This window comes from Citrobacter sp. wls718, from assembly GCF_005280945.1.
Lineage (GTDB): Bacteria > Pseudomonadota > Gammaproteobacteria > Enterobacterales > Enterobacteriaceae > Citrobacter > Citrobacter gillenii.
In genome coordinates this window covers 1-41,195 of sequence record NZ_SZWV01000022.1, presented here as the reverse complement: position 1 = coordinate 41,195, position 41,195 = coordinate 1, and the positions used below count along the sequence as shown (strand labels likewise).

The following is a 41,195-nucleotide window of genomic DNA, read 5'->3' as shown; positions in this document are numbered from 1 at the left end:
CCAGCCAGTGGCGGCGGGCCTGCACATCACCGTGGCTGAGCAGCGACACGGTTTGCCGCTGGTGGTCGACAATCAGTGCCCAATCGTAAATGCCAACCGCCATATCCGGCAGGGTGATATCACGTTCAGCGACATTTGGCAGCGCTTCGAAGCGTCGGCCCAAATCGTAGCCAAACAGGCCCAGCGCCCCTCCCTGGAAGGGAAGAACGGGATTATAATCGGGCCGTATTGCCAGTGAAGTTAGCGCCGAGCGTAACACCGTCATCGGGTCATCAGGCGTGTGCGTGATTCCGTCTTTGTCATGCACTGCGGTGTCTGCATCTCGCGTGACCAGCGTCATCACAGGATCGGCGACCAGAATATCAAAGCGATTATGCGGGTGGTCGGCGTGCCCCGAATGTAGCAGCATCGCCCACGGCAGATGGCTTAAGGTCGAGAAATAGCGTTCAGCGGCGTCCTGACGCCAGGGTAATGTAATTACTGCGGGAGATAACGTTTTCATCAGTCCTGACTCGTTACTACTTTACTGGCTTACTGCCCGGTAGCATGGGATAATTAGCGCAGACAATCTAGCAGGAGTTAACAATGTTTGCAGGTTTACCTTCACTCAGTCATGAACAGCAGCAAAAAGCAGTCGAGCGTATTCACGAACTGATGTCACAGGGGATGAGCAGCGGCGAAGCGATCACTCAGGTCGCGGCTGAAATTCGCGCCACTCATACCGGCGAACGGATCGTGGCGCGTTTTGAAGACGAGGACGAAGACGAGTAACGCTCGTTACACTGCGGCGATAATCTTGATCTCGACTTTGTATTTCGGGTTCATCAACCCGGCCTGTACGGTACAACGCACGGGCGCGTGACCGGCAACGACCCACGCGTCCCAGGATTTGTTCATGGCGGCGAAGTCGCTTTTGTCCGTCAGGAAAATGGTCGCGTCAAGAATACGTGACTTGTTGCTGCCCTGTTTTTCCAGTACCGCATCAATTTGTGCCAGCGTGTTGGCCGTTTGTTCAAACGCGTCAGCATCCAGGTTTTCCGGTACGCCGGTGTAATACAACGTGTTGTTGTGAATCACCACGTCTGACCAACGATCCTCGGCATCAATGCGCACGATAGTCATAAATTATTCCTCATTTACGTTTTTATTTAATCGGTTTCTGCTGGCGACAAGACTGCCATAATGTTGTGCCCTCGTCACCTCTTCAACTGGCGAAAGACCCGCTGGCCTGACATAATCCCTGTTCAAATGAACAGGGGGTAGTGTGACGGACGATTTTGCAGCAGACGGTCAATTGGCTAAAGCGATACCGGGTTTTAAACCGCGTGAACCACAGCGACAGATGGCCGTCGCCGTCTCGCATGCCATTGAAAAATCACAGCCGCTTGTCGTCGAAGCCGGGACCGGGACCGGGAAAACTTACGCCTACCTTGCGCCTGCACTGCGCGCCGGTAAGAAAGTGATCATTTCTACCGGATCGAAAGCGCTGCAGGATCAACTCTACAGCCGCGATCTCCCTACCGTGGCAAAAGCGCTGAAATTTACCGGCAAACTGGCGTTGCTGAAAGGGCGCTCTAACTACCTGTGTCTGGAACGCCTTGAACAACAGGCGCTGGCGGGCGGTGACCTGCCGGTGCAAACCTTAAGCGACGTGATCCTGCTGCGCTCGTGGTCGAATCAAACCGTTGATGGCGATATCAGCACCTGCGTCAGCGTGGCGGAAGACTCGCACGCATGGCCGCTGGTGACCAGTACCAACGACAACTGTCTGGGCAGCGACTGCCCACTGTATAAAGACTGTTTTGTCGTTAAAGCGCGTAAAAAAGCCATGGATGCCGATGTGGTGGTAGTTAACCATCACCTGTTTCTCGCTGATATGGTGGTGAAAGAGAGCGGGTTCGGGGAGCTGATCCCGGAGGCAGACGTGATGATCTTCGATGAAGCCCATCAGCTACCGGATATCGCCAGCCAGTATTTTGGTCAGTCGCTTTCCAGCCGCCAACTGCTCGATCTGGCCAAAGACATTACCATTGCCTATCGCACCGAGCTAAAAGATACCCAGCAACTACAAAAGTGCGCTGACCGTCTGGCGCAAAGCGCGCAGGATTTCCGCCTGCAACTGGGCGAGCCGGGCTATCGCGGTAACCTGCGTGAATTGCTGGCCGATCAGCGCGTCCAGCGGGCATTTTTGCTGCTCGATGACACGCTGGAACTGTGCTACGACGTAGCGAAGCTGTCGCTCGGACGTTCAGCGCTGCTGGATGCCGCATTCGAGCGCGCCACGCTGTATCGCGCCCGCTTGAAACGCCTGAAGGAGATCAACCAACCGGGATTCAGCTACTGGTATGAATGCACTTCACGGCATTTTACGCTGGCGCTGACGCCACTCACCGTAGCGGATAAATTCAAAGAGGTGATGGACCAAAAGCCGGGCTGCTGGATTTTTACTTCCGCTACGCTGTCGGTCAACGACGATCTCCGCCACTTTACCGCGCGACTGGGCATTGAACAGGCTGAATCAATGTTGTTGCCGAGCCCCTTTGACTACACGCGACAGGCGCTGCTGTGCGTGCCACGCAATCTCCCGCAAACTAACCAGCCGGGGGCGGCGCGTCAGCTGGCCGCCATGTTGCGCCCCATTATTGAAGCTAACAATGGGCGCTGCTTTATGCTGTGTACCTCGCACGCAATGATGCGCGACCTGGCGGAACAGTTTCGTGCCACCATGACGCTCCCGGTCCTGCTGCAGGGGGAGACCAGCAAAGGGCAGCTATTGCAGCAGTTTGTCAGTGCGGGCAATGCCCTGCTGGTGGCGACCAGCAGCTTTTGGGAAGGTGTGGACGTACGAGGTGACACGCTATCGCTGGTTATTATCGACAAGCTGCCGTTTACCTCGCCGGACGATCCGCTGTTAAAAGCGCGTATGGAAGACTGCCGGCTGCGCGGCGGCGACCCGTTTGACGAAGTCCAGCTCCCGGATGCCGTGATCACGCTTAAGCAGGGGGTGGGGCGCTTGATTCGTGACGCTGACGATCGCGGCGTCCTGGTGATTTGTGATAACCGGCTGGTCATGCGACCTTACGGTGCGACATTCTTGGCCAGCCTACCACCGGCGCCTCGCACGCGTGACATTGCCCGCGCGGTTCGCTTTCTTGCCATACCAACGACTGAGTAATTTGTTACAGACTGTGCTAAGATACGCGCCAAATTTATTGATCTGATCACGAAGACCCATGCGAATTCTGGCTATCGATACCGCCACAGAGGCGTGCTCTGTCGCCCTGTGGAATGACGGTAATATCACATCTCATTTCGAGCTTTGCCCTCGAGAGCATACCCAACGCATCCTGCCGCTGGTTCAGGATATCCTGACTGCTGGCAATGTCACATTAACGGATATCGACGCTCTGGCGTTTGGCCGAGGTCCCGGTAGTTTCACCGGCGTGCGTATTGGTATTGGTATTGCTCAGGGGTTGGCGTTAGGGGCGAACTTGCCAATGATCGGCGTGTCCACGCTGGCTACTATGGCGCAGGGGGCTTGGCGCAAAAACGGCGCAACGCGCGTGCTGGCCGCAATTGATGCGCGCATGGGGGAAGTCTACTGGGCCGAATACCAGCGTGATGAGAACGGTATCTGGCACGGCGAAGACACCGAAGCGGTATTAACTCCGGAACAGGTTCATGAGCGACTGCTGCAGCTTTCCGGTGACTGGGTAACGGTCGGCACGGGCTGGCCTGCATGGCCTGAACTCGGTAAAGACAGTGGCCTGATGCTACGCGATGGCGACGTTTTGCTTCCGGCTGCTGAGGATATGTTGCCTCTCGCCACCCAACTGTTCGCCTCTGGAAAGACGGTAGCGGTTGAACATGCTGAACCGGTTTATTTACGTAACACCGTGGCGTGGAAGAAACTTCCCGGAAAAGAATGAATCTTAGTAGTACATCCCCCGATGCTTTCAAACGGGCTCAACGCGATGAATGCGCAGCAGTTTGAAACTCACCGGGGACAGGCGCTGAGATAAGGGAGTCGCAACATGGCGGTTCAAAAATGGGTATTAAAAGGCGTGTTGACGGGCGCATTGGCGTTCATGCTAAGCGGTTGCGTTACCATTCCTGATGCGATTAAAGGTTCAAGCCCAACGCCGCAACAGGATCTGGTACGGGTCATGAATGCGCCGCAACTGTATGTCGGACAGGAAGCACGCTTTGGCGGCAAAGTGGTGGACATTCAGAATCAGCAGGGGAAATCCCGACTGGAAATTGCCACCGTGCCTCTCGACAGCGGCGCGCGTCCGATTCTGGGTGAAGCCTCACGCGGGCGTATTTATGCCGATGTTAATGGCTTTCTCGAACCGGTGGATTTCCGCGGACAACTGGTCACCGTCGTAGGGCCTATTAGCGGCACGGTGGACGGTAAAATTGGCAGTACGCCGTATAAGTTCATGCTGATGCAGGTAACCGGTTATAAACGCTGGCATATTACTCAGCAGATCGTGATGCCTCCGCAGCCCATCGATCCCTGGTTCTACGGTGCGCGTGGCTGGCCATACGGCGGCTACGGCGGATGGGGATGGTACAATCCAGGTCCGGCACAGGTTCAGACGATAGTTACAGAATAACTCTTTGATTTATGTATAAAAGAAGCAGCGGCGCGTCCGCTGTTTCTGCATTTATGTGGCTATAAGAAAAATAAATAGTGACGTGCTTCGCAACCTTGTCGTTGTGTAATAAACAAACTGGTACGCTGAGTTAATATTATGTTAACAGTTTGTTTATTGTCTGGGGTTGTGATGACGACGAATACGCATTTTAGAGGTGATGTATTGAAAAAGGTTTGGCTTAACCGTTATCCCGCAGGTGTTCCCGCGGAGATCAATCCTGACCGTTATCAATCCCTGGTGGAACTGTTTGAACATTCAGTCAGGCGCTATGCCGATCAGCCCGCGTTTGTGAATATGGGGGAGGTGATGACCTTCCGCAAACTCGAAGAGCGTAGCCGCGCATTTGCGGCATATTTGCAAGAAGGGCTGGGGCTGAAAAAGGGCGATCGTGTCGCACTGATGATGCCGAACCTGCTGCAGTATCCGGTGGCGCTGTTTGGCATTCTGCGTGCCGGCATGATTGTGGTAAACGTGAACCCATTGTACACACCGCGTGAACTGGAGCATCAGCTTAATGATAGCGGTGCGGCAGCGATTGTGATCGTGTCCAACTTTGCCCACACGCTGGAGAAAGTGGTCGATAAAACATCGGTTCAGCACGTGATCCTGACGCGAATGGGCGATCAACTCTCAACCGCCAAAGGAACGCTGGTTAACTTTGTTGTGAAGTACATCAAGCGGCTGGTACCGAAATATCACCTGCCTGATGCCATCTCGTTTCGCAGTGCGTTACAAAACGGGTATCGCATGCAGTATGTGAAGCCTGAAGTGGTCTCTGAAGATCTGGCCTTCCTGCAATACACCGGGGGGACAACCGGTGTGGCAAAAGGTGCAATGCTCACCCACCGCAATATGCTGGCGAACCTCGAGCAGGTCCATGCTACTTACGGTCCGTTGCTGCATCCGGGTAAAGAGCTGGTGATCACCGCGCTACCGCTGTATCACATTTTTGCTTTAACGATGAACTGCCTGCTGTTTATTGAGCTTGGCGGTCAAAACGTACTGATCACTAACCCACGTGATATCCCGGGTCTGGTAAAAGAGCTGGCGAAATACCCGTTTACCGCCATGACCGGCGTCAATACGCTGTTCAACGCCTTGTTGAATAACAAAGACTTCCAGCAACTGGATTTCTCGTCGCTGCATCTTTCTGCGGGGGGCGGTATGCCCGTCCAGCAGGCGGTTGCAGAACGTTGGGTGAAGCTGACCGGCCAATATCTGCTGGAAGGCTATGGCCTGACCGAGTGTTCGCCGCTGGTGAGCGTCAATCCGCATGATATCGACTATCACAGCGGCAGTATTGGCCTGCCGGTTCCCTCCACTGAGGTTAAGCTGGTGGATGATGACGATAACGAAGTCCCGCCGGGCGAGCCGGGTGAACTGTGCGTGAAAGGCCCGCAGGTGATGCTGGGTTACTGGCAGCGCCCGGATGCGACCGATGAAATTGTTAAAGATGGTTGGCTGCACACCGGGGATATTGCGGTGATGGACGACGAAGGCTTCCTGCGTATCGTCGATCGCAAAAAAGATATGATCCTGGTCTCCGGTTTTAACGTTTATCCGAACGAAATTGAAGACGTGGTGATGCAACATCCTGGCGTTCAGGAAGTAGCCGCGGTGGGCGTGCCCTCGGGCAGCAGCGGTGAAGCAGTGAAGATTTTTGTCGTGAAGAAAGACGCGTCACTCACCGATGAAGCGCTGATTACGTTCTGCCGCCGTCAGTTGACCGGCTACAAGGTCCCGAAGCTGGTGGAATTCCGTGATGAGTTACCAAAATCTAACGTCGGCAAAATTTTGCGACGAGAATTGCGTGACGAAGCCCGTAGCAAAGTGGACAATAAAGGCTGAGCGTTAAGTCAGTCATCAGAAAGCGCCGGTTAATCCGGCGTTTTTTTTGGCGCAAACCTGAGAGAGCACGATTTGAATTACCAAATGATTACCACGGACGACGCGTTGGCCACGCTGTGCGAAGCCGTTCGTGAGTTTCCGGCGATTGCCCTGGATACTGAGTTTGTTCGCACGCGTACCTATTATCCGCAGCTGGGACTCATTCAGCTGTTTGACGGCAAACACGTTGCTCTGATTGATCCGCTGGGGATCACCGACTGGTCGCCGTTGCGCGACATTTTACGCGACACCACGATAACCAAATTCCTGCACGCGGGAAGTGAAGACCTGGAAGTGTTTCTCAACACCTTTGGCGAACTTCCGCAGCCGCTGATTGATACGCAAATTCTGGCCGCGTTTTGCGGTCGCCCGCTGTCGTGGGGATTTGCCGCGATGGTGGAAGAGTTTACGGGGGTGGCGCTGGACAAAAGCGAATCCCGTACGGACTGGCTGGCCCGACCGCTGACTGAGCGTCAGTGTGAGTATGCTGCCGCGGACGTCTGGTATTTATTACCGATCACCGCAAAACTGATGGCTGAAACCGATGCCTCTGGCTGGCTACCGGCCGCGCTGGATGAGTGTCGTTTAATGCAGCAGCGTCGCCAGGAAGTACTGGCGCCTGAGGACGCGTGGCGTGACATTACCAACGCCTGGCAGCTGCGTACCCGTCAGCTTGCCTGCCTGCAACTGCTGGCTGACTGGCGACTGCGTAAAGCGCGTGAACGCGATCTGGCGGTGAATTTCGTGGTACGCGAAGAGCACCTGTGGTCAGTGGCGCGCTATATGCCGGGTAGTCTGGGTGAGCTGGACAGCCTCGGTCTTTCCGGGAGCGAAATTCGCTTCCATGGCAAGACACTGATTTCATTGGTAGAAAAAGCGCAGGCCCTGCCGGAAGCATCGTTGCCTGAACCACTGCTGAACCTGATGGATATGCCGGGCTACCGTAAAGCCTTCAAAGCCATTAAGGCGTTGGTGGCTGACGTGAGCGCGGAACACAATCTCAGCGTGGAGCTGCTGGCCTCCCGCCGTCAGATAAATCAGTTGCTTAACTGGCACTGGAAATTAAAGCCGAAGTCTTCCTTGCCGGAGCTTATTTCCGGCTGGCGTGGCGAGCTGATGGCCGAGCGACTTAACGCCCTGTTGCTGGAATATCCACAATAAGCGAGTGTCTGGTGGTTATTCTGGAACCCTATCTACTGTTTACTCGGTAATAACGCTATTCAGGACGGGTCACTGAAAATAAAAAAGGCAGAATATTCTGCCTTTTTTCGACCACAACTTTTTTACCAAAGCGCTTATTTCGACTCTTCTGCTTCTGGTAATGTCACGTTAAGTTCGAGGATAGAAATATCGCCGTCTTTTTGTTCAAGTTGTACAGTGACCATCTCTGGATCGATTTGTACATACTTACAGATAACGTCGAGAATATCTTTCCTCAACTGCGGTAAATAATGCGGCTCGGCGTCACTACGACGACGTTCCGCAACAATGATCTGCAGTCGCTCTTTAGCGATGTTTGCTGTGCTCTTTTTCCGCGAGAGAAAAAAATCCAGTAATGCCATAACTTATCCTCCGAACAGGCGTTTGAGGAAACCTTTCTTCTCTTCTTCAACGAAGCGGAAAGGACGTTCTTCTCCCAACAGACGGTCTACGGTATCTGCATAAGCTTTGCCAGCATCCGCATTGATGTCGAGGATCACCGGCTCACCCTGGTTAGATGCGCGCAGGACTGACTGATCTTCCGGAATCACACCAACCAGTTTGATGCGCAGAATTTCCAGTACGTCTTCCATGCTGAGCATGTCGCCTCTGTTTACGCGGCCAGGGTTGTAGCGCGTAAGCAGCAGATGCTCTTTAATCGGATCTTCACCATTTTCCGCGCGACGAGATTTCGACGCCAGAATGCCCAGAATACGGTCAGAGTCACGTACTGAAGACACTTCCGGGTTGGTGGTAATAATCGCTTCATCGGCAAAATACAGTGCCATTAGCGCACCGGTTTCAATACCGGCCGGGGAGTCGCAGACGATGAAGTCGAAGTCCATCGATTTCAGATCATCCAGAACTTTTGCGACGCCTTCACGCGTCAGCGCGTCTTTATCGCGAGTCTGTGAGGCCGGAAGAATAAAGAGATTTTCAGTACGCTTATCTTTGATTAACGCCTGATTTAACGACGCATCGCCCTGAATAACGTTGACGAAATCGTAAACGACGCGGCGTTCGCAACCCATGATCAAATCGAGGTTACGCAGGCCGATATCAAAATCAATAACGACAGTTTTCTTTCCCTTCTGGGCCAAACCTGTAGCGATGGCCGCGCTGGAGGTGGTTTTGCCAACGCCCCCTTTACCCGAAGTAACAACAATAATGCGTGCCATAGAAATTCCTTGTTAAAAAGGGATCAATTCAACGGTTGAACTGTCAAAGCGTTCTCTGCTAATTGCAGACGCGCCGCTTTGCCATAAAATTCTGCTGGGATTTTATCACTCAGCCAATAAACACCTGCGATAGACACCAGTTCTGCCGTCAGGTGGGTACAAAAAATCTGTGCTTCTCGATCGCCGCTTGCACCCGCCAGTGCACGGCCTCTCATCATGCCATAAACGTGAATATTGCCGTCAGCGATGAGTTCTGCGCCCGCGCTGACGTGGTTTGTAACAATCAGATCACATTGTGGTGCATAAATGCGCTGACCGGAACGAACCGGGACATTTATTAATCGTGTTTTTGTGATGGGAGTAACGTTTTGTACCGGCGCGGCAGGTGCGGGTTCAGCAATGGGGGCAGGGCGCAGCGCTTTTTCTTTACCTTCAGTCAGTAAAGGCAGGCCCATTTCGTCGATCTCTGCTTTGAGTCTGGCATCTTTGCAGCCGCTAACGCCGATAATGCGCAGACCGGTAGATGCGACAACTTTCTGCAGCGTTGGCCAGTTTACCGGGCTTTCAAGGCCACTGACGTTGATCACCACGGGAGCATGTTTTAAAAAAGCAGGAGCCTGCGCGATTTTGTCTTCCAACGCCTGACGAATAACCTCGGGTTCTGACTCGTGCAAGTGAACCACAGATAAGGTGAAGCTACTGCCTTTAAGCTCGATTGGCGTGTTTGACATCCTGGCCTTACTCAATTTGCTATTTATCATCCCCAGCGCGGGGTGATATTCCGAAGACTATAAGGCATGTTATAGTCAGTATTATATTGAGGCAAGCCACCATTCCGTGAATTCAGAGTAAAAGATATGTTTTGTGTGATCTACCGAAGCAGCAAACGTGACCAGACCTATTTATATGTCGAAAAAAAAGACGATTTCTCTCGCGTTCCTGAAGAACTGATGAAAGGTTTTGGTCAGCCGAAACTGGCAATGATTTTACCACTTGATGGTCGCAAGAAACTGGTGAACGCTGACCTTGAAAAAGTAAAACAGGCGTTAACCGAGCAGGGCTATTATTTACAAATCCCGCCACCGCCAGAAGATTTACTCAAACAGCATCTGTCTGTGGCAAAACAAAATATACCAGACGCTAAAGGTTAAACTGTATCCGGCAGCCGCATGTCCCGTCGATGCAGTTCCTGAAATCGAAGACGACGTTAGGGGAAAGTCATGTATCAACATCACAACTGGCATGGTGCTCTGCTGGATTACCCAGTGAGTAAAGTGGTTTGCGTGGGCAGTAATTACGCAAAGCACATTAAGGAGATGGGCAGCGCAACGCCAGATGAACCCGTGCTGTTTATCAAACCGGAAACGGCATTGTGCGACCTGCGCCAACCGCTGGTTATCCCGGCGGATATGGGGGCGGTGCACCACGAAGTTGAGCTGGCGGTGCTGATTGGCGCGACCCTGCGCCAGGCAACGGAAGATCATGTGCGTAAAGCCATTGCCGGTTATGGCGTGGCGCTGGATCTGACCCTGCGCGATATTCAGGGCAAAATGAAGAAAGCGGGGCAGCCGTGGGAAAAAGCGAAGGGATTTGATAATTCCTGTCCGCTGTCGGGCTTTATTCCGGTGTCGGAGTTTAACGGCGATCCGCAAAATACGCTGCTCAGTCTGACGGTAAACGGTGAAACACGTCAGCACGGTTCTACGGCGGACATGATCCATCACATTATTCCGTTGATTGCCTACATGAGTCGTTTCTTCACCCTCAAAGCGGGGGATGTGGTACTGACAGGAACGCCAGAAGGTGTAGGGCCGTTACACAGTGGTGATGAGCTAGCGATCGGTTTTCACGGTCAAACGCTGACGACGAGAGTACTGTAATCTCTTCTTGCCGCCTTTTCGGGCGGCAAAACTTGCATCAACGTGCCAGACTGGTTATAAGGTGCAGCTTTATTGCAATAGCGGATACCCTGATGAGCGACATACCTTTCTGGCAAAGCAAAACCCTGGATGAAATGACCGATGCCGAGTGGGAGTCATTATGCGACGGATGCGGTCAATGCTGCCTGCATAAGCTGATGGATGAAGACACCGACGAAATCTATTTTACCAACGTCGCCTGTAAGCAGCTCAATATTAAAACCTGCCAGTGCCGTAACTACGAACGTCGTTTCGAATACGAGCCTGATTGCATCAAGCTGACGCGTGACAATTTGCCAACTTTTGAATGGCTACCGATGACCTGCGCGTATCGTCTGCTTGCGGAAGGGAAAGGGCTGCCGGACTGGCACCCGCTACTGACTGGCTCGAAAGCCGCGATGCACGGTGAGCGTATTTCAGTCCGTCATATTGCGGTGAAAGAATCAGAAGTACACGACTGGCAGGATCACATTTTGAACAAACCTTCATGGGCGGACTGAGCCGCCCATCGGTTAACAGGCGCTAAAGATTAAGATTTTTTCGCCTGATACATCTCATCTGAGTGGTTGTCATCTTCAACCCAGAAATTAATGTTGAACTGCGCGTCGTCGCTTAATTCAACACGATGCCAGTACTGCGGTGGGCTGGTCGCAAACTGACCGGCATTTATCACCACTTTCACTTCAGGTTCTTTCGCTTCTTCATTCGCAAAGCCGTAATACGTTACCGTACCTTCCATCACGCAAAGCTGTCCAAAGACGCCTGCTGCGGTGTTATGGTGGGAAAGCAGTGCGGCTGGGACAGTGTCTTTTGTGAAAAAGGGAGTAGAGCGTTTAACTTTCCAGTTTGCCGGGATGCGTAAATGGGACATGGGACATCTCCTTGGTGTGGCATCTATAAGATGTATTTAATATACATCTTATAGATGCCACCAAGCAATGACATTATGGCAAAAAAAACGCTCCCGAAGGAGCGTCTCTGTTAGCGACCGAAGAGGTCGCGTTTTTTCGGTTTAAACGGTTGGGCAATGACCACCAGCACGGCGACCACCAGATACGCAGCAAAGATCCCTAATAGCCACTGTGGCATTTCAAGGGTTAAAAAAGACCACTGACGCTCGGCGCAGTCGCCGGATGCCAGGAAAACCTGAGGCAGCCATTTGTCCAGCGGTAACCAGCTCGGAAAGCGCGCCGCAAAATCACAGGTCATGAACGGAGACGGGTGAAGCTGGATCATGGTGTGCTCATACGCTAACTGCAGACCGCGCCAGGCGCTGTAAATCCAGATAACCATCGCTACATAACGCAGCGGCGTTTTTGGCGCGATAGCACCCACCAGCCCGGCACCCATTACGCCGAATAACGCACTACGTTCGTAAATACACAACACGCAAGGTTTAAGCAGCATCACGTGCTGGAACCACAGCGCAACGAGTTCCAGCGCCAGGGCGGTTAGCGCCAACAATAACCATGCTCCGCGACCGCGGGAGCACTGGTTTAAAAATCGCAACATAATAAATTCCCTGCAACATGCGTAGAGAGCGCAGTTTAAACCAATTCAATTTATGCGCCACTAGCAGCTATTGAAATATTGTGTAATCGGATAATTATCATGCAAAAAGTCAAACCGGGCAGTGATTTGCCCGGTAAGTTGTTATGAAAGTGTAGCTAACCAGCCTATTTGCGTCATCCACTCGGTCACCGGGACTAGGGTGAATTCCACGCACAAAAGACCGACCAGCGTCAGTACGAGGGTATACGGCAGCGCCATCCATACCATGCGGCCATAGGAGAGGCGAATCAACGGTGCCAGTGCGGAAGTCAGCAGGAACAGGAATGCGGCCTGGCCATTCGGAGTTGCAACGGAAGGCAGGTTAGTCCCGGTATTAATCGCCACGGCTAACAGTTCGAACTGGTTCAGGCTGATGGTCCCGTGTTCCATCGCCGCTTTGGCTTCGTTAATGTAAATCGTGCCTACAAAGACGTTATCGGAGATAGAAGAAAGCAGACCGTTAAAGAGGTAGAACAGAGTGAGCTGGGCATGCTCTGAAGCCTGTAAAACAAAATGAATAATCGGAGCGAACAGTTGCTGATCGATAATTACGGCCACAATTGAGAAGAACACGGTCAGCAGCGCGGTAAACGGCAGTGACTCGGTGAACGCCTTGCCGATAGCATGTTCATCAGTGACCCCCGTTAAGGACGTCGCCAGGATGATAACCGACAGGCCTATCAGTCCTACTTCGGCCAGATGCAGGGCCAGGGCGATAACCAGCCAGACGCCGATAATCGCCTGGACAATCAGTTTGATCTTATCCTGGCGGGTACGCTGCTGGCGGCTTTGATCGTCAAATTGCTGCAGAACGTCACGCACCTTTTCAGGCAATGTTTCACCATAGCCAAACCAACGTAATTTCTCGACCAGCATGCAGGTTAGCAGTCCGCAGATCAGCACCGGGACGGTGACCGGGGACATCCGCAGGAAGAAATCCCCGAAATGCCAGCCCGCCGCTTTGGCGATAATCAGGTTTTGCGGTTCACCAACCATGGTCATCACGCCGCCTAACGCCGTGCCGACGCCGGCATGCATCATCAGGCTGCGCAGAAAACCGCGGAACTGCTCAAGAACGGCTTTATTGTGCTGATCGATATGGCTGTCATCGAGCATATTATCTTCCCCTCGGGAAGAGGCGATGCGGTGGTAAATGCCATAAAAACCGACCGCCACGCTTATCACGACGGCGACCACGGTCAATGCATCGAGGAACGCGGACAGGAAGGCGGCGGCTACGCAGAAGGACAGCGACAGCAGCATTTTAGAGCGAATGCTCAGCAGCAATCGGGTAAAAATAAACAGCAGTAACTGCTTCATAAAGTAGATGCCCGCCACCATAAACATCAGCAGCAATAACACCTCAAGATTGGCGGCAATCTCTTCACGCACGTGCGTGGCGCTGGTCATGCCAATGACGACGGCTTCAATCGCCAGCAGGCCACCCGGCAGCAGCGGATAACACTTGAGCGCCATTGCCAGCGTAAAAATGAACTCAGCCACCAGCAGCCACCCGGCAACGAACGGGTTGATGAAGAAAATAATCGGGTTAACGATTAAGAAGGATAATAATGCGAGTTTGTACCAGTCCGGCGACTGGCCTAAAAAGTTGCGCCACAGCGCGCGACCCCAGGATAGCTCCATGGCAGTTTCCCTTACCTGTAAAAATGAAATCATGTTTTTATGTTTGACGGCAAAGCTTAGCGGGAGGAGGGAACGCAGGCAAGCTCTTCACGTGCTTCGTCGCGCCAATTGCGCCCCAGCGTTATCTGGAAAATGAAGCCTTGATCCACTTTTTCTTCATTGCCTCAGCTATCAGCTATCAGACCCGTCTGGTATGATGTGTGTAACTATGTTTTGCTGTGTAATGGAATTATTACTATGGTCATTAAGGCGCAAAGCCCAGCGGGGTTCGCGGAAGAGTACATCATTGAAAGTATCTGGAATAACCGCTTCCCCCCCGGCACTATTTTGCCCGCTGAACGTGAACTCTCTGAACTTATCGGAGTAACACGCACCACGCTACGCGAAGTGTTACAGCGCCTGGCGCGGGACGGCTGGTTGACCATTCAGCACGGCAAACCGACGAAAGTGAATAATTTCTGGGAAACGTCAGGACTGAATATTCTTGAAACGCTGGCGCGCCTCGATCACGAGAGCGTTCCGCAGCTGATTGATAATCTGCTGTCGGTGCGTACCAACATCTCAACAATCTTCATTCGCACCGCATTCCGCCAACATCCGGACAAAGCGCAGGAAGTGCTGGCGACGGCAAATCAGGTAGCCGACCACGCTGACGCTTTTGCTGACCTGGACTACAACATTTTCCGCGGCCTGGTATTCGCGTCCGGCAATCCGATTTACGGCCTGATCCTCAACGGCATGAAGGGATTGTATACCCGTATTGGTCGTCATTATTTCGCCAATCCGGAAGCCCGCGGTCTGGCACTGAGCTTCTACCGTAAGCTGTCATTGCTCTGCGAGCAGGGCTCCCATGACCAGGTGTATGAGACGGTGCGCAGTTACGGTCACGACAGCGGCGAGATTTGGCATCGCATGCAGAAAAACCTGCCCGGCGATTTAGCCATTCAGGGCCGTTAATCGCTCAATGCCAGATGGCGGTGTGAACACCTTATCCGGCCTACGTGGATGTCTAGTGTAGGCCGGATAAGACGCTTTCGCGTCGCCACCCGGCAATAAGATTCACAGACCGTTCATTCTCGGCGGGCAACGTTCCAGCAATTCCACGCTGCCATCCTCATTTTGTTGCTCCAGCGTCACGTCAAAACCCCATAACCGATGGACGTGCTTCAGCACCTCTTTGCGGCCCTTATCCAGCGGGGCGCGATTATGCGGGATATAGCGCAGTGTGAGAGAGCGATCGCCGCGCAAATCGACATTCCATACCTGAATGTTTGGCTCCAGGTTGCTCAGGTTATACTGCGACGACAGCCGGTTACGAATTTCACGGTATCCCTCTTCGTTATGAATTGCTGAGATTTCCAGATAATTATGTCTGTCATCGTCCAACACGGTGAACAGGCGGAAATCACGCATCACCTTCGGTGACAGGAACTGGCTGATAAAGCTCTCATCTTTAAAATCACGCATCGCGAAGTGCAGGGTTTCCAGCCAGTCAGAACCGGCGATATCCGGGAACCAGTATTTATCTTCCTCGGTCGGAGACTGACAAATACGTTTGATGTCCTGGAACATGGCGAATCCGAGCGCATAGGGGTTTATCCCGCTATACCACGGGCTGTTGTACGGCGGCTGGAACACCACATTGGTATGGCTGTGTAGAAACTCCAGCATAAACCGCTCGGTGACTTTGCCTTCATCGTACAGGTGGTTAAGGATGGTGTAATGCCAGAACGTCGCCCAGCCTTCGTTCATCACCTGGGTCTGTTTCTGCGGATAAAAATACTGGCTCACTTTGCGCACGATACGCAGCACTTCACGCTGCCAGGACTCCAGCAGAGGGGCATTTTTTTCCATAAAGTACAGCAGGTTTTCCTGGGGTTCAGAAGGATAACGCCGCGCTTCAAACACGGTTTTCTCTTCCTCTTTTTTCGGCAAGGTACGCCACAGCATATTTACCTGGCTTTGCAGATATTCTTCGCGGCTTTTTTGCCGCGCTTTCTCTTCCTGCAATGAAATTTTTTGCGGGCGTTTATAGCGATCGACACCGTAGTTCATCAGTGCATGGCAGGAATCGAGCAGTTTTTCGACTTCGTCGACGCCGTAGCGCTCTTCACACTGGGTAATGTAGTTTCGGGCAAAAATCAGATAATCAACAATGGAGCTGGCATCCGTCCAGCTACGGAAAAGGTAGTTGTTCTTGAAGAAGGAGTTATGCCCATAGCAGGCGTGTGCCATCACCAGCGCCTGCATGGTGATGGTGTTCTCCTCCATCAGATACGCGATACACGGGTTGGAGTTGATGACAATCTCATAAGCCAGCCCTTGCTGACCGTGCTTATACAGACGTTCGGTTTCAATAAATTTTTTACCAAACGACCAGTGGGTATAGTTAATCGGCATCCCGACGCTGGAGTAGGCGTCCATCATCTGCTCGGAGGTAATGACCTCGATTTGGTGCGGATAGGTCTCCAGTCGGTAGAGTTTTGCCACGCGGTCTATTTCCGCCAGATAGACATCCAGCAGATCAAACGTCCAGTCGGGTCCATCGCTCAACCGTGTGGTGTCCTTGTTCATGGAATCAATCGTAGCCATTCGCGCACCCTCATTGTTGGCGGCACTCTCTGTCTGGAGTACCTCATTTCAAGCATAGAACACGGTGTTAAAAAACGTGCTGCGGCAGAAAATTTTTCTTTGCGATATCACGTTAATCCAACATCGAAAAACAGGATGTTCACGAAATTTTATGCTGGATAAAAATGACGCACAGCAGGAGATCCTAAAGCAGAGACATCCCTGTCGTTACCGCTATGTGTGAGGTACATCACCATAAAAAAGTCATATGTTGAATAATATTTTCAACTGAGTTATCAAGATGTAATTAGAAGATTATTCTTTTACTGTTAACGGAGTGGCTATGCGAGTTGTCATACTGGGAAGTGGTGTCGTTGGCGTGACCAGCGCCTGGTATTTAAGTCAGGCTGGACACGATGTCACCGTCATTGATCGTGAGCCCGGTCCGGCGCTGGAAACCAGTGCGGCGAATGCGGGGCAAATCTCTCCAGGCTATGCAGCACCGTGGGCGGCACCCGGCGTACCGCTAAAAGCGATTAAATGGATGTTTCAACGCCATGCGCCGTTGGCCGTTCGCCTTGACGGCACGCAGTTCCAACTGAAATGGATGTGGCAGATGCTACGCAACTGTGACACCAGTCATTACATGGAAAACAAAGGTCGTATGGTGCGTCTGGCGGAATATAGCCGTGATTGCCTGAAGGCGCTGCGAGCCACTACCGGCATTGAATATGAAGGTCGTCAGGGCGGGACGCTGCAGCTATTCCGTACCGCGCAGCAGTATGAGAACGCCACGCGCGACATCGCCGTTCTGGAAGATGCGGGTGTGCCATATCAACTGCTGGAAGCCCATCGCCTCGCGGAAGTGGAACCGGCGCTGGCCGAAGTGGCGCATAAGCTGACCGGCGGGCTGCGTCTACCGAATGACGAAACCGGCGACTGTCAGCTGTTTACCCAACGCCTGGCACAAATGGCGGAGCTGGCAGGGGTTAAATTCCGCTTCAACACACCGGTTGATAAGCTGCTGAGCGATGGCGAGCAGATTTATGGCGTGCAGTGCGGTGAGGAAATTATCAAAGCCGATGCTTATGTGATGGCATTTGGCTCTTACTCCACGGCTATGCTGAAAGGGATGGTCGATATTCCGGTTTACCCACTCAAAGGTTATTCGCTGACCATTCCGATCGCGGAGGACGACGGCGCGCCGGTGTCGACTATCCTTGATGAAACCTACAAAATTGCCATTACCCGTTTTGATAACCGTATCCGCGTGGGCGGCATGGCGGAGATCGTGGGCTTCAATACTGAATTATTACAGCCGCGACGTGAAACGCTGGAAATGGTGGTGCGCGATCTCTTCCCGCGCGGGGGGCATGTGGAGCAGGCCACCTTCTGGACCGGGCTGCGGCCGATGACGCCGGACGGCACGCCGGTAGTTGGGCGTACCCGTTTTAAGAACCTGCTGCTCAACACCGGTCACGGTACGCTGGGCTGGACCATGGCCTGCGGATCGGGACAGTTGCTGAGTGATATTCTTTCTGGTCGCACGCCCGCCATCCCTTACGATGACCTGAGCGTGGCGCGTTACAGCCCAGGATTTTCGCCGTCACGTCCACGACATTTACACGGCGCACATAGCTGAGAAGGACGCGAGATGACCCGCCCAATACTGGCCAGCATTGACCTGCAGGCGTTGAAACAAAATTTAGGCATTGCACGGCAGGCCGCACCGGACGCCCGCGTCTGGTCGGTGGTAAAAGCCAATGCTTATGGACATGGCATTGAGCGCGTCTGGAATGCGCTGGGGACCACCGACGGTTTCGCCATGCTGAATCTGGAAGAAGCGATAACGCTGCGCGAGCGTGGCTGGAAAGGCCCGATCTTAATGCTGGAAGGTTTTTTCCACGCCGTCGATCTGACGGTGTATGACCAATATCGTTTAACCACCTGTGTACACAGCAACTGGCAGCTCAAAGCGTTACAAAATGCCCGACTGAACGCTCCGCTGGATGTATACCTGAAGGTTAACAGCGGCATGAACCGTCTGGGCTTTTTGCCTGAGCGGGTGGCAACCGTCTGGCAACAGCTGCGGGCGATGCCGAATGTGGGTGAAATGACGCTGATGTCGCACTTTGCTGATGCCGAACATCCGGACGGTATTCAGGACGCGATGGCGCGTATTGCACAGGCGACGGAAGGGCTTGAATGCCGACGTTCGCTGTCAAACTCCGCCGCCACGCTGTGGCACCCGGAAGCCCATTTCGACTGGGTACGACCGGGTATTATTTTGTACGGCGCCTCTCCGTCAGGGCAATGGCGGGACATCGCCAACACCGGTCTCAAACCGGTAATGAGCCTGAACAGCGAGGTCATCGGGGTGCAAACGCTGAAGGCCGGTGACAGGGTCGGCTACGGTGGGCGTTACACCGCACGCGGTGAACAACGTATCGGGATTGTGGCGACCGGCTATGCCGATGGATATCCGCGCCATGCACCGAGCGGCACGCCGGTGCTGGTGGACGGTGTCCGTACCGGGACGGTCGGCACGGTGTCGATGGATATGCTGGCAGTGGATCTGACGCCATGTCCTCAGGCAGGCATTGGTACGCCGGTAGAGTTGTGGGGCAAAGAGATCAAAATCGACGATGTGGCTACCGCGGCCGGTACGGTGGGGTACGAGCTGATGTGCTCGCTGGCGCTGCGCGTACCGGTTGTGACGGTGTAACTTTTGTAAAGTTGCCTGATGGCGCTGCGCTTATCAGGCCTACAATAGCAGTACATTTGTAAGCCGGGTAAGGCGCAGCCGCTACCCGGCAAAAACATCACTATTATTCATCCTCATCTTCTGCCACGCGAACGCCGACTTTCAGCACCGAATTATCTTCTTTCTCGGCCACAGTCCAGATCATCCCGGCAAATTCGACCTGGTCGCCGACCACCGGTGCGGCGCCTAACAATTGCTGGACGATCTCACCCAGTGTCTGCTGCTTATCGCGATATTCAGTGCCATCTTCCAGCCCGTATATCAGCGCCACGTCGGCGTATTTGGCGCTGGCTTCGAGAATAAAGTCACCAAAGAAACGCTGGTCTAACGCGACCGGCGGCGACTGGCTGAACAGCTTGCCTAATGCGGGAAGATCGCGCTCGCGACCAATAACGCACAGCACGTCACCTTCGCGCAGGCGGGTGCTGCCCGACGGATGAAACAGCACGTTGTCCCGAAACAGCGCGGCAATTCGCGTCTCGTCTGGCATATGCAGGTCGCGTAGTGCGGCCCCCACACACCATTTATCGGCACTCAGTTGATAAACAAACTGCTCCCAGGGATTGTCAGGATGAATATCCAGACCAATGCGCGAAACGGGCCAGCCGACCGGTGGAACCACCACTTTGGCTTTTTTGGCAGCCCACGAGAGCGATGTCCCCTGAAACAACAGCGAAATCAGGACGACGAAGAACGCCACGTTAAAGAACAGACGGGCATTGTCCAGCCCGGCCATCATCGGGAAGACGGCGAGGATGATCGGCACCGCACCGCGCAAGCCGACCCAGCTGATGAAAATGCGCTCACGCAGATTAAAACCCCGGAACGGCAGCAGCCCGGCGAACACCGACAGCGGGCGGGCAACGAAAATCATCCAGGCAGACAAAATCAGCGCCGGAATGGCAATGGGCAGCAGGTCGGACGGCGTCACCAGCAGACCCAGTACCAGGAACATGGCGATTTGCGCCAGCCAGGCCAGGCCGTCAAAGTTTTGTAGAATACCGAACCGGTTGCGAATGGGTCGATTACCCAACAGGAAGCCACACAGGTAGACCGCCAGAATACCGCTGCCTTCCAGCTCGGTGGTGAGGGCAAAAATCAGGATCCCGCCGCTTAACGCCAGCAGTGGATACAATCCGGCAGGCAGCGAAATCCGGTTAATCATTTGCTGGAGCAGATAACCGCCACCCAGACCCAGCGCAATACCCAGACCGAACTGTTGAATAATATGCACCGCGAACATCCAGCTTAAGCCGGTCTCGTGGTTTTGGATCATTTCAATTAGCGTGATGGTCAGAAACACCGCCATCGGGTCATTGCTGCCCGATTCTATTTCCAGCGTCGAGCCGACACGTTCGTTCAGACCCTTCCCACCGAGCAGGGAAAATACCGCCGCGGCGTCGGTTGAGCCAACAATCGCGCCAATCAATAAACCCTCGATGAGATCCAGATGAAACAGCCACGCGGCCATCATGCCGGTTAAGCCGGAGGTGATCAGCACGCCCACGGTCGCCAGTGATAATGCCGGACCGAGCGCTACGCGAAAGGAACTGGCCTGGGTACGCATCCCGCCATCAAGCAGGATAACCGCCAGCGCCAGGTTACTCACCATGTAGGCGAAAGGGTAGTTATCAAAAGGAATACCGCCAATGCCATCTACGCCCGCTAACATACCGATCGCGAGGAATATCACCAGGATCGGGATACCAAGACGTGATGAGAATGAACTGAGTAAGATACTGCAGGTGACGAGAACGGAACCCAAAATAAAAAGGCTAATAATTGCTGCGGCATCCAACGTTCGGTTACTCCTGAATTACGCTGTTTCGTATTAACAAACCCTAACATATTAGCGGCAGAAACAGCGTTTTACTTAGCCCTGTTAGCACCTTTTTTTACGATTTCAGCACCGGATGCCCGGTTAAGGTGAGCTGGCTGCTATTTTTCACGTTTCGCAGCACCGCTTTTGCCCCGAGCGGGAGCGTGACGGTGCGCTGTTCGTGACCAAAATCGAGACCGCTAATCAACGGTACCGACAGTCTGGCACGCAGAAATGTGCAGACTTCCTCCAGATTGTAGCCAGCGTCGTAATCGTTTGGTGCGCTGCCGCTAAAACTGCCGAGAATAATGGCGTTCTGACGGGCTAAAATGCCCGCGTGGTACAGCTGCAACAGCATGCGCTCGATGCGGAACGGATGCTCATTAATGTCTTCCAGCACCAGAATACCGTTATCAATGGCGGGCATATACGGGGTGCCAATCAGCGAAATGAGCATCGCCAGATTACCGCCCCACAGCGTGCCTTCGGTGGCGCAGTCCGGACCATCACCTTGCCAGTCGATAGTAAATTGCGCATTGCGTAATGCCTGCCAGAAATGGTGTTCGGTAAACGCGTTCATTTCTTCGGCACCAAAATTGGCCGCTAACATCGGGCCGCTGAAGGTAATGACGTTGCCTTGTGCCAGCAGGCCGCACTGGATTGCCGTAAAGTCGCTGTGTCCGCAAATGAGCAGTGGGTCGTGTTGCTGGCGGGCGGTCAGTGCCTGCCAGTCAATAGCATCCAGTAAATGGCTGGCGCCATAGCCGCCGCGCACCGCCAGTACAATGGTATCGGGCGTTTTCAGCTCAACCAATGCATTCACATCCGCTAACCGTTCGGTTTCCGTCCCGGCAAAACGCTGGTAGCGACGTGCAATAACCGCCGAGTTTGTGACCTGATGACCGGCCTCAGTAAGGCGCGAAAGCCCGCGCAATGCCGCTTGCTGGTTGATACAGTAGCCCGAGGGGGCAATTAAGTGAAACCGGGACATGGCATTTCCTTGCTACAACTAAAACCAAATGTATATCATGCCGCGTAGGTATGTCGTTGTCACCTCAGCGACAGGTTCCGGCTATAAGGATAGATGACGTGAAATTGAGATGGTTTGCTTTTTTGGTTGTATTACTTGCGGGCTGTAGTTCAAAACAGGATTACAAAAATCCGCCATGGAATGCTGAAGTTCCGGTTAAACGCGCAATGCAATGGATGCCGATCAGTGAAAAAGCCGGCGCGGCCTGGGGGGTAAGCCCACAATTGATTACGGCCATCATCGCCATTGAATCAGGCGGAAATCCGAATGCGGTCAGTAAATCTAACGCCGTTGGGCTGATGCAGCTCAAAGCCTCTACCTCCGGACGGGATGTCTACCGTCGGATGGGCTGGAGTGGCGAGCCGTCAACCAGTGAGCTGAAAAACCCTGAGCGCAACATCTCAATGGGTGCCGCGTACCTGAATATTCTCGAAACCGGACCATTGGCCGGCATCGAAGACCCACAGGTGATGCAATATGCGCTGGTGGTGTCATATGCCAACGGTGCGGGGGCGTTGCTGCGGACATTCTCCTCCGACAGGAAAAAAGCCATCAACAAAATCAACGATCTCAGTCCGGATGAGTTTATTGAGCATGTGGCTGATAATCATCCGGCGCCGCAGGCTCCGCGTTATATCTGGAAGCTTCAGCAAGCGCTGGATGTGATGTAGTTCGCGTGAGGTTACTCGCGTACCTTGTTGGATTTTTCCCGGGCCTCACGTTCGAGTGAAAAAATAATCCGCTGTAAGTTCCGCTCCACCGCCGGGCTGACGTTGAGAAAACGGAAGCTCAGGCGGGGAGTGGTGATGGTTTCATTTTTCCCGTCGATAACTTTGCGCTCGCTGATGGAAATAAGCTGGGCGTCAACGTGGTACACTCCCCATTGTTCCATGTTGATTTCAACCTGCGAAAAGCGCATGCCCTCCACCAGTCCTTCTGGTTTTGCCTCTTCTAACAGCGCGCCCATCCCGCCGAGCGATAAATCGAACAACCGAAAACGTAAAATGCTGTTGTCCGGCATTTTTGCCGTGCAGTGATAGGGCGGATGCAATGGGGCACCAATACGGAAATATTCCCGGCGCTGGACAAACCACAGCGCGGGCGGCAGCGACGAGATAAATGCCGGCAACCGTTGAAATTCCCCTTTTTTGAGCTGAGGCAGGGTGAACTCGACCTTGGCGCCCTGCGTTTCAGCGATGACAGAGACGTGGTTTGCCCGCTGAACGGCCTGGTTTTCATATTCCTGGCTGCCAAAATCCATAACTAATTCATCCGGGCTCACCGCGAGAATTTTGCTGATGAATTGCCCTCCTGACCAGGAGATTCGCAGGGGGATCTGCTGTGAATTTAAGTCGCGGAGAACGCCTAACACCGCCAATGGATTTTGCTTCAGGAACTGCTCATGGTAGTTGCTCACACCTAATGACTCCTGGATGCCTGGTTTGTCGTTGGATTATCGGCATCGCGCGACAGAACTTAATACAAATGGATGAAATTTTTTATTAAGTCCGCTGAACGCAAGCTGTAGAAAAACGCCGGGCGACGGCTTGCCTATACTTAACGTACTGGCGCAGGAATGGCTTGCGCGTGCGTTCATTGGAAAGAGGGCCTGAAAATGGGAATTATTGCCTGGATTATTTTTGGTCTGATTGCGGGTGTTATCGCTAAACTGCTCATGCCGGGGCGCGATGGCGGAGGATTTATTCTGACCTGTATTCTCGGCATTGTCGGGGCTGTGGTTGGCGGATGGCTGGCAACGATGTTTGGTATTGGTGGCGATATCAGCGGGTTTAATCTGCACAGTTTTCTGGTGGCCGTCGTCGGCGCGATCCTCGTGCTGGGTATTTTCCGCCTGGTACGGCGAGATTAATTGAGCGGCCCCTGCGGGGGCCGTCTCTCAAAAGGGCTCAGAACTGGTATTCAATCCCTGCCCAGAAATTTCGGCCTTCTTCGATAAATCCTTCGCTGTAGACATACTGCGTATCAAACAGGTTATTGACCGACGCGTTTACGCTAAACCCACGGCCAATGGCGTAGTCCGCGCGCAGATGGGTAATCGCAAACCCCGCTGCTTTCTGTGAGCCGTCGGTATTGCTGTAGCTTGACGAGCGGGCCTCTTCGGACAGCGTAATGCTGAGTGGGTCCGATGGTTTCAGCGTCATCCAGGCGGTGAGGGTTTGCGTGGGCAGATCGGTCGTTTTGCTGATGTCGTTACGTTTGATGTCTGCATGGATAAGCCCGTAGCTCAGCCCTACGTCGAGCATATCAAAGACCTTACCTTTGACACCGGCATCCAGCCCGGTGTAGTCCACCCGGCCGCTGTTTTGGTTCTGGATGGTGTCGGCGTCAATATTGTGCGCCAGTATCGCATCGGTTATGCGGTTGTAATACATGCTGGCTTCGAATCCCCAATCCTTGCTGAATGAACCGTTCCAGGTGAGATCGACGCTGCGGGCGCGCTCCGGTTTTAGCTGTGGGTTGACCAGCGCTATCTGGTTATAGGCCGGTTTTGAGGTGGTGTAACGTTCTTTCAACGTCGGGAAACGGGTTCTGTCAGAGTAGGACAGTGCTAACGTGTCGGCATTTTCAAAATGGTATTTGGTCATGACCTGCCAGTTAAAGGCTGACTGATTGTTATCGTCATAATGGGTGACGCTGCCGTTTTTCTCGTGCTTCATACCCTCGACGCTGTCGCGCCAGTCATAGCTTATCCCGGCCACCACATCGACATTGTCTGCAGCCGCCCACTGGTATTCACTGGCAACAGACCAGGTACGGTCTTCATAACGATCGTAAGCCGCATTTGGTGCGCCTTTTTCGCGGTGCACATCATCTTTCCAGTTGACGGCGAACGAGAGCAGATCGTTTTCGCGCATCTCGGCGGCGAGCTGCAATCCTGCGCCGTCGCTGTAGTCAGAATAGTGGCTGTAGCTGCCTTTCTTATTTTTCAGATCGGCCAGCGAGTTGTACATCATCAGCGTATTTTCGAAGGTGTCACGATACAGACGGCTTTTCAGGGTAAAACGGTCGCCCAGATGCGTGGTGCCCTGATAGTAATAACTCTCTTTATCGTATTGCGGCCATTGCCAGTAGCGCGACTTCTGGCTGCTGGTTCCGGCGTACGGCGGGTTATCTTTTTCGCCGTCCTGATTAATATAGGTCAGCACATATTCGTCATCGCCGCGTGGGGTAAATCCCAGTTTGACGATCCCGCGTTTATCATCGGCGGATGAGTTGGTCATCTTGCCGTTGCTGCCGGCCAGCGGATTATCCACACCGTGCGGCAAGCCGAGAAAATCCTGCTTTAGCTGGCTGCCGCTGAGCTGGATATATCCCAGATCGTTGCTGGCGCCAAAGGAGGCGTGCATATCGTGGGCATTGTCTTTGCTGCGACTCCAGCCCTGACGATAGCCAATGCTACCTTCGAGCGCTTTGGTGGGTTTCTTCGTTGTAATGTTGATAGCGCCGCCCATCTGGTTTGGGCCCTGCAACAGCGATGAATAGCCTTTGGAGACTTCAACCGAGGCGATATCGGAAGTGAGAAAACGGCCCAAATCGAGATTACCGTCGTAGGGGATATACACCGGCACACCGTCGAAAAAGACCGGCACCTGGCGGCTGTCAAACCCGCGTACTTTGACCTGTTGTTCATTGCGGTTGCCGGATTTTTGCAGCACCACGCCAGGGACCACGCTCAGCGCCTGGGCGACATTTTGTTTATCCAGTTTTTGTATTGTTTCCTGCCCCAGAACCGTGGTAGTTGCGGCGGAGGCCGGGCTTGACCAGACGGTCATGGTTTCGCTTTCCTGCCCAGCAAAAGCACTCTGCGCGAAAGCAAGCGACAGCGCTGTGTAAAGACAACTTTTGGTGAAATTCATTATTTTTAGTCCATTTATTAATGTTATATGCCACGTGCGTCCGGGCTCAGGCTTACTTTGATATCCGCAGGTGGGGCGTAGTAAGGCGCGGAGGTGATAAAGAGTCTGATGCCACAGTCGAGATAACTCGCTAGCGAGGTGAGGGTAATGCCGCCAGTCAGCGCCAGCGTGCAATGAGGGGCCAGAGAAGTGGCCAGACGAGCAATGTCTGCCGACTGCTCGGGGGTAAATTTGTCGAGTTGCAGTACATCGGGTGCGGCGCGTAGCGCGGCCAGGGCTTCATCCGGCGTGTCGGCTTCGACGACAATCTTTTTTTCTGGCGCATGGCGGCGTAACTGCGCGATAGTGCCTGCCCAGTCGTGCGGGTCAGGAAGAAAACGACGATGATTGGTAAATAGCAAGACGGTTTCGGCGCATCCTACCCGGTGAATAATGCCACCGGCGGCAAGGACTGCCTGGGTTGCCAGCAAGCGGGTGCCGGGGATCGCTTTGCGGGTACAGGCGATCTGTGCGTCAGGGTAGCGGGCGCGGGCAACGCTGAGCATCGCGTCGAGATAGTGCGAGACACCGCAACTCCACTCCAGCACATTTTGTACGGCCTTCCAGCCCTGATGCAGTGCTGCCGCGTTGCCATGGGCGCGAATGAGCTGCTGCCCGGGGGCTGCGTGTTCGCCATCAGCCCGCTGTTCGGTGACGGTCAAACCTAATGAACACAGCATTTGTCTGGCGACAGAGATGCCGCTCACGCAGCCCCCCTGGCGATGGCAGAAATCCATAACCCCTTGCTGTGCGCCAATGCCCAGCGCCCGGGTGGTCAGGTCGCCGCCCTGAATATCTTCCTGCAGCAGCGCATCGGTTTGCGCCTGCGAAAAGTAGATCATTGCAGTGCCTCCGGCGGCACGCTGTCCCACCAGATCAGCGCCCAGTCGCGGCTGGCGGGCGCAATGGTGCGAGGGTCCTGCTGTTGATACCAGTGTTCCAGTCGATCCATCTCGTCGACACTCAGCTCGCCCATGCTCCAGCGCACGTTTTCCAGAAAACGCGTCCAGGTGCTGTTGTCCTGCTGACAGTTGGGCCCGCGGATAAAATCAACGTGAGCGTGGATGCCCATCTGGTACAGGACATTCAGCGCGTAGATATAGTTGGGAAGTTCTATTACCTCGCGTCCCAGCGCGCGCTGAAGAGTCGGCGATACAAACGAGGAACTGACGAGGTGGGTGGTGTACACCCGTAACCGTGCCTGATTATTCAGCTTGGTCATCGCCTGGCGCATGTCGGTGACCAGCGTGGAACGCGAGGCGACGGCAATATCGCATCGGGGTAAGTCATCCCAGTGCTCTTCCCAGGCACGCTGTACCCACTGAACGTGGTGGGCATTCATCTGCCTGGCACGACGGGCGGCAACGCTCAGCATTCCCTGGCTGTAATCCACGCCGTAGATTATCGGCATCTTTTTAGCCAGCGCCAGTGATACCGTACCGGGCCCACAGCCCATATCAAACAGCGACTCTGCGCCTTTCAGGTCGATTTTCCCCAATAGCTGCAGCAGATAGCTGTCGGTTAATGAGGCGCAATTCTCGGCCATTTTTTCCGCACGCTTATCCCAGTGCTCGGGTTTTTTCTCGGTGCGATGCGCCAAACGCAGCTGTTTACGGTAAAGGTCGGCAAAATCAATGTCGTCAATGAGCATCGTTATTCCTTAATATTGTGAGCCAAAGAGGTGGTGAGCAATTTGTGACGGCGTAACGCGATACAGCGTGGCCAGTCGATCGGCAGCGAGCTGGTGTTCAGGAAGACCTTGCGACACCATGCCGTCCGGTTCGACGCGTACCACGCTGTCGGCTATAGCCTGCGCATGCAGCGGATGGTGGGTCGACATCAGCAGTGCCATGCCGGTATTTTTTAGCCTCACTAGCGTGTCGAGCAGGCGGATCTGATGACCAAAATCGAGGCTGGAGGCGGGTTCATCCAGCAGCAGCAGGCGCGGACGCTGCACCAGCGCGCGGGCAATCAGCACCAGCTGGCGCTCTCCGCCACTGAGGGTGTTCCAGCGACGTTGCGCCAGATGGCTGATTTCCAGCATCTCCAGTTGCTGATGCGCACTGTCGTGTTCTTTGGTGCCGGGAATGGCAAATGCCGCCATTTGTGGGGCCAGCCCCATCATCACCATGTCCAACGCAGTGAAGGCAAAAGCGCCGTCATGTGCCTGCGGTACCCAGGCGATGGCGCGGGCGCGTTCACGATCGCTGAGATGATTGGCTGCCACGCCGTCCAGTAAAATGTCACCCTGCAGGAGTGGGAGAACGCCAAGCAGGGTACGCATCAGCGTCGTTTTTCCGCTGCCGTTGGCGCCCAGCAGGCAGCAAATAGAACCTTCGTTGATGCTGAACGAAACGTGGCGTAATACGGGGCGTCGGGCGGAGTATCCCAGAGAGGCGCGTTGCACGGTCAGTAGCGTCATGAGCGATGTCCCCGCAGCAGCAGTACCAGGAAAAACGGTGCGCCAATAAACGCGGTCAGGATCCCCAGCGGAATTTCCGTGCTGCTCAGCGTTCGTGCGAGGGTGTCGGTCAGCAGCAGCAAAATGGCCCCGATACCCATGGAAACCGGCAGCAGTTGCTGATGATTGTTACCGCTGAGCAGGCGGCCAATATGCGGCACCACCAGTCCGATCCAGCCGATAATCCCGGCAATGGCGACGGTACAGGCGGTGATTAGCGTGGCGCAAACAATCAGCCCCAGCCGCAGTCGGGAAACGTTGATACCCAGCGAGCGGGCTTCATCATCTGAGAGCGTAAGAAGGTTCATGCGCCAGCGCAGCAGCAGCAGCGGGATCGAACCGGCTATAATCAGTGGCGCTGAAAACCACAGATCGTGCGCCGTGATAGTGGATAACCCGCCGAGCAGCCAGAAGGTAATTGACGGGAGCTGGGTATACGGATCGGCCAGCGTTTTGATCAGTGAAATACCGGCACCACACACCGTACCCAGCGCAATGCCGACCAGTACCAGCGTGAGTACCGGATCGTGGCGCTGCACCCGGCGGGTAATCAGCCACACGCCTGCAACTACCAGCAGGCCGCCGATAAACGCATACAGCTGAATAAACAGGATCGGTAAGCCCAGCAAGATGGCTGAGCAGGCGCCCAATCCTGCTCCGGCCGCCACGCCGAGAATGTCCGGCGAGACCAGCGGGTTACGGAACATCCCCTGATAGGTTGTTCCGGCTCCCGCCAGCGCTGCGCCCAGCAACAGCGCGGCCAGAATGCGCGGCAAGCGAATTTGCCAGAAGACAATTTTATCCTGCGCCAATACGCTATCCTGGCCCGTAATAAGCGCCATGACGTGCTGCGCATCCAGGCGATAAGCACCGGAAATTGCGGCGACCATTACGCACACGACGATGGCTGCCGTCAGCAGAACACTGAGGGTGGAGGTTCTCATCTGGCTGCCACCAACGTTTGGTACTGTGAATCACTGAGGGTGGTATGCCAGAACAGTTCCGCGTAGCGCTGCATATCGGATTTAAAGCGTGCCGCGACGTCAGGATCGAGCCAAGCGTGCAGGCGGCGTAAACCCAGCAAGCGGTTGATTCCGGGTGGCGCGTCCAGCCAGCCAAACGGCAGGCCGCTGAGAAACAGAATGCGTTTCCCGGCAACGGCTTTCACCCCTTGCCAGAGCGGATCTTCTCGCAGGTACTGCGCTGTCACCGCGTCCTGAACCAGGATGATGTCCGGCTGCCAGTTTAGTAGGTTCTCCATCGATACCTGTGCCAGGCCCTGTCGACCGGGAATTTGCGCCACATTTTCTAACCCCAGCAGCTCTGCGGCTTCGGTATGCAAAGAGCCTTGCAAACCGGTTTCAAGCCCTCTGGCCCCGCGCGCGGCATAGAAACGCAGTTTTGCGCCGGCAGAGTGCGAGAAAACGTCGGCTTCATCAATAAATTGGCGGGCAAGCCCGGCCTGCGCGGTGGTACGTGTGGCCGTGCCCAGCGCGTTACCGGCTGCAGTCAGCTGCGCCGGGGTTTGCCGAAGTTCACCGTTAATCAACAACCAGGGAATGTGTGTTTGCGCGCTAACCTGGCGTGCCTGAGAAAGCCAGGTTTCATCGGCGTTTCCGCAGTCAACCACCAGGTCGGGTTTGAGCGCCAGTAAGGCTTCCAGCGACAGGGTGCTGGCGCGTCCCGCCAGCCTTCCCAGTTTGGGTAATGCCCGGATGTCATCGGGAAAAGGAAGGGCGGCCTGGCGGGAAAAGTCAAAGGATGAAAAACCGACCAGTTTCTCTGGCGCAACGGCCAGCAGGAGCACATCGGCAGGCGCTCCTGCGCTCACCACGCGCTGAATAGCATCAGGCGGGGGCAGAATACCGACATCCATGGTGAGCGGCGTTTGGGCAAAAGCAGGAAGATGGCGTAACAGCAGCGTAGTGGCCACGAGTTGGGCAAACATCCGTCTTGTCAGTGGCATTATGCTTATCCTGAGCAGTGATAAAATCGCTATATATTTACATATATAACGAATAAAAACATGTTCAGAATCAATTTCTCATGGATGAAAACAGGGATACCCCATAAGGGCTAGGTGCAATAGAGACACCGGAATTACGCAGAAGAAAGGCAAAAAAATCCGCGACGAAGCGCGGATTGAGAGAAGAAAAACCGTACTGCTGGTGATGCTAAGGCGTGGGCTGTGCCTGCTTTTGAGGTTCCGCAGGTGCGGGGCTGGCAGGCGCAGGCCGCGAAGACGGGACACTATCACAGGGTTTTTCTTTGGCGCAAATCAGGTCGAGCATTTTTAAGGTGACGCCGTTGGTCCAGCCAAAGCCGTCCTGTAACGGGTACTCGCCACCGCCACCGCCGGTTCCTGTGCTGCTGACGTCGTATTTTTCAACCAGCTTTTTCTCCCGGTCATAGGTATGCTGCACGTTGGTCAGGAAGCGCCAGGTGACCTCCATGGCGACCTTATCCTGGCCGTAGTTTTGTAACCCGGACGCTGCAACCCACTGGAGTGGTGCCCAGCCGTTCGGGGCATCCCACTGTTGACCGCTTTTCACCGACGTTGTGGCCAGACCGCCGGGTTGCAGCAGATGCGCCTGGGTCGCCGCAGCCACCTTGCTGGCGCGATCGTTGGCCGCCGCATTGACATACAGCGGGAACAGGGCGGCGGCGGTCAGTTGATTGCGTACTTTCTGACTTTTTAAATCGTAGTCGGCATACCAGCCTTCTTTATCGTTCCACAGGTAGCTTTCAATCCCTTTTTGTCGCGCATTAGCGAAGCCTTCGTACTGTGTAGCTTTGGCTTCATCCCCTGCGGCTTTGCTGGCAAGCGCAATCATTTTTTCCATCTTGTACAGCAGCGCATTGAGATCGACAGGGACGATGCTGGTGGTGCGCAGGGTGCTTAACTGGTTCGGGTTGTCCATCCAACGTGAGCTAAAATCCCAGCCCGAGGCGGCGGCCGAACGCAGGTCGCGGTAAATGTCGGTGGCCGGACGGTTCGGATTGCTTTTGGCGGTGGCAATATCTTCAACCCAGGACTCGGGTCTTGGCGTATCACGGTCATCCCAGTAGCGGTTTAACACCGTGCCGTCAGCCAGTTTGACTACCCGTTTGTTCTGCTGACCTGGCTTAAGCGTTTCGACGCCCTCCATCCAGTAGCTGTACTCTTTCTGCATCTGCGGCAGGTATTTTTTCAGCGCATCATTACCGTCGTGCTGCGCCAGCAGTTCAACCATAAAGGCGAAGAACGGCGGCTGGGAGCGGCTCAGATAATAGCTGCGGTTACCGTTAGGAATGTGTCCCCAGGCATCAATCTCGTAAGCGAAGTTCGCCACCATGTCGGAGACCTTGTCCCAGTGGTTGCTCTCGGCAAGCCCCAGCATAGTGAAATAGCTGTCCCAGTAATAAATTTCGCGAAAACGTCCGCCGGGCACCACATACGGCTCCGGCAGCGGCAGCAATGAGTCCCATTTTTCCACGTCAGTCGTCGAGCGCGTTAGCACTGGCCACAGCCCGTCGATATGCTCACGCAGCGACTGCCCGGCGGGCGGTACGTATTTCTCACCCTCTTTGGGCAGCGTAAAATTCACACCGACGAAATGACGAAGATCGAAGCCGGACTGGTTTTTTTGCATCCGATAATCAGCAAGGATCATCAGCGGATCGCTATTGGGCACTGCATCGGCAAAGGTTTTCTGATCCGGGAACAGCTTGGCGGTTTGCACATCATTAAACAGAGGGCCGAGCAGGATATCAGGGGGCTGCGGCGTTGCGGCGGGCTGTTCCTCGGCGTGGGCGCCGAATGAAGCAAGGGCCAAAAGGGTACTTGCGAGCGTGAGTTTTACTGTAACAGAGAGCAGGCCAGGATGGCGAATTGCTGGCGTTATCATCGGGTAATCTCCTTAGCGGCGTGCCGAAGTTACGGCATTTACCATGAGAAAACCTTAGTCCAGGATCGACCGTTACGCGTTATAGGGACCCTATTTTGCGAACAAACAGACGTTTCTGCACGTGATGTGAAAGCTGCACGCCCTTTGTGATAACAGGACGTGCAGCGGCGTTTAGCCCACGCGGATGACCTGATGTGCCGCGCAGTCAAGGGTCAGGGTGTCCCCCATTTTGATGGCGTCGAGCGCCTCACCCTGCTGGCATACCCAGCCGATCCCCATCTCGCGGGCAATGATTGCCGAATGGGACGCATCGCTGCCCGCGCGCAAACAGATGCCTTTGATGGTCAGCGGATCCAACTGCAGTACGGTGGACGGGTAAATGACGTCTGCCACCAGGATTGTCGGGCGAATAAAGGTCGGGATTTGAGCGGGTATTCCGGTCAAATGCCGCAGCGAGCGGTACAGTAAATCGTCAATATCGATATACCGCGCCTGCAAATAAGGGTCGTCGAGCTGGAGATACTGCTGACTCAGGTCGCTCAATACCGTATGCCAGGCATGTTCGGCGCGACACTGTTTTTCGCGCATGATAGCGCAGGCCATGTCATATAACTCGGTATCGTCCAGCAGCGTGTGGTGGCCGGAGAAAATCGCGGCGATATCGGCGGAGTATTTCTCTTCGGCAAGCGCTGTTAAACAGTTCAGATCCTCCAGCGTATTGCGGATTGCCGCCTGTAACCGCTGCTGTTCGTACGGTAAATCGGTGGCAGGCTGCGGGGCTACCTCTGCGGCGACCGGCGTATAGCAAAAGGCCATCCCTGTTGCTTGTATCGGCGCTGAGTTGGTGATGCCGCCGGTATGTGGTTGTTCAACGGACTCACCAAAGTTCTGCGCAGCCAGCTGTTTGAATGCCGCCAGCGCGTCGTCGGCCTGTTCACCTTTGGCAATTAAGCGCAGCGTGTCATTACAACGCACCTGCAGCAGCGCGATTTGGTTCAGGCTGTCCGGGACCACGCACTTACCGTTTTTCTCAAGCAGCATGTCGGCGCGAAAGCCAGACAGCGTGGAGACCAGCCGTGACGCCGGGCGAACGTGGATGCCGTTGGGGTTTTTGACCACCACGGCAACAGAGCGGGCCTCGTCATCAGCAGGGAGGCCTTCCGGCGAGGTCACGACCGGGGACGACGGTGGTAAACCCAGTTGCGCATATTTGGCATCGAGGGCGCTCATGGCATCACGAATGACGCGGTCGATATCGGCACCTGCTGCGGCGCTGACCGTTGCGGCCAGGGTACCTTCTACCAGCGGAGCTGCGCACAAGCGTACCTTCGCGGCGATCGTCGGATCGAGCAGTTCCAGGGCGGTTTCCGCACTTAATAACGCGCTGCCGATATCCATCATCACCAGCACGTGATCCGTGTCCGCAACGGACTCAATGGCTTCCATCACTTTAATCGGATCGGTGCCGATAGGATTATCGGGATCGTCAATGCCCGCGGCGATCGCGAGTTTGCACCCTTCGCCCATTAACATCTGTCGGGCTAACTCGCCGACGCCTGCGCCCAACTGCGCGCTATGAGACACAATAACCAGGTTTACCATCGCTTTATCCTTACTCTCTGGCGGCCTGAGCCAGCATTTGCATCATAAACATCACCGACGTTGCGCCGGGATCCTGATGCCCGATACTGCGCTCACCCAGATAGCTGGCACGACCTTTACGTGCCTGCATGGTGATGGTGCTTTGTGCAGCCGCTTCTGCTTGTTGACTCGCCGCGTCCAGCGCCGCCTGTACACTCAGTTTTTGTTCGCAGGACTGACGTAGCGACTCGACCACCGGTACCCAGACATCACACATGGTTTTGTCCCCGGGCTCGGCTTTACCTCGGCTAATCACGCCTTCTGCGCCATCGCGCATCATCTGATACAGCTCGTCCAGCGTCAGGCTCTGATGGGCCTGAGTCACCTGTGCGGCGCGGATGAAGAAGGTGCCGAACAGCGGACCGCTGGCCCCGCCGACGCTGGAAAGCAGCACCATGCCGGTGTTTTTCAAAATGAAACCGATGTCTTTATCCGCAATGGACGGCAGTTTTTCGACCACTTTACTGAAGCCACGGTGCATATTCAGGCCGTGGTCGGCGTCGCCAATTTCCCGGTCCAGACCGGTCAGAAAATCACTTTCGGTGGTAAATATTTCACCGCAGCGATAAAGCCAGTTAACGATTTGTGTTCTGTTGAGGGACATTATGAATCTCCTTATTTACCCCAGTTGAGAGCAGGGGTGTGCACCGGTGCATCCCACAGGTTCAGCGTTTCGTCATCGACCTTTAACAGGGTGATGGAGAAACCGGTCATATCCAGAGAGGTACAGTAAGAGCCAATCAGATTGCGTTCGATGATGATACCCGCATCCTGACAGCGGCTTTCAAGACGGTTATAGACGCCGAACAGCTCGGATAGCGGCGTTGCGCCAAGGTTATTGACCAGCGCAATGACGCGGTCGCCCTGTTGCAGCGCTTGTTTGGTTTCTTTACCTTCCTGCCAGGCACCCTGGATGTTGTCCCAGTGGCGCAGCGTACGGCTGTAGTGACCGTTTTCCAGCAGGGTGTCGAACATTTCATCCACGGTCTGGTCGAGGGAAGAGAAGGCGCGTCGGTCGATCCCCGGCTCCCCATGAATGCCGACGCCAAACTCCATTTCGTTATCCTGCAGCGTAAACGAAGGTTGCCCTGCGGCCGGGACAGTACAGGCGCCGATAGCAATGCCGATAGAGTGACCGAGGTTATTCAGTTTGCGACCCAATGCGGCACACGCTTCCAGCGAGTCTCCGCGCTCGGCAGCCGCGCCGACCAGTTTTTCAATCAGCACGGTATTCGCAACACCGCGACGTCCGGCGGTATACAGGCTATCTTTTACCGCTACGTCGTCGTCAACAACCATGGTCGTGACCTTGACGCCGCTTTCGTGCAACAGCTCGGTAGCGGTTTCAAAATTCAGAATGTCACCGGTGTAATTTTTGATGATTAGCAGCACGCCTTCGCCACCGTCAACTTGCATGGCGCATTCGAACATTTTGTCCGGGGTTGGCGAGGTGAAAATCTCCCCCGGACAGGCACCGGAAAGCATGCCCTGACCAATATAGCCGCAGTGCATTGGTTCATGCCCGCTGCCACCACCTGAAAGTAGCGCCACTTTCCCCATCACCGGCGCGTCAGCACGAGTGACGTATACCGGGTCCTGATGCAGCGCCAGAGAAGGGTAGGCTTTTGCCAGCCCGGCGAGTTGTTCATTCAGTACGTCTTCAACACGGTTGATCAATTTTTTCATTTTTTATGCTCCGTAGACAGTCCTGAGATGGCTGCAAAAAACGGCAGGCATCTGGTGTAGGGTATCGGTGATGTACAGCGCCACGGCGACCTCTCGCTGCCGATAAGGTAATTTTGCATATGGGTTGTCAAAAGAAAATTGCCGTAATGAGCGTTTCAATACGGAACATCTTCGCTGATAAATGTTCCGTATTGAAACGTAGTGGTGCATAAAACAGCGGAAATGAGAGATGCGGCAGGTTTAGCGCAAAACGCCTCAGCGTGGGGAGGTGAAGTAAAAACCACCTGCATTGCAGGTGGTTTTGTTCGCAAGAGCGGAGTCCGGTCTTAGCCCGGATAGATACCACGATCTTTACGCGCCAGCAGAATACGCTCACAGGCGACAATGTAAGCGGCAGTACGCAGAGAGCAGGATTTCTCCGCGGCTTTTTCCCACACGTGGACCATTGCGTCGGTCATGATCTTATCCATGCGCGCGTTGATCTCTTCTTCGCTCCAGAAGAAGCTTGCCATGTCCTGCACCCATTCAAAGTAGCTGACGGTTACGCCACCGGCGTTACAGACCACGTCAGGTACCACAACGATACCGCGGCTGGCCAGTACGTCATCGGCATCCGGGTAGGTTGGGCCGTTTGCGCCTTCGAGCACCAGCTTACAGGTCAGCGTTTCCGCGCGATGACGGGTGATCTGGCCTTCAAGCGCAGCCGGGATCAGAATATCCATCTCCACGCTCCAGAACGCTTCGCTGGCGATGGTTTCAGCACCCGGGAAACCGGCAATTTGTTTGTGCTCTAACTGCCATGCAGTCAGCGCAGTCATGTCGATCCCGGTGGTATTAAACAGGGTGGCGGTATGATCCTGAATAGCGACCACGCGTGCACCCGCACCGGCGAACAGGCGAGCTGCTTCACTCCCCACGTTACCAAAACCTTGCACCGCCACGCGAGCGCCTTCAACGGCGATGTTGGCACGGCGCGCAACTTCCAGACCGCTGACGAATACGCCGCGACCGGTGGCTTTATCACGACCCAGAGAGCCGCCAAGATGGATTGGTTTACCGGTGACCACGCTGGTCACGGTAGTGCCGTGGTTCATGGAGTAAGTATCCATCATCCACGCCATGACTTTCCCGTTGGTACCGACATCCGGGGCAGGAATATCTTTCTGCGGTCCGATGATAATGCCGATTTCACTGGTATAGCGGCGGGTCAAACGCTCCAGTTCGCCCTCAGACAACGAGAAAGGATCGACGCGAACACCACCTTTCGCACCGCCATATGGCAGGTTAAGCGCGGCGCATTTGATGGTCATCCACGCAGAAAGAGCCATCACTTCGTTAAGATCAACATCAGGATGATAACGCACGCCGCCTTTACCTGGGCCTCGGGAGAGGTTGTGCTGCACGCGGTATCCTTCGAAATGGCGGATGGTACCGTCATCCATTTGCACCGGGATATCGACAATCAATGCGCGTTTTGGGTGACGCAGGGTATCCACCCAGTGGGAAAGTTCACCTAAGTACGGGGCCACACGCTCGATTTGTTGCAGGTAGGTATTCCAGGCAGATGTGCTGCTATCTGAAGCGTAAGATAACTTATCCATGATAAACCTTAGTTATAAAAGTAATATGTGCTTAATTTCGCCGTGGTATACAGTGGATCTCACCATATAAACGTAAATTTAACATTTTTTTCAAACAACGGCCTGCCTTCAGGGCACGGATTGTCATGTCTGTGAGTTAGGTTTTCAGTTGGAATGTGAATAATTATCCGGGATTTACAGGGTTTTTGGCTGTTTTTCTGATAATAAACCAATTGCGGTGCATAAGATGTGCGGCTTGCTATTTGTCAGATTTATGACGCACCTCTAAAAGTAAAGAATATGATAATAAATTGTATTTTCCTTATTGCATTTCTGCTCTCAGTAGGTCACCGAGATGGTCACCGTATCGGCATAGTTATCAGGGGTAAAATTGCTGCTCGGAACGGTGGCATACACCGGATAATCGGTGGTTAACCCCGTACCTGTGCCTGCTACTGCATTAAGCGACGTATTTCCCCAGATAGTCCCCGTCGGGCCAGGTGTTGAACTTAGCTGATACGGCACTTTATCCTGATTGGCCCCGGTTCCTTTCAATACACCATAACCTGATGTATTCCCATTGGAAGGCTGCAATCCAATGGTATAGGGAGTGTTATTGGTGCAGGCGACCCCGAGTGCACTGCTTGCCGTGACGTTGCGGTCAGTGGCTTTAGACGGGTTAAAGGTAATGTTATTGGTGTAGCCGATCGCACACTGTTTTGTGACGTTGGCCGAGACGGTGAAGGGTAGCCTGGCTGCGACGGTATCACCACAGGTCGTGGGTGGCAAAACCAGACCGGGATTGAGCGTCACCAGAGCTGTTGCCGTCGTATAGCTATCCTGATAGTTTCCCGGCACGGCGGTCGTTTGCGGGGTGTTGAGCTTCGCGTACACCGTCAGCGTACCGGTCACCGGTGTCAGGTTAAGTAAGTTGAGCTTTACCATCGGGAAGGTGGCGCCCGACTGATACTGACTTCCCCATATTTTGCTATGTCCCGCGTCCTGGTACAGCTGATAGGTCAGCGTTCTGGCTGGCGTACCACTCAATGACATATTCCTGGTGGTGACCTGGCCGCTGACGCCGGAGATGCCAATATTAAAGCACAGATTAATCCCCGCCAGCACGTCACCCAGCTCTTTAGCACAGCTGTAGTTAAAGGTCATCGCGGATGTTACAGCTGACGTTGGCAGTGGATTGACGGCGCCAAAATTAACCGGCTGCACGTTGCTTACCGAACAGGTGACCGCGTAAACGAATCCTGGGTTTACGAGTAATCCGCTAATCAGGGTCAGATTTCTTAGCCACATAAAATTACTCCTGTTATCGGCATACCAGTGGGCCAATTTGCACGATGCCTCGCGCTGAGGCCGGGTAGTCAAATTTGACGCTGCAGGTACCGGTTTCTGTCTTAATACGCAGAGCGTTGTGTTGTTCCAACGTGTCGAACCAGGTCATCCCGTCAAACCCAACAAGTGATGACTGGCCCGCGCCAGTGGTGGCAATGGCCACGCTACCTTCGGGGATAGCCTGCCCCTGTTTATCGACGAGGATCACCTGCGCGGCGCGTACCGGCGTAATGCCAAAACTGACCAGCGTGCCGGAACGGTCTGCAGGGGTGGCATTCGCCTCGACGTGGGTGATGCGCATATTGGCGGGCAGGTCCATCGGGTCAATGCTGATCTGGTTTTTTTGATAGCTGTTCAGGGAGGTAACCAGCAGCAGGCCATTGTCATCACTGCTGCCGATCACGTTGTTTTGTAGCTTGATGGGAACGTCGGGAATGCCGTCGGTCGACACCACGGCAAAGCCATTGCTAATTTCACGCGCGGCAAACAGGCCGCCGCCCATCATCACCACGGACCCGGTCGCACCGGCATAGCCATAGTGGTTATCCGGCAATTGGCTGAAGCCGGTGTACGCTTTCCCGTAACGACCTAAATAACCTACTTCCCCCTGGCCGCTTTGTTGAGATGCTTGCTGGCTGGCGGCGACGTTCCAGCCCCAGCCCCCGTCAGCTGGCGGCGTCTGGCTGGCATTCAACTGGTAGCCGGTTTCGTCATTCGTACGCTGGATGGTGCTGCTGACGCTCAGATTACGAGGAGTGGTGACGGTCACCATCAGGTAGACGCTGCGGTCGCGGTTGTCATCAACGTTCTGGTTGAACCCTGCGTTAAGGGACACGGTATCAGTAAGGGACTTGTACCAACTGGCGTTGGCATAGCGTACGGCGCTTTCATGCGGGTAGCGAAATTGCAGGTAGCTCAGGCTGATATTTCCGGCGGACGCCAGCGAATAGCCCACCACCGTGTTGCTGCTCAGCGTCGGTGGTGGTTCGCCATAATGGGTCGCCACATCACGATAATCGCCGGAGGTGGCGGTAGTACTGGTGCTGAAATTGAATTTCTCTCCGGACCAGCGGTATCCCATGCTGTATAAAAAACCGTTTTTCCCGGCGTCCGCACTTGCCGCCAATGCCGTAGAGAATGTGCCGCTGTGGATATCTGGGATCCAGTCGTTGCTGAAACCGGCATTAATCAGCCCGTCGCTGGTTTCGGCGTGCGCACCTGCGGTGAAGTTACTGCTGAATCCCCGACGCCATGTCCCGCTGATCGCCGGGGCGCTGGCATACTCAAATGAGGCGTACCCGTAGTTTTCGCGCACCACCCCAATCTCGGCTGACCACGAGGTCAGACCTTCGCGCAGCAGCTGTTGATCGTTGTAAAAAGAGAAATTTTGCACCGTCGTTCTGCCCAGCGCATCTGTCATCATCACTTGACCCGTCCCCGCACCGCTGATATTTGGCAAGGTGTTGATCTGAAAACTGCCCGCCGGGACTTCACCGTTGTAGTACCTGACCCCGTCGACATACAACTCTACATTGGACGGCACCGTTGCGGAGCCGAGATACGCGGGAAGCGGGGTGGTTGGCATATACGGCTGCAAACCAAAATCGGTCCCAATTTGAATCCCGCCGATGCGGGTTGGGCGGGAGCCGGTGAGCGAACTGGTCAGCGTATCCCCCACGGTCAGTGCCAGCATCGTTTCCGGGAATGATGAACGCCAGCTGGTATCCAGTCGGTAAAAGGCGTTATCGGCATCGGTTGTAGTGGAGTACTGGGTAAGTTGAGTGGTACTTAACACCCCTGAACCATTAAAAGCGCGCAGTTCGCTAAACGTATTAATGCTGCTGGCGTCACCCTGCTCTGCGTAAATATCATAATTGAGCAACGCGCCGCCCGCGGAGGAGGCCGTCGGGGCAGTTTCTGCGGGTGGGTTAAGCTGGGTGGTGGCAAGGTCGAGTTCACTTAGTGGTACGGTTAGCGCCAGCGTTTGCAGTTGTTTATTGTAGTCAACGTTCAGCTGCGCAATATCATACAGCCCGACAGGCTGAGTAGTTTCCTCTGGTAGACGAAAACCCAGCGTGCGTAGGGTATTGGCACTGGCGTACAGCTTTTCGTTTTCATAGCCAAAATGAACCAATCCAGCGGCATTGCCGTTGACCGTCACGTCGAGATATAAATCGACTCCGGGCAAGGGGGACTCATCACGAATAATGCCCGTGTCCGTTGGGGTGTTTGTCTGTGCGTGCACGCAGGCCATTCCCGAGAGTAAGGCCCCATTAAGTACGCCATATTTCACCACAAGCCAGAGCCAGTCAGAGTTCTTGTACTGTTTTTTGGCCATTGACCGTGACTTCAACTTTTCCGCCGTAATGAGTATCACTGGCTGACGGGGAGACTATCCACCGCATCGTTGAACCTGGAAGAACGTAGCCTAGGGAAGGTGCGAATAAGCAGG

38 protein-coding genes and 1 pseudogene are annotated in these 41,195 nt (G+C 54.4%); 14 read left to right on the top strand and 25 right to left on the bottom strand.

All coding sequences use genetic code 11. The features are described from left to right. Positions 1–502: pseudogene (gene pabB, locus FDW95_RS23460) on the bottom strand (aminodeoxychorismate synthase component I); the annotation flags it as partial. An 83-nt stretch (positions 503–585) separates the two neighbouring features. On the opposite strand from pabB, the gene FDW95_RS04680 reads away from it, so the two are divergent. Beyond that, on the top strand, positions 586–771 hold the full coding sequence (locus FDW95_RS04680; RefSeq protein ID WP_096756717.1) for a YoaH family protein: 186 nt from the start codon (positions 586–588) through the stop codon (positions 769–771). Between the two features lie 6 nt (positions 772–777). Here the strand turns inward: FDW95_RS04680 and FDW95_RS04675 are convergent, their stop codons facing one another. After that, positions 778–1,122, bottom strand: coding sequence for a RidA family protein (locus FDW95_RS04675; RefSeq protein WP_115258248.1), 345 nt, complete (start codon positions 1,120–1,122; stop codon positions 778–780). Positions 1,123–1,264: 142 nt separating this feature from the next. Here FDW95_RS04675 and FDW95_RS04670 point away from each other — a divergent pair, with 142 nt between their 5' ends. The 5 genes from FDW95_RS04670 to rnd all read left to right on the top strand — a co-directional run bounded on the left by FDW95_RS04670 (position 1,265) and on the right by rnd (position 7,709). Next, complete coding sequence (locus FDW95_RS04670) at positions 1,265–3,175, top strand: ATP-dependent DNA helicase (protein ID WP_096756719.1); 1,911 nt, start codon at positions 1,265–1,267, stop codon at positions 3,173–3,175. Between the two features lie 58 nt (positions 3,176–3,233). Continuing rightward, complete coding sequence (gene tsaB, locus FDW95_RS04665) at positions 3,234–3,929, top strand: tRNA (adenosine(37)-N6)-threonylcarbamoyltransferase complex dimerization subunit type 1 TsaB (protein WP_115258249.1); 696 nt, start codon at positions 3,234–3,236, stop codon at positions 3,927–3,929. A 105-nt stretch (positions 3,930–4,034) separates the two neighbouring features. Beyond that, positions 4,035–4,619 carry a Slp family lipoprotein gene (locus tag FDW95_RS04660; RefSeq protein ID WP_115258250.1) on the top strand — a complete coding sequence of 195 codons (585 nt, stop codon included), beginning with the start codon at positions 4,035–4,037 and terminating at the stop codon, positions 4,617–4,619. 204 nt (positions 4,620–4,823) lie between these two features. Further along, on the top strand, positions 4,824–6,509 hold the full coding sequence (gene fadD, locus FDW95_RS04655; RefSeq protein WP_135911878.1) for a long-chain-fatty-acid--CoA ligase FadD: 1,686 nt from the start codon (positions 4,824–4,826) through the stop codon (positions 6,507–6,509). 84 nt (positions 6,510–6,593) lie between these two features. Further along, positions 6,594–7,709, top strand: a complete 1,116-nt coding sequence (rnd, locus tag FDW95_RS04650; RefSeq protein WP_137362925.1) for a ribonuclease D — start codon at positions 6,594–6,596, stop codon at positions 7,707–7,709. Between the two features lie 134 nt (positions 7,710–7,843). On the opposite strand, the gene minE is transcribed toward rnd, so the two are convergent. From minE to minC, 3 genes are read right to left on the bottom strand one after another with little or no spacing between them, the layout of a single operon-like run. Continuing rightward, positions 7,844–8,110 (bottom strand): cell division topological specificity factor MinE, encoded by a 267-nt coding sequence (gene minE / locus FDW95_RS04645; RefSeq protein WP_003833739.1) that lies wholly within the window; start codon positions 8,108–8,110, stop codon positions 7,844–7,846. A gap of 3 nt (positions 8,111–8,113) precedes the next feature. Further along, positions 8,114–8,926 carry a septum site-determining protein MinD gene (gene minD, locus FDW95_RS04640; RefSeq protein WP_096756725.1) on the bottom strand — a complete coding sequence of 271 codons (813 nt, stop codon included), beginning with the start codon at positions 8,924–8,926 and terminating at the stop codon, positions 8,114–8,116. 23 nt (positions 8,927–8,949) lie between these two features. Continuing rightward, entirely contained in the window at positions 8,950–9,657 is a 708-nt protein-coding gene (minC, locus tag FDW95_RS04635) for a septum site-determining protein MinC (protein ID WP_096756726.1), read from the bottom strand. Between the two features lie 126 nt (positions 9,658–9,783). Here minC and FDW95_RS04630 point away from each other — a divergent pair, with 126 nt between their 5' ends. The 3 genes from FDW95_RS04630 (at position 9,784) to FDW95_RS04620 (ending at position 11,345) form a co-directional block, all read left to right on the top strand. Continuing rightward, positions 9,784–10,077, top strand: coding sequence for a YcgL domain-containing protein (locus FDW95_RS04630; protein ID WP_096756727.1), 294 nt, complete (start codon positions 9,784–9,786; stop codon positions 10,075–10,077). 69 nt (positions 10,078–10,146) lie between these two features. Beyond that, entirely contained in the window at positions 10,147–10,806 is a 660-nt protein-coding gene (locus FDW95_RS04625) for a fumarylacetoacetate hydrolase family protein (protein ID WP_096756728.1), read from the top strand. 92 nt (positions 10,807–10,898) lie between these two features. Beyond that, the gene (locus tag FDW95_RS04620; protein WP_196209307.1) at positions 10,899–11,345 is read left to right on the top strand and encodes a YcgN family cysteine cluster protein; all 447 of its coding nucleotides are present in this window, start codon (positions 10,899–10,901) and stop codon (positions 11,343–11,345) included. Positions 11,346–11,374: 29 nt separating this feature from the next. Here FDW95_RS04620 and FDW95_RS04615 read toward each other — a convergent pair whose 3' ends face one another. From FDW95_RS04615 to nhaB, 3 genes are all read right to left on the bottom strand, one after another. Beyond that, complete coding sequence (locus tag FDW95_RS04615) at positions 11,375–11,716, bottom strand: DUF1971 domain-containing protein (RefSeq protein WP_096756729.1); 342 nt, start codon at positions 11,714–11,716, stop codon at positions 11,375–11,377. Positions 11,717–11,826: 110 nt separating this feature from the next. Further along, positions 11,827–12,357: a disulfide bond formation protein DsbB gene (gene dsbB, locus FDW95_RS04610; protein WP_096756730.1), complete on the bottom strand. Its 531-nt coding sequence runs from the start codon at positions 12,355–12,357 to the stop codon at positions 11,827–11,829. A gap of 141 nt (positions 12,358–12,498) precedes the next feature. Next, positions 12,499–14,040, bottom strand: a complete 1,542-nt coding sequence (nhaB, locus tag FDW95_RS04605; protein WP_115258253.1) for a Na(+)/H(+) antiporter NhaB — start codon at positions 14,038–14,040, stop codon at positions 12,499–12,501. Positions 14,041–14,277: 237 nt separating this feature from the next. On the opposite strand from nhaB, the gene fadR reads away from it, so the two are divergent. Then, positions 14,278–14,997 (top strand): fatty acid metabolism transcriptional regulator FadR, encoded by a 720-nt coding sequence (gene fadR / locus FDW95_RS04600; RefSeq protein ID WP_137363424.1) that lies wholly within the window; start codon positions 14,278–14,280, stop codon positions 14,995–14,997. A 102-nt stretch (positions 14,998–15,099) separates the two neighbouring features. Here the strand turns inward: fadR and FDW95_RS04595 are convergent, their stop codons facing one another. After that, complete coding sequence (locus FDW95_RS04595; RefSeq protein WP_096756733.1) at positions 15,100–16,632, bottom strand: SpoVR family protein; 1,533 nt, start codon at positions 16,630–16,632, stop codon at positions 15,100–15,102. Between the two features lie 322 nt (positions 16,633–16,954). Here FDW95_RS04595 and FDW95_RS04590 point away from each other — a divergent pair, with 322 nt between their 5' ends. Next, complete coding sequence (locus FDW95_RS04590; RefSeq protein WP_115258254.1) at positions 16,955–18,253, top strand: D-amino acid dehydrogenase; 1,299 nt, start codon at positions 16,955–16,957, stop codon at positions 18,251–18,253. Between the two features lie 12 nt (positions 18,254–18,265). Further along, on the top strand, positions 18,266–19,336 hold the full coding sequence (dadX, locus tag FDW95_RS04585; protein ID WP_115258255.1) for a catabolic alanine racemase DadX: 1,071 nt from the start codon (positions 18,266–18,268) through the stop codon (positions 19,334–19,336). 103 nt (positions 19,337–19,439) lie between these two features. Here the strand turns inward: dadX and FDW95_RS04580 are convergent, their stop codons facing one another. Beyond that, on the bottom strand, positions 19,440–21,173 hold the full coding sequence (locus FDW95_RS04580) for a potassium/proton antiporter (protein WP_115258256.1): 1,734 nt from the start codon (positions 21,171–21,173) through the stop codon (positions 19,440–19,442). 97 nt (positions 21,174–21,270) lie between these two features. Continuing rightward, the gene (ldcA, locus tag FDW95_RS04575; RefSeq protein ID WP_115258257.1) at positions 21,271–22,185 is read right to left on the bottom strand and encodes a muramoyltetrapeptide carboxypeptidase; all 915 of its coding nucleotides are present in this window, start codon (positions 22,183–22,185) and stop codon (positions 21,271–21,273) included. A gap of 98 nt (positions 22,186–22,283) precedes the next feature. On the opposite strand from ldcA, the gene emtA reads away from it, so the two are divergent. Then, positions 22,284–22,895, top strand: coding sequence for a membrane-bound lytic murein transglycosylase EmtA (gene emtA / locus FDW95_RS04570; RefSeq protein ID WP_096756738.1), 612 nt, complete (start codon positions 22,284–22,286; stop codon positions 22,893–22,895). An 11-nt stretch (positions 22,896–22,906) separates the two neighbouring features. On the opposite strand, the gene FDW95_RS04565 is transcribed toward emtA, so the two are convergent. Continuing rightward, complete coding sequence (locus FDW95_RS04565) at positions 22,907–23,641, bottom strand: flagellar brake protein (protein WP_115258258.1); 735 nt, start codon at positions 23,639–23,641, stop codon at positions 22,907–22,909. A gap of 198 nt (positions 23,642–23,839) precedes the next feature. On the opposite strand from FDW95_RS04565, the gene FDW95_RS04560 reads away from it, so the two are divergent. After that, positions 23,840–24,094, top strand: a complete 255-nt coding sequence (locus FDW95_RS04560) for a GlsB/YeaQ/YmgE family stress response membrane protein (RefSeq protein ID WP_115259931.1) — start codon at positions 23,840–23,842, stop codon at positions 24,092–24,094. Between the two features lie 37 nt (positions 24,095–24,131). Here FDW95_RS04560 and FDW95_RS04555 read toward each other — a convergent pair whose 3' ends face one another. From FDW95_RS04555 to FDW95_RS04495, 13 genes are all read right to left on the bottom strand, one after another. Further along, entirely contained in the window at positions 24,132–26,102 is a 1,971-nt protein-coding gene (locus FDW95_RS04555) for a TonB-dependent receptor (RefSeq protein WP_115258259.1), read from the bottom strand. 23 nt (positions 26,103–26,125) lie between these two features. Then, a complete protein-coding gene (gene modD / locus FDW95_RS04550) occupies positions 26,126–26,983 on the bottom strand; it encodes a ModD protein (RefSeq protein WP_115258260.1) in 858 nt (285 codons plus the stop codon). Then, complete coding sequence (locus tag FDW95_RS04545) at positions 26,980–27,792, bottom strand: class I SAM-dependent methyltransferase (protein WP_115258261.1); 813 nt, start codon at positions 27,790–27,792, stop codon at positions 26,980–26,982. Before FDW95_RS04545 ends, modD begins: the two co-directional genes overlap by 4 nt. A gap of 9 nt (positions 27,793–27,801) precedes the next feature. Then, on the bottom strand, positions 27,802–28,563 hold the full coding sequence (locus tag FDW95_RS04540) for an ABC transporter ATP-binding protein (protein WP_115258262.1): 762 nt from the start codon (positions 28,561–28,563) through the stop codon (positions 27,802–27,804). Further along, positions 28,560–29,546 carry an iron ABC transporter permease gene (locus FDW95_RS04535; RefSeq protein WP_115258263.1) on the bottom strand — a complete coding sequence of 329 codons (987 nt, stop codon included), beginning with the start codon at positions 29,544–29,546 and terminating at the stop codon, positions 28,560–28,562. Before FDW95_RS04535 ends, FDW95_RS04540 begins: the two co-directional genes overlap by 4 nt. Further along, positions 29,543–30,568 carry an ABC transporter substrate-binding protein gene (locus tag FDW95_RS04530; protein WP_115258264.1) on the bottom strand — a complete coding sequence of 342 codons (1,026 nt, stop codon included), beginning with the start codon at positions 30,566–30,568 and terminating at the stop codon, positions 29,543–29,545. Before FDW95_RS04530 ends, FDW95_RS04535 begins: the two co-directional genes overlap by 4 nt. 208 nt (positions 30,569–30,776) lie before the next feature. Beyond that, positions 30,777–32,489 (bottom strand): alpha,alpha-trehalase, encoded by a 1,713-nt coding sequence (locus FDW95_RS04525; protein ID WP_115258265.1) that lies wholly within the window; start codon positions 32,487–32,489, stop codon positions 30,777–30,779. Positions 32,490–32,660: 171 nt separating this feature from the next. Beyond that, entirely contained in the window at positions 32,661–34,091 is a 1,431-nt protein-coding gene (gene dhaM, locus FDW95_RS04520; RefSeq protein ID WP_115258266.1) for a dihydroxyacetone kinase phosphoryl donor subunit DhaM, read from the bottom strand. A 10-nt stretch (positions 34,092–34,101) separates the two neighbouring features. Next, complete coding sequence (dhaL, locus tag FDW95_RS04515; protein ID WP_096756742.1) at positions 34,102–34,734, bottom strand: dihydroxyacetone kinase subunit DhaL; 633 nt, start codon at positions 34,732–34,734, stop codon at positions 34,102–34,104. Positions 34,735–34,745: 11 nt separating this feature from the next. Next, positions 34,746–35,816, bottom strand: coding sequence for a dihydroxyacetone kinase subunit DhaK (gene dhaK / locus FDW95_RS04510; protein ID WP_115258267.1), 1,071 nt, complete (start codon positions 35,814–35,816; stop codon positions 34,746–34,748). Positions 35,817–36,142: 326 nt separating this feature from the next. Then, a complete protein-coding gene (locus FDW95_RS04505) occupies positions 36,143–37,417 on the bottom strand; it encodes a Glu/Leu/Phe/Val dehydrogenase (protein WP_096756744.1) in 1,275 nt (424 codons plus the stop codon). Between the two features lie 318 nt (positions 37,418–37,735). Beyond that, entirely contained in the window at positions 37,736–38,704 is a 969-nt protein-coding gene (locus FDW95_RS04500; RefSeq protein ID WP_115258268.1) for a spore coat protein U domain-containing protein, read from the bottom strand. A gap of 13 nt (positions 38,705–38,717) precedes the next feature. Beyond that, positions 38,718–40,997, bottom strand: a complete 2,280-nt coding sequence (locus FDW95_RS04495; RefSeq protein WP_249358918.1) for a fimbria/pilus outer membrane usher protein — start codon at positions 40,995–40,997, stop codon at positions 38,718–38,720. Positions 40,998–41,195 lie beyond the last annotated feature (198 nt).

What these genes read in the sequence shown, in the direction of transcription:
- ldcA (WP_115258257.1), bottom strand. Translation starts at nt 22,185, where the DNA reads ATGTCCCGGTTTCACTTAATTGCCCCCTCGGGCTACTGTATCAACCAG.
- FDW95_RS04660 (WP_115258250.1), top strand. Translation starts at nt 4,035, where the DNA reads ATGGCGGTTCAAAAATGGGTATTAAAAGGCGTGTTGACGGGCGCATTG.
- FDW95_RS04555 (WP_115258259.1), bottom strand. Translation starts at nt 26,102, where the DNA reads ATGAATTTCACCAAAAGTTGTCTTTACACAGCGCTGTCGCTTGCTTTC.
- FDW95_RS04535 (WP_115258263.1), bottom strand. Translation starts at nt 29,546, where the DNA reads ATGAGAACCTCCACCCTCAGTGTTCTGCTGACGGCAGCCATCGTCGTG.
- fadR (WP_137363424.1), top strand. Translation starts at nt 14,278, where the DNA reads ATGGTCATTAAGGCGCAAAGCCCAGCGGGGTTCGCGGAAGAGTACATC.
- dhaM (WP_115258266.1), bottom strand. Translation starts at nt 34,091, where the DNA reads ATGGTAAACCTGGTTATTGTGTCTCATAGCGCGCAGTTGGGCGCAGGC.
- FDW95_RS04495 (WP_249358918.1), bottom strand. Translation starts at nt 40,997, where the DNA reads ATGGCCTGCGTGCACGCACAGACAAACACCCCAACGGACACGGGCATT.
- dhaL (WP_096756742.1), bottom strand. Translation starts at nt 34,734, where the DNA reads ATGTCCCTCAACAGAACACAAATCGTTAACTGGCTTTATCGCTGCGGT.
- dadX (WP_115258255.1), top strand. Translation starts at nt 18,266, where the DNA reads ATGACCCGCCCAATACTGGCCAGCATTGACCTGCAGGCGTTGAAACAA.
- FDW95_RS04615 (WP_096756729.1), bottom strand. Translation starts at nt 11,716, where the DNA reads ATGTCCCATTTACGCATCCCGGCAAACTGGAAAGTTAAACGCTCTACT.
- FDW95_RS04500 (WP_115258268.1), bottom strand. Translation starts at nt 38,704, where the DNA reads ATGTGGCTAAGAAATCTGACCCTGATTAGCGGATTACTCGTAAACCCA.
- FDW95_RS04630 (WP_096756727.1), top strand. Translation starts at nt 9,784, where the DNA reads ATGTTTTGTGTGATCTACCGAAGCAGCAAACGTGACCAGACCTATTTA.
- FDW95_RS04530 (WP_115258264.1), bottom strand. Translation starts at nt 30,568, where the DNA reads ATGCCACTGACAAGACGGATGTTTGCCCAACTCGTGGCCACTACGCTG.
- minE (WP_003833739.1), bottom strand. Translation starts at nt 8,110, where the DNA reads ATGGCATTACTGGATTTTTTTCTCTCGCGGAAAAAGAGCACAGCAAAC.
- FDW95_RS04680 (WP_096756717.1), top strand. Translation starts at nt 586, where the DNA reads ATGTTTGCAGGTTTACCTTCACTCAGTCATGAACAGCAGCAAAAAGCA.
- FDW95_RS04625 (WP_096756728.1), top strand. Translation starts at nt 10,147, where the DNA reads ATGTATCAACATCACAACTGGCATGGTGCTCTGCTGGATTACCCAGTG.
- tsaB (WP_115258249.1), top strand. Translation starts at nt 3,234, where the DNA reads ATGCGAATTCTGGCTATCGATACCGCCACAGAGGCGTGCTCTGTCGCC.
- FDW95_RS04675 (WP_115258248.1), bottom strand. Translation starts at nt 1,122, where the DNA reads ATGACTATCGTGCGCATTGATGCCGAGGATCGTTGGTCAGACGTGGTG.
- minD (WP_096756725.1), bottom strand. Translation starts at nt 8,926, where the DNA reads ATGGCACGCATTATTGTTGTTACTTCGGGTAAAGGGGGCGTTGGCAAA.
- FDW95_RS04545 (WP_115258261.1), bottom strand. Translation starts at nt 27,792, where the DNA reads ATGCTCATTGACGACATTGATTTTGCCGACCTTTACCGTAAACAGCTG.
- dhaK (WP_115258267.1), bottom strand. Translation starts at nt 35,816, where the DNA reads ATGAAAAAATTGATCAACCGTGTTGAAGACGTACTGAATGAACAACTC.
- dsbB (WP_096756730.1), bottom strand. Translation starts at nt 12,357, where the DNA reads ATGTTGCGATTTTTAAACCAGTGCTCCCGCGGTCGCGGAGCATGGTTA.
- FDW95_RS04595 (WP_096756733.1), bottom strand. Translation starts at nt 16,632, where the DNA reads ATGGCTACGATTGATTCCATGAACAAGGACACCACACGGTTGAGCGAT.
- FDW95_RS04505 (WP_096756744.1), bottom strand. Translation starts at nt 37,417, where the DNA reads ATGGATAAGTTATCTTACGCTTCAGATAGCAGCACATCTGCCTGGAAT.
- FDW95_RS04590 (WP_115258254.1), top strand. Translation starts at nt 16,955, where the DNA reads ATGCGAGTTGTCATACTGGGAAGTGGTGTCGTTGGCGTGACCAGCGCC.
- FDW95_RS04525 (WP_115258265.1), bottom strand. Translation starts at nt 32,489, where the DNA reads ATGATAACGCCAGCAATTCGCCATCCTGGCCTGCTCTCTGTTACAGTA.
- rnd (WP_137362925.1), top strand. Translation starts at nt 6,594, where the DNA reads ATGATTACCACGGACGACGCGTTGGCCACGCTGTGCGAAGCCGTTCGT.
- FDW95_RS04620 (WP_196209307.1), top strand. Translation starts at nt 10,899, where the DNA reads ATGAGCGACATACCTTTCTGGCAAAGCAAAACCCTGGATGAAATGACC.
- FDW95_RS04540 (WP_115258262.1), bottom strand. Translation starts at nt 28,563, where the DNA reads ATGACGCTACTGACCGTGCAACGCGCCTCTCTGGGATACTCCGCCCGA.
- FDW95_RS04560 (WP_115259931.1), top strand. Translation starts at nt 23,840, where the DNA reads ATGGGAATTATTGCCTGGATTATTTTTGGTCTGATTGCGGGTGTTATC.
- nhaB (WP_115258253.1), bottom strand. Translation starts at nt 14,040, where the DNA reads ATGGAGCTATCCTGGGGTCGCGCGCTGTGGCGCAACTTTTTAGGCCAG.
- modD (WP_115258260.1), bottom strand. Translation starts at nt 26,983, where the DNA reads ATGATCTACTTTTCGCAGGCGCAAACCGATGCGCTGCTGCAGGAAGAT.
- minC (WP_096756726.1), bottom strand. Translation starts at nt 9,657, where the DNA reads ATGTCAAACACGCCAATCGAGCTTAAAGGCAGTAGCTTCACCTTATCT.